The sequence below is a fragment of the Virgibacillus sp. 7505 genome (assembly GCF_002272135.1).
Taxonomy (GTDB): domain Bacteria; phylum Bacillota; class Bacilli; order Bacillales; family Amphibacillaceae; genus Terribacillus.
The window spans coordinates 1-57,671 of sequence record NZ_NPBF01000007.1 but is presented as its reverse complement, the minus strand read 5'-3'; the positions used below and the strand labels follow the sequence as shown (position 1 = coordinate 57,671).

Genomic DNA, 57,671 nt, shown 5'->3' with positions numbered 1-57,671 from the left:
TTTAGAAAGCCTTGTACGCATGTTTCTGCTTCTTAGCTCTGGCATTGTCTTGTGTATAGGTCTATTTATAATGATTATTTCCTTGCTGGCTTCCATGCCATTTCAATCAAAAGCAGAGATGAAGAAGTTTTGGAGAATTCAAAGTTATATTATGATTGGATTCTTTATTGCAGCTGTTTTAATTTATACTGTACCACTTGCCTTCCTGCCTTGAACAAGGAGTGGCATTCTTTTCGAGTCCGTTATATACTCTTTCTTACTTTTTCTGGTATGGTAACTAAAACGGCATTGTAAGGGGGATTGGGATGAAAGCTTTTTCGATTTGGCTGCGCATTGCTACCTTTGCTATCATAACTTTATGGCTAATAGCTCATTATTATCCGGAAATAAGCGCTCTGCGGTTTATGCAAAGCAGTTGGCTAGCTGCTGCTGCCGTTATTTTAGTAATTGGCGGGGCTTTGGCGGGGAGAAATTTGATCTATGATCTTTTCTGTCTGGCAATCTTTCTCTTCTTTTTGACGGTGTTGAATATAGTAAGGCCAGCACAAGATACAGGATTTGGTTTCAATCAATTTTACTATTGGGGATTAACTTTCTTAATGATATGGCAAATGGTACTTATAAGAATTAGAAAAACACGGCACGATGAAACAGCATGAAGAAGCACGGGCAGTCATTCTGTCCGTGCTTTTATTTTTCCAAGAACAATAATAGCGGTAATATACTGCAGGGATGGAAGTACAAATCCAAGGCGTGAATAGTCAAATACAAGGCCTAAGACTAATATCGTCCAAGTCCCGGAAGATTGTATATATAGTTTCACATACACTTTAGCATGACATTCCGAGTTAAATGGAAGCACAAGACATTTAAAGAGTGTATTTATTTACTATTTTTGTCGTCTGAATTTCAAATAGCCCGTTACCTCTTCTCTTTTTTTACAATCGAAATTAAAAGGAACCCCCGATCTCAGGGATTCCTTCTACTAACTATTTTCACTAGAATACAGGTCAGTACGCAACAGTATGGGCATGGCGGTCTCTGATCACTTTATTATTGACATAACGGTGGAAGAACCATTCGGCAATGCCAATTACTACTGTAGAAATCAAAGATGCCATCACAACATTATCATCAGGATTCAATAAAGCTTCCCCTAACGCCCAAAGAACGATGAAAGTCAAAACAGCATCGCTGATCGTAGCGATTGTATTTCGCTTTTTAAAATCGCCATCTGACTTATCACGATCACCTGCTTTTCTTAGAATCAGTAAGTCACCGATTACATACGCAGCGACCGTCAACACAACACTCATCAGCAGTGTATCACTGAATTCTGCGTCGAACATAAGGGTGAATACAATCCATAAAACAGCTAAAATCATGATGAATTTGATCAAAAGTGCTTTCACATGTTTCATTAGTATCACTCCTTCTTTTTCATCTATATACCATTTGGTATGGAGGTTTAAACCATTCGTTTGTATTTTTCCATGATGTCAGACTATAGCATCTTCTGTTTCGGTTTATTGTCAAGTTGGGTTCTTATTCTGAATAAAGCAGATAGTGTCACAGCGGGTGTATTGCATTTCAACCTTCCAATCCTGCAACTCACCCGAAGATTTACGCTTTCCGTAATGTAAACGCTATCAATCGTTGATTTGTCCCGTATAGTGGAGGGGTAGATAACTTCTGCTTTGAGGGGGCGGAACAATATGAATGCGATTACAATGGTAATCGGGTCGATTTGTATTTTGATGATTGTGTACCGCTTATATGGAACATTCATGGCGGTAAAGGTGCTCAAGCTGGATGATTCAAAGAAAACACCAGCGCATGAGCTGGAGGATGGCAAGGATTATGTGCCGACAAACAAATGGGTGTCATTCGGACACCATTTCGCGGCAATTGCTGCGGCAGGTCCGCTTGTTGGACCGATTTTGGCAGCACAGTTCGGCTACTTGCCAGGTTTGTTATGGCTATTGATTGGTGCAGTTATCGGGGGAGCTGTCCATGATATGGTTGTCTTGTTTGCATCCATGCGGCAAAAGGGAGAGTCGGTTGCGGAAATTGCGAAACGGGAGCTTGGACCTGTTGCCGGTTTCTGTACAGGACTTGCCATGCTATTCATTATCACGATTACGATGGCGGGCTTATCCTTGGTTGTATTGCATGCACTGGAAGAGAATCCGTGGGGGACATTCTCGGTTGGTATCACGATTCCGATTGCAATGGCTGTCGGATTGTATCATCGTAAAACTGGTAATCTGAAGCTGGCTACTATCGTCGGTTTCGCGCTGATCATGGCTGGCGTATTTGTGGGACCGCTTATCGTTGATACGCCACTAGGGGACTTTTTAACATTAGATGTAAAGACATTATCCATTCTTTTACCGATTTATGCATTCTTTGCTGCTGCATTGCCGGTGTGGTTATTGCTGGCACCGCGTGATTATTTAAGCAGTTTCTTGAAGATTGGGGTATTCCTGGCATTGATTCTAGGGGTATTCGTTGTAAACCCAGCAATTCAAATGCCGGCATTCACCGAGTTCGTCGGTGGTGGAGGACCAGTAATGAATGGTCCCGTTTGGCCGTTCATCTCGATCACGATTGCCTGCGGGGCAATCTCAGGCTTCCACGCTTTTGTAGGTTCTGGTACGACACCTAAAATGATCAATCGCTGGAGTGACATCAAGCCGGTAGGTTTCGGTGCGATGCTTGTAGAGTGTGTCGTGGGAATCATGGCCTTGATTGCAGCAACAGCTCTTCATCCGGGGGACTATTTTGCGATCAACTCCACGCCAGCTGTTTTCCAGACACTCAATATGAGTACAGTGAACCTGGCGAGTCTGAGTGAATCGATCGGACTTGATCTGGAAGGAAGGACAGGAGGAGCCGTTACGTTGGCGGTCGGGATGACGTTTATATTCACATCCATCTCCTGGTTCGACAATTTGGCATCGTTCTTCTTCCAATTTGTGATCATGTTCGAGGCATTGTTCATTCTGACAGCGATTGATTCCGGTACACGTGTCGCGCGCTACTTGATCCAGGATTTCGGCAGTGTCTTTTACAAGCCGCTTAAACGTGTCGACTGGCTGCCAGGTAATATTTTCGCCAGTGCGCTCGCCTGCTTGCTGTGGGGATACCTGCTGTTCTCCGGAGATATCAGCTCCGTTTGGGCATTATTCGGTGTATCCAACCAGCTGATGGCTTCCATCGGATTGATTATTGGAGCGACCATCATACTGAAGATCGCAGATAAACGCCGCTATATGCTCACCTGCCTAATCCCGCTCGCGTATCTGTACGTGACGGTCAACTACGCAGGGTATTGGATGGTAACGAATGTATACTTAAATGCAGAAGCAGCTGGCTACAACCTGCTTAACGGTATCCTATCGATTATCATGCTCGTCCTCGGACTTGTCATCATGGTGACAGCTATCCGCAATTGGATGCAGAATTGGAATAGACCGGATGTAGCGCTAAGAAGAGAGTCTGTCTAAAAGGGGGAAAGACCGGTACATGGTGCCGGTCTTTTTGCGTTTTAAAAAATAATGGCAATAACCTGTTGACAGGATAAATTAAACTGATATATAATTATCTCGAATTCGAGATAAAAAACCTCTTCTAGAAAGTTAATATCTCGAATTCGAAGTAAATGGATTTATATTTTTTAATCATATATCTCGAATTCGAGGTAAATGAGGGGATGAAGAAGAGATGGCAGATTTTATCGAGTTAGTAAATAAGCGGAGATCGGCAAGCAACTTTCTCCCGGACAAACCGATTACAAAAAAAGAACTTGATGAGATCTTCAATGTGGTGAAGCTAGGTCCATCAGCGTTCAACCTGCAGCACACGAATTACGTGGTTGTTTTAGATCCTGAAAAGAAACAAAAAATGAAAGATGCAGCAAATGGACAGTACAAGGTTGAGAGTTCTTCGGCAGTGATACTTGTACTAGGCGATAAACAAGCCTTCGAGCAAGCAGCCGACATTTATAAAGGCTTGAATTTATTAGGTGTCATCAATAAACAAGAATATGACCTTATGGTGAATGATACTGTTTCTTTCTATGAAGAACGAGGGCAGGCATTTCACCGGGATGAAGCAATCCGTAATGCGTCCCTTTCCGCTATGCTGTTCATGCTGGCGGCTAAGGAAAAAGGCTGGGATACTTGTCCGATGATCGGCTTTGACTCCGACAAAGTTAAAGAGGAACTAAATATATCTGATCAATATGAAGCCGTGCTGATGATTACTATCGGCAAAGAAAAAACAGAAAGCAGAAAACCAAGAGGATATCGCAGACCGACGAGTGAATTTGTTAGTTACCAATAAAAAATAGGGAGTGTATAGACATGACAAAGCAAACACAAGGCATTCACCATATTACCGCAATTGTAGGTCATCCACAGGAAAACACTGATTTTTATGCTGGTGTACTAGGACTGCGTCTCGTGAAAAAGACTGTGAATTTCGATGACCCCGGCACATACCATCTTTATTTTGGAGATGAAAAAGGTAAACCAGGCACAATCATCACCTTCTTCCCTTGGCCGAATGCTTATCAAGGCAGAATCGGTGACGGTCAAGTTGGCGTCACATCCTATGTGGTTCCAAAAGGCGCATTGACTTTCTGGGAGAACAGACTGGAAAAATTCGAAATTGCGTTTACGAAAGCGGAACGTTTCGGGGAGGAATACTTACAATTTGATGATGTACATGGACTGCATTTAGAAATTGTGGAAAGAGAAGCAGGCGAAACAAATACATGGACGTTTGGTGGTGTGACACCTGACGTTGCGATCAAAGGATTCGGAGGTGCGACACTTTTCTCTAAGACTCCTGGTGCAACAGCAGAGCTGCTCGAGCAAATGGGGTTGGCGAAAGTAGGAGAAGAGGGTGATTATGTCCGCTACCAAGCTATAGGCGATATCGGTAATATCATTGATATTAAACTCACAACGAGCGGAAAAAGCCAAATGGGCGTCGGTACTGTTCACCACATTGCATGGCGTGCAAGCGATGATCAGGATCAGCTTGATTGGAGTGAGTATGTGGATGGGCTTGGCTATGGCGTCACACGCGTTCAAGATAGGAACTACTTCAATGCCATCTACTTCCGGGAGCACGGTGAAATTTTATTCGAAATCGCAACAGATCCTCCAGGATTTGCTATTGATGAATCACAGGAAACAATGGGTGAGAATTTGATGCTGCCAGCGCAGTATGAGCAGCACAGAGAGAAAATTGAAAATAATGTCCTTCCTTTTGAAGTAAGAGAAGTGGATTAAGACAATAGAGGAGAAAATCAAATGAGCTTTCTATCTAAATTATTCGGAAAAACAAAGGAGAATGAAACAATGGAAAACGTAAAATTAGCGGTAGTTTATTACAGCATGGGCGGAACAAACTATCAAATGGCAAAATGGGCAGAAGAAGCAGCGAAAGAAGCTGGCGCGGAAGTGAAGGTACTGCAAGTGCAGGAACTTGCACCACAATCTGTCATTGATGCGAACCCAGCTTGGAAAGCACAAGCAGAAGCAACAAAAGACGTACCTGTTGCGTCTTCTGCCGATTTGGAATGGGCTGATGCAATTATATTCAGCGTGCCAACACGTTTCGGTAACATGCCATCCCAAATGAAGCAATTCCTTGATCTTCAAGGCGGTCTATGGGCAACCGGCAAAACAATCAACAAAGTAGTCAGCGCCATGACATCTGCGCAAAACCCGCACGGCGGACAAGAAGCAACATTGCTTTCCCTTTACACATCCATGATGCACTGGGGTGCAATCATTGCAACACCAGGCTACACAGATCCAGTTCTATTCGCAGCTGGAGGCAACCCTTACGGTACGAGTGTAACAGTGGGTCAAGACGGTAAGATGATTGAAGATGTGGAAGCAGCTGTGAAGCACCAAGCGAAACGTACGGTTTCTGTTGCGGAGTGGGTTAAGAAAGGCAATCAATAATAACTGTATTATATAGAAAAATGACACTTCTCGCAGAGAAGTGTCATTTTTAATTAGACCTAATTAAGTTAGTTAATTGGTACGCCCATCTGATTTCTCGCCTGTTCAAGTATTTCCATGGTAATAATTGAATTTTCCCATGTATTGACAGAAGACTGCGGCGTATTCGTTTGGATGAGCTGGATGAACTCGGCTATTTCGTAGTACATCGGGTCATAATCCTGCTGCCTGCTAATGTCTTCACTTGTTCCGTCAGGATAATGTATTTCTGCACCTTTTGGACTGGAGATATGGTGAACTACAATCGTACCTTTTTCACCGATGATTTCCGTAGGAAGATAGGAGTTCGTGATGCAGGAGAACATGACACTCGCTTTGACTTCATCATAGTCAAGCAGCATATGCCCTTGTCCGTCGACGCCTGATTCCAAAAGGGTGCCGGTCGTTTGGATTGATGTTGGTCTGCCAAACAGTGCAACCAATGGTGCGATAGTGTAAACACCAAGATCCATTAAAGCTCCTCCAGACAAGGCTGGATTGAATAGGTTTGGCAGCGACCCGTCTTTTAAATCGTCATAGAATACAGAGTACCGGCAGCTGGAAGAAAAGTAAGATCGTACAGGGCCGATTTTATGCAGATGTTCTTTGACGGAAAGGAAGTTGGGCATGAATGTAGATTTCATAGCTTCCATGAGAACGACGCCTTCTTGTTCTGCTTTTTGGATCATTTGTGATACTTCCGTGCTGTTGGAGGCAAAAGGCTTTTCGCAAAGAACATGCTTGCCATTCTCCATAAACAATAAGGCTTGCTCCGCATGAAGGGCATTGGGACTGGCTATGTAGACGGCGTCTATTCCATCATGTTTAGCCATCTCGCTTATATTTGTAAAGGCGAATTGAAGCTGATGTTTCTTCGTAAATGCTTGTCCTTTTTCTTCCGATCTGGAAAAAACAGCTGTGACTTTAAAATCCCCATGCTGTCTGCCAGCTGCAATGAATCTCTCGGTAATCCAATTTGTTCCGACAACACCGAATCTAATCATCTTGCATCCACATCCTCTCTAGGGCGGTATACTATTTCACTTATAAGACAATATTACTCCATATCAGCGTTAAATAGCAGAGAGATCTTTGACTAGAGTAACGTTCGAACATATTTCTCAGGACCTTATTAAGAAATTAAATGAGAGGTTAGGGTGACATTTGTGAAAATCACAGCTGCAGTTACACATGCGCAAGGAGAAGATTTCAAGATCGAGGAAGTGGATTTGCAGGAACCAAAAGCCAATGAAGTATTAATCAAAGTCGTGGCTTCTGGTGTTTGTCATACAGATGCAGTTGCCAGGGATGCGGGGTTATCACCTTTTCCGGTAGTACTGGGGCATGAAGGGTCCGGTGTTATCGAGAAAACAGGCAGTGGTGTCCGCAATCTTGAAGCTGGTGATCATGTTGTTTTGTCGTTCGCATCCTGTGGAGAATGTGAAAATTGCTTATCTGCACACCCAGCAGCTTGTGTGCGTTTCAACGAATTGAACTTTGACGGCAAAATGGAGGATCATACACATCGACTTCATCAGCATGACCACGAGGTTTCTACATTTTTCGGACAATCCTCCTTTGGTACATATGCCATCGTGAATGAGCGTAATGTCGTGAAAGTGGACAAAGATGTTGATCTAGCATTGCTCGGACCGCTTGGCTGTGGAATTCAAACGGGCAGTGGTACTGTTCTGAATAAATTGAAACCAGAATTCGGTTCAACAATCGCTATTTATGGCTGCGGAGCAGTTGGCTTGAGTGCTATCATGGCTGCCAAAATTGCTGGCTGCGAGCGAATTATCGCTGTTGATGTACATGACAGAAGATTGGAGCTGGCGAAGGAATTAGGCGCTACAGATGTATTCAATGGTTCAAAGGTTGATGTAGTTAAGGAAATCAAGGCTATTACAAATGGCGGTACAAATTACGCAATTGATACAACGGGTGTACCTCCAGTTGTCCGCCAGTCCTTGCATGCACTTCGCCCGCTTGGAGTAAGTGCTATCGTAGGGGTGACGCCGACAATGGAAATCGATGTGCATAATGACATTATGGCCGAAGGCAAAGCCATGATTGGTGTTATTGAAGGAGACGCAGTACCGAAACTGTTCATTACAAAGCTCATTGATTATTACAAGAAGGGATTATTCCCATTCGACAGACTGGTGAAGTTCTATGATTTCGACCAGATTAACGAAGCCTTTGCTGATTCAAAGGCTGGAGTTGCATTGAAGCCAGTTTTGAAGATCAGCTAAGAAATGATAGCCTTGTATCCTCCTGGATAAAGAAGTTCTCAAATGAGAAACGGACATCAGTATCATATGATGTCCGTTCTTTAATTCGTAAAGTGTTTATTTATCCTTAAAGAGAAATACTGTACTGCCAAGATCGGTTGGCTTTTCTGTAATTCTATGATGATTTGCATATCCGACTAAGCTACTTATAACAATAGTACCTATCAGTACCAATGAAAAAATAACCTTCTTCAAACAAATCCTCCTCTTTTTATGTAAGAGTTAACAGATAGTATTTCATTGCAAGATCATGCTGATTGTTATCTGCATAGTATTGCGCTAGTTCTTTCGAAAAAAGCCTGACGTTATATTTATCTTCTACTCTTTGAAAATAATTTATCCCCTCCTGCCAGACAATCTCAAAATTCAGCCTGTCTTCATATTTTTTATGTAGCATTGCGAATTCCCATTTCTTTGTCATATCATTTTCTTCAATGCTTGCTTGAAATCCTTCTTTATAGCATGCTATCGCTTTAGAAGGTTGATTTGATTTCCAATAACAATCAGTTAATAAGTATAAGATTTTTAATTCAATTCGTTTTTGTTTTCCTTGCAATGCTGCATTAAGATAGGAAATTGCCATAGCCGGCAAACCACGCTTCACATAAAGCACGCCTAGATTAAGATTTGTAGAAGAGATAAAATTTAGATTTTCTTTTTCCTTGAAAATTGTTAAAGCTTTGAGAAGAGATTTTTCAGCTGAGTCGTAGTTGAGCTGATCTATGTAATTCAATCCCTGCAGCATGTGTGTCCGTGCAAGCAGGAATTCCAGTCTTTTAGTAGATTTGAATATTTTTGAAGCTCTTGCAGTGTGCAGAACAGACAGGTTGGTAATGTCGAGAAAATAGTAGGTCATGGCTTTTCGAAGGTGGAATTCACCTATACTTATAGGATCATCCAGGTGTTCGATGTAATACTCAGCTTTCTCAAAATAATGAAGTGCATTTTGGTAATCTCCTTCATCATAGAAAAGAATACCTTCTGCTAAGTGCAAGAAATATCGGTGGGTATCATGGAAGTGGTCTTGGTGTGCTTTTGCATTATCAAGTGATGCAACGCTATTTAAAGCGTCTTTTAATATCAAATAATAGCGGCTCTCAAAGAGGTAATATGTGATAAGCGTCTCGACATCAAACTCGTTAATATGTTTCCTAAGCTCTTGATGGATAGTTGCAGCAGTATTTTTTTTATCAAGCTGTATACTGACAGACCAATTATCCATCAGAGCCGCAATATCGAAGTGATTCGGGAGATTGCGTCCCATAGTGAAAGGCTCCTTTTATAAATATTATTATCAGATACAATTCTACCATTTTTTGTTGATTGTTGAATTGGAAAACTAGGGATTGGAAGGAGATATTAGTAAGATTAAAGTATTTCATATCCTGGAACAGAAATAAAGAATAATGAGACAGAGCTGATGATCTAAAATATACAAAGAAAAAAGCTCTCCTTCTTAGGAGGGCTTTTAGTGTAGACGTGATCAGTTTGTTTTTCCATGCAGCAGAAAATGCAGCACAATGAAAAATAAGCCGATTATCCCAGCAATAATGGGATACCATAGGGAACCGGTTTGATAATACCCTTGCATCACATCTTCATCAGATAGCATTACTTCATGCGGAAAAGCCCTAGAAAACAAATCAACGAAAAAGAACATTACAATTGAAATGGCAATAAAAATGATTCCGGAAATAAAGTACATAGATCTCAATTCTCCTTTACGTAATGATATAAATAATGAGCTTTGCAGCAGTATTCCATCAAATAAGCTGGCATCTAAAGCAGGATGCTATTATTTATGAAGGCTGTCACAATTTATAAATAAGATTTAGTAAATCCGGCATTTATTCCTTTAAGAAAATACTATATTTTTTTAATGTAAATATAAATGTCTATAACAGATAAAACTGCTTTTAGACAGGTTCTTATAAGAATCGGCGCCTATCCTATGGAAGGCGCCGTTTTGTGTTAGCCTAATTAATCAAATCTTTACAAGAAACGTGCTGAGAGAAAATCTATGTTTGTTACATTTATATTAGGGTACAAAGAAGTGAAATACTGCGATTGCGCTATTAATTATTTTAGAATATTTCCTTGGAAACTAAAATGACATGAGTTTGTTTAGAGTCATCATGAAAGAAATCAGATGGAAATGGATGAAGAAATAAACTATCAGACTATTATTCTAAGATGCGGGGTGTATTATGGTCAAAGATACGTTGGAGATTTTAAGTCAATTCATTTTCTTCATAGGTTTATTATTTACATTGGTATTTGTTTATAAAGTAGTCTACATAATTGTTGCCTTTAAAGCGAGAAAAACCAAAGAATCAGGTGAGAAAGAAGTTCCTCTTCGTAAATACGCTTTCTTAATTCCGGCTCGAAATGAAGAGCTCGTTATCGGACAGTTGATCGAAAGTATAAAAAACCAGAATTATCCTAAGGAGTTATATGATATCTTCGTCATTGCTGACAACTGTACGGATAATACAGCCCGCATTGCCCGGGAAGCAGGAGCGATTGTCGCGGAACGCTTCAATGATAAGCTGGTTGGGAAGGGATATGCGCTTAAGCATATACTGAATATCATTGAAATGGACTATTCATCTAAAAATTACGATGGATACTTTGTATTTGATGCGGATAATCTTCTTGATGAGAATTACATTCTCGAGATGAACAAAACCTTTAATAAAGGATACAGGGTTATAACGAGCTACCGGAACTCCAAAAACTATGATCAAAATTGGATTACATCTGGATATGCACTTTGGTTTTTGTATGAAGCAGAGTTCCTTAACCGTCCAAGGATGTTTCTTAAAACAAGTTGTGCCGTTTCAGGAACCGGATTCTTAGTGAATGCTGATGTTTTTAAAGAAAATGGCGGCTGGGTCCATCATCTTCTTACAGAAGACATCGAATTCACGGTCGCTCAGATTATTAAAGGTGAAAAGATTGGATATTGCAGCAGCGCAGTATTTTATGACGAACAGCCTTCAACATTCAGTCAATCCTGGAAACAGCGTTTGCGTTGGGCTAAGGGATTTTACCAGGTCTTCATGAAATATGGTAAAGAGCTATCTTATGGTATGTTGCGTGGAAAAGGAAATAGATTTTCATGCTTTGATATGATGATGACGGTGCTGCCTGTAGTGATTGTTTCTATTCTCTGCCTTATCGGTAATGTACTGATACTTTTACTAGTATCAGTAGAAGGAAAAGGACTGTTTGAGACCTATCTTATAGGCGGAGCTTTAGGGGTTCTGTGGATTTATGGATTGCTGTTTGTACTTGGGCTTATTACAACCATAATGGAGTGGAGTAAAATCCGTTGTCCAAACTGGAAGAAAATCTTTTATCTGTTCACTTTCCCGCTCTTTTTGTTTACCTATCTGCCAATCTCCATCGTTGCGTTGTTCAAGAAAATTGAATGGAAGCCGATTCCGCATACAGTTGTGAAATCGCTCGATGACCTGCGCCAACGATCTTGATTTGTTAATGTTCATTTAGCAGTACTGTAGATAAATTACTATCTCAAACTTGAATGCTAACCTTGCTACTCGTCTTATTTTGTTATTGGATTCTAATGGAAGCAAAAATCCCCCTCTATCTTTAAAAGGAGGGGGATTTACGTTCTATAATTTATTTAATCGCTTTACTCACTCTTAACTTTTTCCCTTTGATAGTCGTATTTTCCATGGCTTGTAAGACAATTGAGCCCTTTCCATTCAGAATATCGACGTATGACATTTGATCCTGGATAGTTATAATGCCGATATCTTCTGCTGAGACTCCAGGGATTTTTGCGATCGTTCCAACAAAATCAACAGCACGAATTTTCTTCTTTTTACCGCCATTGAAATGGAGCTTCATAATATCTTGATTAATTCGGGCAGTTTTATTATTTCTAACAATGCGTTTGCTGCTAAGTTTTTCTTCAAAAGCGTCTTTTCCGCCAGCAACCTCTAGACGATCGGGAGCTTCTGTAGTAGGTATGTCAAAGCCGATGTACCTTTCAATCGCTTTTATGAATTTTCCTTCATAAGGAGTCGAGAATGTGATGGCTTTTCCTTTATTTCCGGCACGGCCGGTTCTTCCAGTTCGGTGTACATAAGCCTCTTTTTCCATTGGAACGTCATAGTTGATGACAAGTTTCACATTATCAATGTCAATACCTCGGGCAGCTACATCGGTCGCCACCAGATATCGGAATTTTCCCGTTTTGAAGCCTTCCATAACAGCAAAACGGTCTTCTTGTTCTAGTCCCCCGTGGAGCCTCTCACAAGGATAACCAGCTTCATTCAGCTCATTATATACACTATCTACGTGTTCTTTCGTTCGGCAGAAAATCAGGCAGCTGTCTGGATTTTCTACAACTGTGACGTCTTTGAGAAGTGAAATCTTATCTTCTTCTTTTGCCTCGATTAATAAATGTTCAATGGTATCAGCTGTGACTCCGGTAGATTCAATCTCAATACGCGCAGGGTCTTTCATATATTTAAGGCAAAGATTTTCAATATCTTTAGGGAAGGTAGCAGAAAACACCATGGTTACTCGGTTAGAAGGCAGCTTTTTAATGATCGCTTCCACTTCATCAATGAAACCTCTATTAAGCATCTCATCAGCTTCATCTATGATAAGATACTTTATTTGATCCAAGACTAGGGTCTCGCGTTCAATATGATCCATGACCCTTCCAGGCGTGCCAACGACTACATGTGTTTTTTGTTGTAATTCATCCTTTTGCTTCTTAAAAGGTTCTTTTCCATAAACAGCTACTGCTTTAATACGCTTAAACCTGCCGATATTCGTGATATCTTGACGGACTTGAACCGCAAGCTCCCTAGTCGGGGTAAGGACTAAGGCCTGTGGTTTCTTTTCCTCCCATACCACCATATCGGAGACGGGAATACCAAAGGAGGCAGTCTTACCGCTTCCTGTTTGAGCTTTTACGAGAAGATCTTTATTTTCCAATGCTAATGGTATGACTTCACTTTGAACCTCTGTTGGAGTTTCGTATTTTAACACATCTAGTGCTCTTTTTATTTCTTCACCTACATGGTAATCCGCAAAACTAGTTTTACTCATTTTTTAACCTCGTTCTTTGATTTCGTCATATATATAGTATTATTTCCAACAAATATTATATGCACTATCTGAATAGGCTTTATTATACTTGAAAAGTGAGGGGCATATCGGTTTTTATTTTACATTTTAAAATAATACAAGGCATGTATCCGGTGATGCCGGACAACATGCCCTAATTAAATACATATCTAAACTTTGGTGGAGTTCTAGGATATTCCTTTAATATAATTTAATTGGATTTCTATTTTTCTTCAGGCGCAGTATGCTCGTAGTAGTACGTAAGAGCACGATTGGCAATATTATATGTTATTGGATACTGATTTCCGCCACTGATAATGCCTAGGTTTGGCACTACGATAGCGAATGCGATTTCAGGATTGTCTGCATCTGCATAGCCGATCAATGTCCAGTTTTCCAAGTCCGTACCATTTTTACTTGTTTGTGCAGTTCCTGTCTTACCAGCGATATTATAGCTTTTTGCCTTATCTGTAAGATGACGATAAGCAGTACCGTCCGTTGTTTGGAAGACCCTCTTAAAGCCAGTCTTCACTTGTTCAATTTGTTCATCAGTTGCAGTAATCTTGTTCAGTACTTCGGGAGACACTGTTTCTGTTAGCGGACCTAATTTGTCTTTTTCATTAGAGGGATCATGTATTTCACTAACGAAATGAGGCTTAATACGGTATCCGCCATTTGCGATCGTTGAGATATACTGAGCTAATTGCATGGTGGTATACGTGTCATACTGACCTATCGAAAAGTCCATCAGGTTACCAGCTAAACCTGCGTTCCCTACGTAACCGGTAGATTCAGAAGGCAAGTCTATACCGGTTTCCACACCTAATCCGACTTGATTATAATAGTTGCGCAATACCCGGAAAGAATCAGGATCAAATGACACACTTTGGTTGTATTTGTAATGGTATTCGCCGCCTAGGCGCAGAGCGATATTGAACATATATACGTTGGAAGATTTCTGTAAAGCCTGCAAGTCAGAGGTTGGACCCATATCTTTATAAGATCCTTTGGGTTCAGTACCTGCAATTTTCATTTTTTTATCGATGAATACATCTCCCATATTCACGACGCCCTCTTGATACCCGGCAAGCAAGGTCGCTCCCTTAACAGTTGACCCGACTGCGTTCGCGCTAAAGACAGTGTTCGTATCGGCAGATTCATACTTATTGTTTTCACGGTTATAGTGCTGTCCGCTGGCAGCATAAATTTCGCCGGTGTTTGGGTTGAGCATGACTGCCATCGCATCTTCCACGTAACGGTTTAATCCCGGATGCCTATTGATAGCACCCTTCAGTTCATCCCGTACAATCTTATCCAATTCCTTTTGGAAATCCATATTGATAGATAACTGAAGATCCTGACCGCGCTGTCCTTCAGAAATTACTTCTTGGGAAACAATGTTGTTATTATTATCCGTTACATAACGTACGCGTTTTTTGTCACCTTTCAGGAGGCTTTCATATTCCATCTCCAGACCACTTGTGCCGATCCGGTCGTTCAATTGATAGTTACGTGATTGATAATAATCCTTTTCTCCTTCTGGGATACCAGTCTTGATACTGCCAAGAATACCTTGAAGAGAACCGTCATACGGATAATGACGTATCCAATCGATTGTCACATTGATACCGGACATGTCACCCATATTCTCAGCAATCGTCGCATATTCCCTTTCACTTACGTCCTTGTTCTTGATGACATGTGGAACAAGTTCGGTCGCACTATCCAGCTCACGCTTGATGGCAATGATCTGTTTCGCATTCTCATCATTTTCAAGCTCTTTATAATCTTTCTCTGTAATACGCTCAAGTGTTGTGTCGTACACTTCCGTATCATCTAGTGATGCTTTTTCAGAAGCGGTTATGCGTTTATTCGCTTCTTCTGTATGCAATAAGAACCAATATTCCTTGTATTCACGCTCAGTGATTTTTTCTGTGGATTTATCTTCCATTTTAATGATGCCGGCGAGTTTGGTGGCGATATCGAGCCGCTTGTCAGCAGGGTCTCCGTTCTTTGGCGGGGTGTATGTAATCGAATATACTGGTTCATTCCCTACTATTACATTTCCTCCACTGTCATATATCATACCGCGCGGAACTGAAATCTCAGCGATATCATTCGTTGTCTCTTCCAACACTGCCTGATGTTCTTCGCCATTGATGATTTGTACAACTCCAAGCTGCAGAACTAAGGCAGAGAATAGCAGGAAAACAATTCCGAATAAAATATTAAGACGGAAAGGAAGCAGCGCACGTCTTTTCTTCCTTTTTTTAGTCATATTGTTCCTTGTCTCCTTTTTTTCCATATAGATTCCATTATAGCATTGGCCTTGTATTGCTTCACCATAGTTTGAAGTACTTTTTGCATAAACTAGCATTGCATGTATAATTATCATTAGTAAAAGAATTGGGGGAAATCAAATGGTTCAGTCAATCAATACAAAAGTCGATCTAGTTGTTGATGCAACCTCACATAAAATGTCAGAATATGGGAAGATCATGATCGGAGATAAAGGGTTTGAATTCTTTAATAATCGTGATGCGCGTAAGTTTATTCAGATTCCTTGGGAAGAAGTTGATCTTGTGATAGCTTCTGTTCTGTTGAAAGGGAAATGGATTCCGCGTTATGCCATCAAAACAAAACGTAACGGGACATATACATTTTCTTCTAAAGATCCAAAAAGAGTTTTCCGAGCTATTCGTGAATATGTCGATCCGAATCATATGGTGAAATCATTAGGATTCTTTGATGTCATCAAGCGTGGGATAAAAAGTAAAGTTAAAAAGTAACAATATCTAAAATTGTTATCTGGTAAGAATGAACTAAATTTTTGACTTTATAGTCTTGTAAGGGGAAAAATGGTGTGCTACAATATTTTTGGAAGCTCACTAAAGAACTCAAGTGCTTTATTTTTTTAATGCATAATTAAAGCGCTTGCAAGATAAAATTAAAAAGCTATCGCAATTATTTTTTACGTGTTACTGATTCGATCAGGCATGAGTAAAAAAGCATTGATTAAAACGGAGTAAAGGGTCCTTCTGTACCTATATCTTCCATTAATCTGCTTTTTACTCATGCCTTTTTTATTGTTTTCCATCGAATAAGTGATCGCTTTAGGCGAGCTGACCCATGTGTATTCCAGCTTTAACAATAATGCTAATAGGAGGTAAAAAGATGGTAGGGATTATCATTGCCACGCATGGTGAATTTGCTACTGGTATCTTGCAATCCGGGACGATGATCTTCGGAGAACAGAAAAATGTAGAAGCTGTTACATTGATGCCAAGCGAAGGACCCGCGGATGTAAAGTTAAAAATGGAAAAAGCAATCGCCTCTTTCGACAACAAGGATCAAGTATTATTTTTAGTCGATCTTTGGGGTGGAACTCCTTTCAACCAAGCCAACAGCTTGATTGAGGGGAACGAGGATAAATGGGCGATTGTAGCTGGCTTAAACCTGGCAATGCTGATTGAAGCTTTTGCATCGCGCTTCTCCATGGAGACGGCGCATGAGATTGCTTCGAAAATTCTTAGCACTGCGAAAGAAGCGGTTCAAGTAAAACCGGAAGCTTTAGAGCCAGCAGCTCCAGCAGCAGCTGCTGCGGCAGGGCCATCCAATGCGGGTGCTCCTGGTACATTCGATTACGTATTGGCACGGATCGATACGCGTTTGCTTCACGGTCAGGTTGCGACTGCTTGGACGAAGAATACAAATCCTACACGCATCATCGTCGTATCTGATGAGGTAGCAAAGGATGATCTTCGTAAGAAGTTGATTCAGCAGGCCGCTCCATCAGGTGTAAAAGCACACGTTGTGCCAATCAATAAAATGATCGAACTTGCAAAGGATGATCAGCACTTTGGCGGTCAGCGCGCACTGCTTCTTTTCGAGAACCCGCAGGATGCGCTCAGAGCAGTAGAAGGCGGCGTACCACTCGAAACAATCAATGTTGGTTCGATGGCCCACTCACCTGGTAAAGTGCAGCCGAATAAGGTACTTGCCTTCAGCCAGGACGATATCGATACGTTCGCGAAGCTGAAAGAAAAGGGTCTCAAATTCGATGTACGTAAGGTGCCTGGCGATTCCAAAGGCAATATGGACGAGATTTTGAGAAGGGCTCAAGCAGAGTTAAACAAACAAAGGTAATCCTGACAATCAGATAAAAAGGAGGATGAATGATCATGGATTTGACGATGATTCAAATCATATTAGTTGTTATCGTGGCATTTTTAGCCGGTGTCGAAGGAATCTTAGATGAATTCCACTTCCACCAGCCAATCATTGCCTGTACGTTAATCGGCTTAGTTACAGGAGAAGTAGTTCCATGTCTTATACTGGGCGGAACCCTTCAGCTGATCGCTTTAGGCTGGGCAAACATTGGGGCAGCTGTAGCACCGGATGCTGCATTGGCCTCAGTTGCATCTGCAATTATTTTAGTTTTGGGTGGTCAAGGTGAAGAAGGTGTTACTTCTGCAATCGCGATTGCAGTTCCACTTGCAGTTGCAGGTTTGCTTTTGACAATCATCGTTCGTACGCTGGCGACAGGTATTGTGCATCTGATGGATGCAGCAGCGAAGGAAGGGAACTTCCGAAAGATTGATATGTGGCATATCATCGCAATCATCATGCAGGGTCTGCGTATTGCGATCCCGGCTGCATTGATTGTAGCGATTGGCGCAGCGCCGGTTAGAGACTTGCTTACAGCGATGCCAGCATGGCTGACAGACGGTTTGGCAGTCGGCGGAGGAATGGTAGTAGCGGTTGGTTATGCAATGGTTATCAACATGATGGCAACAAGAGAAGTATGGCCATTCTTCGCGATTGGTTTTGTATTAGCTACAATCCCGTCCATCACACTTTTGGGTCTTGGCGGTATCGGTGTAGCACTTGCACTTATTTATCTAGCACTTACGAAACAAGGCGGTTCAGGTGGTGGCGGAAACGGAAACACTGGAGATCCGTTAGGCAAGATCATCGATGACTATTAAAAAGGAGGAGGAGAAAAAATGGCTGAACAATTGAAGTTATCCAAAAAAGATCGCGTTGCTATTTGGTGGCGTTCCACTTTCATTCAAGGCTCCTGGAACTACGAGCGTATGCAAAACGGCGGCTGGGCATTTTCCATGATTCCCGCAATCAAAAGATTATATAAAACGAAAGAAGACCGTGCTGCAGCATTGCAGCGTCACTTGGAATTTTTCAATACGCATCCATACGTTGCTTCACCGATCATCGGAGTAACGTTAGCGCTTGAAGAAGAACGTGCTAATGGTGCCCCAGTTGACGATAAGGCTATCCAAGGTGTTAAAGTCGGAATGATGGGACCATTGGCAGGTATCGGGGATCCAACCTTCTGGTTCACGGTGAAACCGATTCTTGGTGCATTGGCTGCTTCTCTTGCTTTGACTGGTAACATTCTCGGCCCAATTCTTTACTTTGTTTTATGGAACCTCATTCGTATGGGATTCACTTGGTATACACAGGAACTTGGCTACAAAGCTGGTTCCAAAATCACCGAAGACTTATCTGGCGGCTTGCTGCAGGATATAACCAAGGGCGCCTCGATACTCGGGATGTTCATATTAGGGTCACTTGTAAACAGGTGGGTATCCGTTGCATTCGCGCCAACTGTATCTGAAGTTCAGCTCGACGAAGGTGCTTATATCGATTGGGATGAATTACCGGAAGGCTCGGAAGGCATCAGGACGGCTCTGGAACAGCAGGCTGCCGGCCGATCGTTAAGTGAGACCAGTGTAACGACCTTACAAGATAACTTGGACAGCTTGATCCCAGGTTTGGCAGGTCTATTGATCACACTGCTTTGCATGTGGCTGCTTAGAAAGAAAGTTTCTCCGATTGTCATGATCCTTGGATTGTTCGCAATCGGTATTGGCTTCCATGCTATCGGCTTGATGTAAGAAGTAATTCTATATGAAATAGAGAAGTACCTCCTGGTATGATGAACTTATCCATCCCAGGGGGTGCTTTTTCATACGACAACGTGGAAGTAGCTGAAGAAAGTCCGTCGCTTAGAATTGATCACGTACATAACATTACATTTTAGGAGGCTGCTAATGCTTACTATCGGTTATATCGGAAACGGAAAAAGCACAAACAGATATCATCTGCCATTCGTACAGCAAAGAGAGAACATCAAGGTCAAAACAATATATAGAAGAAATCCAGATCATGATAATTGGGATAAGATTGCAGGAGTAACCTACACTTCTGATTTGGATGAGCTATTGCATGACAAGGACATCCAGCTTATTGTTATTTGTACAAAACATGACAGCCACTTTGAGTACGCCAAGCAAGTACTGGAACATAATAAACACTGCTTGGTCGAAAAGCCATTTATGGAAACCTCCGAACAGGCGAAAGAAATATTTGCACTGGCAAAACAAAAAGGATTACTTGTACAGGCATATCAAAACAGACGTTTTGACAGTGACTTCTTAACCGTTCAAAAGGTAATTGAGGAAGGGAAATTGGGGGACTTGCTGGAAGTGGAAATGCATTATGACTACTATCGTCCCGAAGTACCCCAGTCTGCTCATTCCTTTGATCCAGCTGAATCCTATTTATATGGACATGGCTGCCACACATTAGATCAGGTTATCAGCTATTTCGGCAAGCCAGATCATGTCCATTATGACGTAAGACAATTATTGGGACAGGGCAGAATGAACGATTACTTTGATTTGGATTTATATTACGGCACACTAAAGGTATCGGTAAAATCCAGTTACTTCAGACTGAAAGAAAGACCAAGCTTTGTTGTTTATGGCAAAAAGGGAAGCTTTGTAAAAAAAACAAAAGACCGTCAGGAAGAACATTTGAAGCAATTTTATATGCCTGAAAACAAGGACTTTGGAGTCGATACATTAGACCATTATGGTGTACTGACTTACATTGATGAAGACGGTACAATCCATGAAGAAAAAGTGAAATCTGTAGATGGGGATTATGGCAGGGTCTATGACGACTTATATGAAGCTGTCATAAATGGTAAAGATAAGACCATTACGGATGAACAGACTGTGCTGCAGATGGAAATGCTGGAGACTGGGGTTAAGAACTTAAAGTAAAATATACGCTTCGAATTCAAAAGTGCCCGATACCCACGTAAATGAGTGGGTATCGGGCACTTTGATTTTAAAAATTCTTTTTTTGTTTCAGCGATTTACGATTGATTTAGTATCCAAAGAAAGGAATCATTTTACTTGCCGCTTTTTCCTTTGGCTTTATCTACTACATATCCGTCCATCAATTCTGCCTTAAGCTTTCCTTTATTCACACTGAACTTATATCCGCCAGCTTGCAGTTCGAATACTGCTACCTTAATGCCGGAGCGTTCCTCATTTCCTTTGTACGTAACACCCGGAATATTCTTCGCAACTGAGACATCGTCAACTGGCAAATAAAGTGTCGCGGAAGTATTTGCTGGAACAACCGCTTCATATGACTTCAATTTTCCATCGTCAGATTTCCAATTGGAAACTACTTTTCCATAATAGGAGTCGAAATCTGATTTTACGCTATCAATACGTTTTTGGTCATTATACTTTTCACCTGTATCCATGGTCGGCTGCAAGATAATGTGTTTGAAGCCTGGATTTTGCTCATCCTTTTGTATACCTGCCATATATTCCACCATCCACTCGACTACGGAGCCATAGGCGTAATGGTTGAAGGAGTTCATACCAGCATCATCAAAGCCGTACTCGCTTGTATATGCATTCCAACGTTCCCAAGTGGTAGTTCCACCAAGCTTGACATGATTCAGCCAGGAAGGCATATTATCTTGCAGTAAAATATCGTAGGCTTTAGGAGAAAGTTGATTTTCTGTAAGCACCGGTAATAACTCATTTACACCCAGGAACCCTGTAGAGAGTGTGTTTTCACCGGCATTGTATCTTTCAGAGCGGTTTTCATTAGCGATATTTTTCAAGAGATTTTCGATGAACTTCTGTTTTTGCTCTTCGGAGTCATACATTCCCATTTTAAGTGCCCAAATGATACTTGTCTGGGAATTGTCTTTGAATAGTTCAATCAAGAAACCACGGTTGAAGTTGTCAGCACTGACAGAAAGGAGATTATCGTTTTCATCCACGTATTTCTCCGTTGCCAAATCAATGACGCGCTGTGATTCTTCCGTGTACATTTCAGCATCATTGGTTTTACCAAGCAGTGTAGCAATCTCCGCCATTCTCTGAGCATCCAGTGCTTGGTACATGGCACTCATGAACTGTGGAGCAGTCCCTTCCATGGCTACCCAATCCCCATAAGTAGCTTTCATGCCGTCAGTCATGACATTTCCCATGTACTTCTGCATTATCTCGTAGGTTTCTTCTAAAACAGTAATGTCGCCAGTGTGCATATAAATGTCCCATGGCAGCGTAATGATAACATCCGACCAGCCAGCGTTTGTAGCGGTAGCTTTGTTAATGGTCGGCAGATAATCTGCAATATAACCATCATTGTTCTTAGCATAATCCTTGAGTATATCCAAGTAATTGTTCAAGAAAGCAACGGAGTCAAAATTGTAAAGAGCAGTATCACCAAATACTTGTATGTCACCTGTCCAGCCTAAACGCTCTGACCGTCCAGGCGTATCGGTAGGTATCGATAAGAAGTTGCTTTTTTGTCCCCAAAGAGCATTCTGGAACAATTTATTAACATTTTCATTATTCGTTTTAATCGATAAAGTATGATTGGTCGATGACGTGATTGGCTGTCCATACACATCTTGTATAACGATGTCATCAGTTGCTGTGATTTCGAGATACTGGAAGCCGTGGAACGTGAAACTTGGAAGGTAATTCTGTACTCGCTTGTCATTCAAGGTATAGTGGTCTGTATACCAGTTTTGATCTTTTTCCCTGCCGCGAGTAAGACCTGCCCAATAAAGTGTTCCTTTTGGCCCGTCACTCCCAAAACTGCTCTTTTCGTGATCTCTTCCATCATTAAGCATCTCAGCTCCGCGCATACTGACCGTCGTGCCTTCAGCCCCGGAGACGGAGATACCTGGAACACCAGCTATATTTTGACCGAGATTCACTATGAGCGTTTTTCCTTTCGCGAGTTTGATATCTTTTGTCGGATCAACTGTTTTGCGTTTTACTTCACCTAGTTTCAATTCTTCGTTGGAATAATCAATATCATTCGGATCAAAAATAAATGTGTCTTTATTTGGTGCAGGTTGTATCTTGTTTTCTTTCAGCATATAAGCAGCACCTTCACTGCTAGCCACAAGATCTCCATCGTAATCAAACTCGCTTACTTTACTCCAGTCAGAATCATCAAATCCAGTATTATCCCAACCAGCTACATTTTCCTCCATACGGGCATCATAGTTTTCTCCGATAAAGAAATCATTAAGCTTAATCGGGCCTTCTGTGGATACTTTCCATTCATCTGGATTGGAAGTGATGACTTCTTGCTTCCCGTTCTTATAGGTAATAACAAGTTTTGAGAGAAGTGCTAATTCTTTCTCTAAATCGTCACCAATTTCATTGTAAATATTACCGCCGCCATTACTGCCCGCCTGCCCGCCATACCAGCCAGTACCAACCTTAACCCCTAAAGCCACGCTGTTTCCTTTCATATAGTCGGTAACATCATAAGACTGATAATTAACGTAACTGTGATAGTCAGTCCAACCCGGGTTAAATGTATCGTTCAGTTTTGTACCATCTTCGTTCGTAACCATTACTTCTTTCCCGTTAATATAAGCTTCATAAGCACCTAATGAAGTGATATATAAACGGGCCGAATCAATCTTTCCTTTTCCTTTTAAATCCTTCTCTGTTCGGAACATAGGCATGGAGGTTAATTCATCCTCGTACTGTACAGGTTTGCCTTGGTAATTCTTTTGGTAAGCCGTTGCACCGCTCAGTACTAGGGCGCCTTTATCATCTGGTGCACCTCCATTGAACTCTGTTATCGGCTCTTCCTTCTTATCCAAAGTCACAGCTACATCCTTAAAGCTCGCCTTTTGTGCTGGAGTATTTCTGGATGCAGGGCTCGCTGTCAGGGCAATATATGGTCCTTCGATAGCGTAGGTTTTAGGAATTGTATTTACCAAATCTCCATTGATGTAGGTTTTGATGGCTTTTGAGTTTGCTGAGACCTCCAAATCAAAGGACTCTTTTAATGAAATCCTGTCCTTCAGATCTACAGTCCCAATCTGTTTGGTTACCCCGTCTTTAGTTACGCTCTGTATAAGATTGGTACCATTAAAGCTCCATACAAGTCCGTTTGTCTTATTTTTCATGCCCCAATTCAGCGTGAAGCCACCTTCTTCTATGGTTGCATTAAGAGAAGCGCCTACATTTTCATTGAAGTAGTCCTCAGCCTCCTGCTTATGATAAATCCAGTCTGCATTTCCAAAATCAGTCCCTGTCTCAAAATAGGCAGAATCCGATTTTACTTCTTTTCCATTTGATAGCGTTACTTCAACAGACCAGGTATAGCGCGATTCCAAATCAAGCTCCCGACCGTTATAGGAAATACCAACCGATTTCGAATCTTTCACAACACCGCTATCCCAAACTCTTTCACCTTTTTCGTCCTTGACGGTTATCTGGTAAGCTTTCTGATTCAGTCCTATAACATTAGAAGAGAGCAACCAGCTGAACCGTATGCCATCTGATTCCACTCCTATAGGATTGTCTTGGTAATTAACCTTTAAATTATTAATTTCAGTTTCTTTCTTAATTTTTTTGGCACTAGTAATATTAGCAGGAGTGACAGATATTAATAAGAAAGTAAAAATGATCAAAAGATATATGGCAATGTGTGGTGATCTTTTAGCTTTCACTATAAAACCTCCTCTTTTTTAGAAATGCTAATTCATAAAAGGGTGTAACTGTCCTGCATGTTTGCACCAAAATCATTGTTTCCTATAGGTTATGAATCGCTTCCCCTCCTATCTATGAATGCGCTTTCATTTAGGGTAGCAAGATTACCGAGTTATTTGAAGGTGATGATTTTCATCTTAGGGAGATGATTTTCGGATATTCATGCAGGACGTTATTTTCCTACACCAATTCTTCAAGAATTATTTCCTCATAACAGCAGATAATAATTACACATATCACGACTTTGAGGAGAAAATCATGGAGAAAAAAGGTAAAGGTTTGTCTGCTACACAGTTAACGATGATGGCGTTGGGGAGCGTAATAGGGGGTTCCTTTTTCCTTGGTTCGTCGGTAGCCATCCGAGCAGCGGGACCTTCCATTATAATTGCTTATATTTTGGCGGGTGTGCTGGTTTACTTTATCTTGTATGCTCTGTCTGAGATGACGGTGGCCAATCCTTCTATGGGGTCATTCAGCACCTTTGCGGCCCAGAACCTGGGGCAAGGGGCAGGGTTTGTAGTTGGCTGGCTTTATTGGACGGGCACCATATTGTCTATGTCCAGTGAAGCTACTGCCATTAGTATTTTGTTCCGGCAGTGGTTCCCGAATATCTCGATTGCGTTGCTCGGGGGATCCGTTATTATTGGCGTGACGCTTATTAATTTATTGGGTGCTGATAAGCTTGGAAAACTGGAGAGTGCGCTTTCTGGTGTGAAAATATTTGCCATCATCTTCTTTATCGTTACAGCTGTCGTGTTGATCTTTGGATGGCTTCCGGGATCAGGACCAGTTGGGGCGGGGGCGCTGGCGGATGAACCACTGATGGCAGGCGGACTTCGAGGACTTGCCGGAAGTATGCTGCTGATCGTTTTTGCTTATGCAGGTTTTGAAATTATCGGGCTTGCTGCCTCAGAAGCAGAGAATCCACGTGAAACAATTCCCAAAGCGATCCGTTATACAGTTTTTTCGCTGGTTGGTCTTTATGTCCTCTATGCTGCTGTATTGCTGCCGCTTATTCCAACTGCATCACTGAATGAAAACACCAGTCCAATGGTCGCTTCCCTTAATCGCTGGGGCATAGGCTGGGCAGGGACTGCAATAAACATTGTTCTTATTTCAGCCATTTTATCAGCGATGCTGGCTGCCATCTTTGGTCTAGGCAGAATGATTCGATCCCTGACCGATGAGAGACATGCGCCGAGCTGGCTGAGAGACAAGGGAGATGTTCCTTATCGCGGGATTCTGTTTTCCGGACTCGCCATGCTGCTGGGACTGGGATTCGGCCTTCTATTTCCAAGGGCATATTTGGTGTTGATCAGCACCGGGGGATTTGCATTGATCTTCACTTACGCCGTCATTATGGCGAGCCATATCCGCCACCGCAAAAAGCATGGCTGTCCGCCTAATGGCATTTGCCAAATGCCGGGATTTCCCTATAATTCCTGGATTGCTTTAATAAGTATGATTATCGTTTTACTTTGCATGCCTTTTGTTCCAGGGCAGGAAACCGGCTTGATTTCAGGAATTGTCATGGTTGTATTCTATACACTCATCTACTTGGCTGTAAAATCCCGCAATCGAAGGAAAGCAGCATTTGGTCCGCCTCTTCAAAACCTGGTAACGGAATTTTCCGAAGAACTTACAGAGGATGGAGAAGGAAAAGAGAAGCGTTGAAATAAACGATAAGAAGAAGCCGCATCCTCAATAGATGCGGCTTTTTGAATACAGAACCTTGAAATTACCGATACAAAAATACATTAAGTTTCTCTTTATCGATTGTAGCAAGCAGTACATGTTTAACTTCTGTCTGATACGTAGTGCTTAAGTGGGACACGACCCAGTTCTCATCCTTAGAGGTTTCTTTCAGCTCTTCATAAATGATTCTTCCATCCTTTATGATTGTTCTAGGCATGTTAAAAGACTGCATGTTAATCTGCATCGTTTCCGGAGTAAGAGGTTCATATTTAGGGTCCAGAAAGAACGATATTTTCCCTTCGGCTTCCCAAAGCGCTAAAGCCACTTTCTTTACGTCCACTACTTTTCCTTTTCGTAATTCTTCCAGCAGAACGTCAATCGATATTCTGGCATGGCGTAAGCCTTTGTAGAGAATTTCTCCATCCCGGACAATTGGAATAGGCTTGTGATTGATCAATTTCCGAAACCAAGGCCATCTTAAAATAAGAAAAATCCCTGCCAGGTATAAGAGCACCAATACGATAGTAGTAACGATGGATCCTTTGAGACCAAGTTCTTCATCGGATAAAGGGTGGGCAATAATATTTCCAACAACTAATGCAATTACAAAATCAAGGAGCCTCAGCTGCGATATGGAACGCTGACCAAGCACTTTAGCCACAATTAATAAAAAGATAAACGAAACGACTGCTCGAAGCACCCATTCAAAAGTTGTAAGTGTTTGCTGGCTTTGAAAAAAATCCAAATAAGGCACATCCTTTTTCAAAATGGATTATCTTGATAATGAGTCTATTATTTCCCGCTCCATCGTTAGGTATCCTTGTAGTTGAATAAAAAGCGTTGGAACTGCACTGCTGTATTTATTAATCTGAACCAGGTGTTGTGCATGTGTTATTTGTTCAGATGCTCTGGATTTTTAATTATCATCACCGAAATGTTGACGCTTACATTTTGGTGATGTATACTGAAGTCAGTTAAATAAAACCATTAGACATGTGACTGGTAATGCAGGCAGGATCTAATTCGGCAAGATTTCTTCATTTGCCGTATTAGGTCCTTTTTTGTTTTCTTTCTACCCGTCGCATCGAGAAAGAGAGGGTTAGGGATGGATTACAAACAAGTCGCAACAGACGTTTTGCAGCATATTGGGGGCAAGGGGAATATCGCGCATCTTGGGCATTGCTCGACGCGTCTGCGTTTCTCGCTCGTCGATAACAAAAAAGTAGACATCAAGGCGCTGGAAAGTACGCCAGGTGTCATCGCTGTTCGCATGACAGCGCAATGCCAGGTTGTTATCGGGAATGATGTGGTTGAAGTATACAATGAGCTCCAGAAGCTTGTTGGGGATGTTGGCGGGGAGGAAGCTGCTGATCAGCCAAAAGAGAAGAAAAAGATCGGCGCAACCATTCTTGATTTTATTGTCGGTGTGTTCCAGCCGTTAGTACCAGCTATCGCAGGCGGCGGTATCCTGAAGTCACTTTTACTCTTGCTTGCTTTGATGGGAGTCCTAGAAACCGAAAGCCAGACGTATCAGATATTGAACATGGTCGGGGATGCACCCTTGTACTTCCTGCCATTGCTAGTAGCAGTAACAACGGCAAATAAACTGAAGGTTAATCCGTTAGTTGCGTTATCAGCAGTCGGCGCCCTGATTTTGCCGAACATGACAACGATGCTCACAGAAGGTGCACAGCTGTTTTCATTCAATCTGCAAAATATCGCTTATGCATATCAAGTATTCCCGGCAATTCTTACTGTCCTGTTCTATGCACAGATGGAGAAGCTGTTCACACGCTTCTCACCAAAACCGATTCGGATTTTCTTCGTACCGATGATGTCACTAGTAATTACAGTGCCGATTGCGCTGCTCTTGCTCGGACCTGCTGGTTACACATTTGGTCAAGGCTTCGCTGCCGTCATCCTTTGGGTGTATGAATATGTTGGCTGGCTTGCAGTTGCATTGCTAGCCTGTGTGCTTCCATTCATGGTTGCAATGGGAATGCACAAAGCGTTGCTGCCTTACGCCCTGACTACATTGAGTGGCACTGGCCGTGAAGCACTTTACATGCCAGCTTCTCTTGCGCATAACATCGCGGAAAGCGGTGCCTGCTTTGCCATCGCATTGCGTACCAAAGATAAACGGCTTCGTACAACGGCTGTATCTGCTGGTATCTCGGCATTCTTCGGAATAACAGAGCCTGCACTATACGGTGTTACATTGCAAAACAAAAAGGTACTCGCGAGTGTTATGATAGGAGCATTCGTAGGCGGTACATTTGTCGGTATCGTTGGATTGCAGGCATTCGTTATCGTTGGTCCAGGACTTGCCAGCATGAGTATGTTCCTATCTGAAGATCTGCCGCGTAACATCCTGTATGCTGCAATCGGATTCGTATTATCTTTCGCGGTTGCGTTCATCGCTGCCTTCATCCTCGGCAAAGACAAAGAACAAGTCCAGCCAGAAGAAGAGAAATTTGCTGAGAAAATCGGTCGAGGGGAAACTTTCACCAGCCCAGTAGCCGGCAAAATGATACCGCTGTCACAAGTGCAGGATGAAGTATTTTCTTCCAAAGCAATGGGTGATGGAATCGCAGTTGTCCCTTCTAAAGGTGAACTATATGCTCCGGTGGACGGCGAGATTTCAATGATATTCGAAACAAGTCATGCTCTTGGCATGAAAACAGAGACTGGTGCAGAAATATTGTTCCACGTGGGACTGAACACGGTACAGCTTGGCGGCGAGCACTTCACACCGCAGGTCAAGGTGGGAGATCAGGTAAAAGCAGGCGATGTGCTGCTCACGTTTGATCTCGAGAAAATCAAAGCTGCCGGCTTTGATCCAGTCACACTCGCAATCATCACCAATACCGACAAATATGATGTTCAAATAACCAAACAAGAAAACGTTACCCGTCAGGATAAGCTGATGGTCATTACCCAACTAGGAGGCTGAAACAGATGACATTTTCTAAAGATTTCTTATGGGGCGGCGCTATTGCCGCCAATCAGGCAGAGGGTGCTTGGAATGTAGACGGCAGAGGCATGAGCGTAGCGGACGTAGCGAGCTACCGTTCCGACCTGAGTCTTGATGATTACGAGGGCCACGTAGCGATCAGCTCAGATGTTGTTCAAAAAGCAATGGATGATCCTACTGATAAATATTATCCGAAGCGCCGCGGTATCGATTTCTATCATCACTACAAAGAAGATTTGGCACTATTCGCTGAAATGGGCTTTAAAGCATTGCGTGTCTCCATTGCCTGGAGCCGTATCTTCCCAACAGGAGAAGAGCAGGAGCCAAACGAAAAAGGTCTGGAATTCTATGACAACCTGTTTAAAGAAATGAAAAAGTACAATATCGAGCCGATAGTAACACTATCCCACTATGAAATGCCGTTGGCACTCAGTGTGAAGTATAACGGCTGGGTCGAGCGCAAAGTGATTGATGACTTTGTCCGCTTCTCCAATGTGTGCTTCAACCGTTATAAAGATTACGTGAAGTACTGGCTTACTTTCAACGAAATCGACAGTATCAACCGCCATCCGTTCACAACTGCAGGTATTATTCCAGACCGCTGCCCGGAGGGTAAGGAAGAAGAACAGGTATATCAGGCGCTGCATCACCAGTTCGTCGCATCTGCTCTAGTGACAAAAGACTGCCACGAGATCATCCCTGGCAGTCAGGTCGGCTGTATGCTGACAAAGCTTACGACATATCCCAACACTTGTAAGCCAGAAGATGTGGAAATCACGCTTAAGAAGAACCTGCAGAACTACTTCTATGCTGATGTACAGGTATTCGGAGAGTATCCGCGCCTGACATTGAAGAAGCTGGAGCGTAAAGGTATCCACATTCAAATGGAAGAAGGCGACTTGGAGATTTTGAAAGAAAACACAGTCGACTATTTATCCTTCAGCTACTATATGTCCTTAACAGAATCGGTAGAAGATGGTCTGGAGAAGACAGCTGGCAACACTGTAAGAGGAGTGAAGAACCCATATCTTCCGGCTACTGACTGGGGCTGGCAAATTGATCCGATCGGGTTGAAAATCAGCTTGCTGGAACTTTATGATCGTTATAGATTACCACTGATAATCGTTGAAAACGGCATGGGTGCCAAGGATGAAGTCGAAAGCGATGGCAGTATCCATGATGATTACCGTGTCAACTACTTCCGTGAGCATTTCCGCCAAATGAAGGAAGCAGTCGAAGAAGGTGTTGAGCTGTTTGGCTATACGAGCTGGGGGCCGATTGATATCATCAGTGCCGGCACATCCCAAATGTCGAAGCGCTATGGCTTCATCTACGTAGATCAAGATGACGAAGGCAACGGTACACTAGCACGTAAGCGCAAAGACTCCTTCTATTGGTACAAAAAAGTGATTGAAAGCAATGGGGAAGACCTCGACTGATAGATACACCGCAGAGGATAGGTGAGGCCGATGATTAAGATCAAAAAAGTGCTCAATTCCAGCGTCGTGCTGGTGGAGGGCGAAGAAAGACAAGAATATATCCTATTCGGCAAAGGAATCGGCTATGGGCAAAAAGCCGGCAGCATCATCAAAGAGGATCAAGCTGACCAGACTTTTATGCCGATAGAAAACGTCAAAGCCAAAGAGTTCCTGCGCCTGCTGGACTCCATCCCGCAAGCATTTATCGACCTGACACAGCAAATTGTTCAGCATGCCGAGCAGCAGCTCGGCACAAAGCTGAACACAGGTATCTATTTCACGCTAATGGACCATTTGCATTTCGCGGTCGAACGCTATAAAAAGAATATCAATATCACAAATAGGGTGTTCTGGGAAATCAAGAATTTCTACCAGGAAGAATTTGAGGTTGGCACGTATGCCTTGAAGCTGATTAACAAGCAGTTTCAGATCGAGCTGCCGAAAGAGGAAGCAGCCAATATCGCCTTCCACTTGATCAATGCCCAAGGCGAAAAGCAGGAATCGAACGACGGGATGAAATATGCAAAAATGATCGGCGGCATCGTCAACCTTGTCCGCTACGCCCTGCAAATCAAAATGGACACCGACAACATCCATTACGGCCGCTTCATCACGCACGTGAAATTCTTCGTCGAGCGCTTCTACGCTGACAGCATGCTCGACGACCCAGAAAATCTATTGTTCGAACAAATCGCCAACCTGTACCCGCAAGCCATGGACATCGCCTTCAAGATCGAGAACTACATCTCACAAGTCCACGGTACAATGCTGCCGAAGGAAGAGCTTGCCTATCTGGCAGTGCATATTCATCGGTTGGCGTCTTATCAGCAGTTGAAATGAAGAGAGCCCCTTCTGTGATAGCAGAGGGGGCAGTTTTAGATTGGAGTTCCCCAAACAGCTTTATTATTCAGTGTGTGCGATAGCAGAAATTTCGATCAACTGCTCTGGAAATGCCAGATAGGTGACGCCGATGAGGCTGCCTGCTGGACGATGAGTATCTAGATATTCCTTGAAAAGCTTGATAACGGATTCGCTATGCTCTTTGGGATTTGTCAAATAGACTTCCACATAAGCAAGGTTGGACTTTGTGACATCAATTTCCTTCAGTACACGATCCAGGTTTTCGAGCGTTTGTCGTGTCTGTGCTTCGATATTATCCTCGCAAATGAATATGCCTTCCTCGTTATGTGAAAATTGGCCTGAGATGTAAATCGTACCGTTCACGCTGTATCCTTGACTGATACCGTGATCCCAAAGGTCATGGTTATACGTTTTGATATCCTTCATGTTTTTCTCTCCTTTTATTTGAATTAAGGTAAGTATAAAATGAATATATAAAGGGAAATAGTACGCACTTTTTTGATAGATACTACCGGAGAGGATAGTGTTCATATGGGGATGGCTGATTATAAAGAGAAGGGGAATGTCCGGGAGACGCCATTTGGTTATACGCTTTCCGTTGTTGGAGGTAAGTGGAAAATGCTAATCCTTTACCTATTGGCAGAAAATCAACCAGTTCGTTTTAATGAAATGAAAAGAAAGCTAGAGCCAATCACTTATAAGATGTTAAGTTCCCAGCTTAAAGAATTGGAAGCAGATGGGATGGTCAGACGTAAAGAATATCCTCAAATCCCACCTAAAGTGGAATACAGTCTCACCCCTAAAGCAGAAACGCTATTACCTGTTTTGGAGCAATTATGTGAATGGGGAGAAAAAAACCGTCATAATTAACTCCTTTCTGCAAAGTTGTACGAATGACATAGGTGGTTTTTCAAAAGATTGAGTGGATATGATATTCAAATTTAAACAAAAAGTAGCAGCTAATCACTTAGTATTTAAATTGAATACTGAAGAGAGCCCCCTTCTGTTAGAGCAGAGGGGCTGTTTACTGTTGGTAGGCTGCAATTTACGTAGAGTCTTACTCTCTATATAGACCAAAGATTGATAGCTTGGTGGCGAAGTGGAGGTTTATCTATATTTTCTAAGTGGTAAGTTTAATAGGCAGCTTTTAATATATGTTAGATTTATATTATTCATTTGTTTGGTGCAGGACCACTCTCAACTTATGAAATACTCTTAAACTACAGGTGGGATAAAGTGAAAAAACTAATTATGGCAGGCGCTAGCCTTGCAGTCATTCCGGCTTTATTGTTGGCGGGCTGTTCGCAGGATGTAACTTCACAAGACCAAGAGCTGAAGTCAAAAGAAAGATCAGAGATGAGCTCGGATGAGCAGGCAGCAACTTCTTCAGAACCTGCGTCTCAGCCAAGCTATCAAGCTATGGAACCTTCTGAGGAAGCCCAACCGCTGCAAAGTCATTACACGGAAACGCAGCTGGCGGAAATGCCAAAAACAGAAGCGCATGGAGATGACACGGAGAGAAGTGTTCCTTTAGGTCAGACCTTGGAAAAGGGAACGGAAGATGAAACAGAAGGACCGCTCCAGAAAAATAGAATCGTTTCCTATTATGGTCATCCTAGTTCTACTAGCATGGGGATTCTGGGGGAGTATAGCCCTGAAGAATTAATGGATAAATTGAAAGAACAAACCAAGGCTTATTCCGAACTGGACCCGGAGAGACCGGCTATCCCAGCTATTGAATTGATCGCAACAGTTGCCCAGCGAAATCCTGGGGAGGATGGGCTTTATATGCACCCGACATCTGACGAGGATATCGAAACATATGCGAAGTTAGCCGAAGAGAATAATGCGCTGCTGATCCTCGATGTTCAATTGGGTCAAGACAATATCATGAATCAAGTAAAATCATTGGAGAAATATTTGAAATTGCCTTATGTGCATTTAGCCATTGATACGGAATTTCATGTGAAAGAAGGACAAATTCCCGGTGAAGATTTGGGACATGTCGATGGCGGGAATGTACAGGAAGCGATTGATTATGTATCAAATCTAGCATCTGAGAATGGTCTTCCAGACAAGGTAGTCGTCGTCCACCAATTTGCAGACATTATCATCAACAATAAGGAAGCCATCCATCCAAAAGAAAACGTGGAAGTAGTCCTGAATAACGACGGCCACGGTATTGCAGCTCTCAAACGATCAGGTTATCATCAGCTTGTACATAATCAGCCTATCCAATATGGAGGATTCAAGGTATTTTACCAGAAAGACGAACCTGTCATGACACCGGAAGAGGTTCTGGAACTGGATCCTGCACCAGCGTTTGTTAATTACCAATAGGAATGAAAGCAAGCCATATTATAAGTAAGGTGGATATACATATGCTTAAAGAAGTCTGTGTAGAGAATTTTACGAATGTCCCCGAAGTTATCGCTAAAGGTGCTGACAGGATTGAACTTTGCGACAATCTTGCAGTTGGGGGGACAACTGTAAGTCACGGTGTAGCGGCAGTAACTATCAATTATTGCCATGGTAAAGACATGAAGGTTATGAGCATGATTAGACCAAGAGGCGGAAATTTTGTTTTTAGTAAAGAGGAAGTGGACATGATGAAGCGAGATCTTGTCCATTTAATGGAATTAGGAACAGATGGCGTGGTACTGGGTTGCTTAACTGATACTGGCTGGATTGATGAAGACGCTATGATTCCTTTATTGGATGTAGCAAAAGGACTGGAGATAACCTTTCACATGGCGTTTGACCATATAAGCCCTGAAAATCAGCTTAAAGCGATTGATTGGCTGGTGGAACACGGGGTGCATCGAATCCTAACCCATGGAGGCCCGTTAGATACGAGAGTCGAAGATAATTTAGTCAGATTAAAAGAATATATAGACTATGCAAATGGCAGAATCATTATCCTTCCTGGTGGAGGCATTTCTACTGAAAATCTTGATTTGATCACATCCGCTTTACATATTAGAGAGGTTCATGGGACAAAGATAGTTGGTTGAAATGGTAATGCTTCATATACCTATTAATCAAACTATGTTTATCTAAGTTGCTTGCAAAATGAGGCTTGCCTTTAGCTAAAAGGAAAAGCCTCATTTTTTAGTAAAATATAAAAAACTTGCTTCTGCTTGTACAAAAAAAAGCCCCATAAGAGAGGCTATACTGCTCATTTATCTAGTATGTTGAAAGAAAATACTGCGCTGCCAAAATCACCTTTTTTATCTGCGAAGCCATCTTGATTAGAATAACCGATCAAACCACTGATAATGATAGTTCCAATTAGTACTGCGGAAAACACTACTTTTTTCATGGGATCGCCTCCTTAGATTAAAGCCAAGAGATAATATTTGGTCGCAAGTTCGTATTGCTTATTATCAGTATAATACTGTGCAAGTTCCTTTGAAAAGAGCCTAACATTGAATTTATCGTTAACTTTACGAAAGTACTCTATACCCTCCTGCCAAACACTTTCAAAGTTGTGCCGGTCCTCATACTTTTTATGAAGCATGGCAAATTCCCATTTCATCTTCGTATCGTCCCTGTCGAGGCTCTTTTGAAAGCCTTCTGTGTAAGCTTTCAGGGCCTTCGTAGTTTGATTAGTCTTCCAATAGGAGTCTGCCAGCAGATACAAAATGTTTAATTCAATACGCTCTTGTTTTCCCGCTAAAGCATCCTCCAGGTAGCGAATAGCTGTGGCCGGCAATTCACGTGTGACGTACAAGAGTCCTAGATTCAAGTTAGTAGAAGCTAATAAACTTTGATTTTCAATTCTTTTACATGTGGATAATGCTCTGTGAAGGTGCTCTTCTGCCATCTCATAATCTGACATATCCAGATAGTTCATGCCTTGGACTAACTCCGTTCGAGCAAGCAGGAAATTGAGTGGTTCAAGTGATTTGAACCTTTCCGCAGCTCTTGCCGCATGTACAGCAGATAAGGTTGTGATATCGAGGTAATAATAGACCATTGCCTTAATAAGGTGAAATTCGCCTATCTCCGCAGGATCCATTAAGAGGCTAATATACTTTTCAGCTTTTTCCAAACTTGCAAGTGCATCCTGATACTGCTTTTCAAAATAGTAGATATTACTTTCAGTAAGGAAGTGTTGGTATTTGTGTAACTCTGTGAAATTCTCCTCATATTCTCGGGCTTTGGCCAACGAATGCTTACTTTCCTGTAAATTTCCAAGAATAGTGTGGTAACGGCTTTCAATCAACAAATAAGTGACAAGTGTTTCTGTATCATATTCGACAGTGTGTTTACTCAACGATTCATAGATGCTGCGTGCAGCTTCTTTTTTGTCGAGTCTGATACTCAATGACCAATTATCCAGATGACCTGCGATATCAAGGCTTTCCATAACAAAGCTCCCTTGTAATTGAGTATATACATATATTCTACCATTATTTGTCGATTTTTATATTGGGAATGATTTCCTTTGCAAATATGCTATATTGTAAGTTTTCATCATGAGATTTCTCTTCCTAGGAAAGTAATACAAATACTTGTGCCGTCGTACCCAAGGCTGAAGTAAGAGCTAGGCTGGAAACATAGTGTTACATCGTTTCATGGTATTAATACAGCATAAAAGGGGAAAGTCCAACTATGGACTTTCCCCTCTTAAGTAGATTCTAGATTTCCCCGGCAATGACCCGGACAGCCTCTTCCAAATCCTTTACTGACCAGGAAGGAAGCTTAGGATTATTTAATGCCAATTCATGGTGTGCTGGTATGTGCACGAATCCTGAAATCATATCCAGCTTATTTGTTTCGATATGATGTCTGACTGTGTACATCGTTTGGTTGCATAAATAAGTACCGGCGCTGTTCGAAATCTTTGCTGGCAGATTATGTTCCTGCAGTTTCGCCACCATATCTTTAATAGGCAAGGTCGAGAAGTAGGCATCAGGTGCATCCTCAAATATCTTTTGCCCGTCATACTGATTTCCAGCATTGTCTGCTTCTCCATCCATGCAGTTTATCGCGATTCTTTCCGGGGTGATTCTATTTCTGCCAGCCGCCAGTCCTAAAGAAATGACAGCAGAAGGCTGGTATTCGTCGATATGTTCTATGATAACGCTGGACGTTTTCTTGAAATCCACAGGGAGTACCTTGCCGATTATTTTGTTCCCATTTATTGTTTCTCCGTCCAAGCTGCGGACAATCACTTCTGTAGGATTGGATGTCATTCCTAAAAAAGCTTCAAATCCTGTGAGTAAGATGTTCAAATATAATTCTCCTTTTTATTTCAAATACTGATCGAACCAGTTCGTTATTTCAGTAAGACGAATAATACGCAAACCAGGGTCTCCGCTTCGGGACAGCTCATGATTTGATTCTGGGAAACGTACAAAACGTGTAGGTTTCTTTTGCTGTTTCAATGCGATATACAATTGTTCGGCTTGTTCAATCGGGCAGCGATAATCGTTTTCGCTATGCAAAATAAGCAGTGGTGTTTCCACATCTTTTACATAACGGAGCGGAGAAATTCTCCACAGCTCTTCGGGATCTTCCATAACTGTCGTTTTGTGCTCCCATTCGGTAAAGAAGTAGCCGATATCACTCACACCATAGAAGCTGAGCCAATTACTGATCGAGCGCTGTGTAACTGCCGCTTTGAACTTGTTCGTATGGCCGACGATCCAATTCGTCATGAAGCCGCCATAGCTTCCGCCAGTAACACCTAAGCGGGAAGAATCAATCCAGCCATAATTCTCCAAAGCATAATCTACAGCGACCATCACGTCATCATAGTCAATACCGCCATAGTCACCGCGCACTGCATCGACAAACTGCTGCCCATAGCCATGACTTCCTCTGGGATTCATGAACAGGACACCATAGCCTTTACCAGCAAGCACCTGAAACTCGTGCATGAAAGCATGACTGTACATCGCATGCGGACCGCCATGAATTTCTAGGACAAGTGGATACGTTTCGCCATCCTTGAAGCCTGTTGGTTTCATAATCCAGCCTTGCAGCTCGGTTCCATCAGTCGCTTTGAAGCGGAAGTCCTCAGGAATTGATATTTCTTTCGTTTCAAGAAACTGCTCATTGATTGCTGTTAAACGCTGCTCTTCACTTCCAGAAAAGGTTGATTCAAAAAGATCGCCAGGAATACCAGTATGACTTACCGCATATACAAGCCGGTCTTGTTCCATATCTGTACTAAATGCATAAACCTGACGTTTCCCGCCAACAACGGTGGTGATTTGTTTATCTAATGTTACTTTGTATAGGTTAGTTGAGCCTAGTTCACTTGCTAAGAAGTATAGGGCATCGTTTGTCTTGCTCCAGATGGCGCCAGCACTTGCAGCTCCTGTGCCCATATCATTGATGGCGACATCATTGCACTCTACATCCCATTCACTCGTTAAACAGGAGAGTTCCTTTGTTGCAAGATCCAGGGTCCAGACTCTAGTGAGCGTTGCTCCTGTGTATTCCATATCATCACCTAATAAAGAGAGCTTTGTTCCATCAGGTGAGTAGTTTGGCGTGTAGAATCGTTTGTCGCTGTGCGTAAGTTTCTCTGTATCATTTGTAGTTAAATCCAACTGATAGATATCTGAGTAAAATGTCTGCTCAGGATCCTCTGAACGGTTGGCGATATAAACAAGGCGCATTCCATCAGGTGAGAATGCAGGTGAATGATGATCATATTGCCCGTCTGTTAATAAGGATTTTGTACCAGTTTCCAAGTTTACTAATACGAGATGCTCGAAGGTTTCGTCTGAAAAACCCTTCGCATCGGATTTGTACTGCAAGTTCGTTGTGATATATGGCTTTAGTTTTTCCTCTTTCTTTTCCTGTGCTGTTTCCTTTTCCTTCAGACTGTCTGATGCGGACAGCGATACGGAAACGATAAGCTTCTTCCCGTCTGGTGACAAAACGGGCTGAGATGCACCTCGTTTAAAAGTGGTAACCTGACTTGCTTCACCACCGTTAAAAGCAATGTTCCATATTTGCTGCTTCTTGGAGCGATTAGACACAAAGAATATGTATCGTCCATCAGGTGACCATCTCGGCTGCACATCTGAGAAATCACCTTGGGTAAATTGTGTGATTTCCTTTGAGTCCACGTGCATCAGGAATAGATTTGATTGGTATTTTTCTTTCTCATTGATTACTCGCTTCACGAAAACAACCCAATTGCCATCTGGTGATAGCTGAGGATCCGATAAGAATGAGAATTCGAATAAATCTTGTGCTGAAAGACCGTTTGCTGTCATAGTTTGCTGCCTCCTGTCATGGGACATCTATTTATTTGTCATGATATGGGACAAGTTTCTCCATATAAGCCTGGTCTATTAAGAAACCTGCCGTGCATTCTTATACTAATTCGCCGTTTATATAGGTTTGTACTGCTTTATTTCTCAAATCAAATGGGTTGCCGGTCCAGAGGACAAAGTCAGCATCCTTGCCAGCTTCAACAGAACCGACTCTATCATCTACGCCTAGATGCTTCGCCGCATTTAGTGTAATGGCTTTAAGAGCCTCTTCTTCCGACAAGCCATATTTAACAGCTAAAATCGCACTTGTCATTAAATGCTCAATCGCAATGACAGGATGATCGGTAGTGATAGAGAATGGGACAGACTCTTCTGCCAGGGCCAGCAGTGTGTTCCAGCCTTTATCGGCAAGCTCTATTTTGGAGCGTGGTGTCATTGTCGGCCCTACGGATACACGAATATCATGTTTAGCGATGAACGGTGCTATTTGATGTCCTTCGGTACAATGCTCAATCGTCAAATCAATATCAAATTCTTTTTTCAAGCGTAAAACAGTGACGATATCATCCGCACGGTGGGCATGAACGCGGAGGGGTATTTCTTTATTTAATACTTTGACGATATGCTCTAATCCTAAGTTTCTGGATGCCTTGCCAGCTTTGCGGTCTTCCAGATAGGTTTGCGCCTCAATAAATTTCTCACGAAGTATGGCAGCGATACCCATTCTAGTCGTCGGCATTCTTCCTTTATCACCGTGGAATCGTTTCGGGTTTTCTCCTGTGGCAGCCTTCAGACCGGAAGGATTGCGGATGACCATGTCATCCACGATCGTCCCTGTTGTTTTTAACACACACATTTCCCCGCCAATGACATTGGCACTTCCAGGCATAACCTGGACAGTCGTAACACCAGAACGTCTGGCATCCTCAAATCCTCGATCTTGCGGGTTTATCCCATCGATTGCGCGCACCTGTGGCGTGGCTGCTGCGCTTGTTTCATTAAAATCGTGACCTTCTTTTCCTATGCCTTCTTCATGCACACCCAAATGGGTGTGTACATCAATTAATCCAGGGGTGAAGTATGTGCCGCTAGCATCAATGATTTCATAGCCATCAGGAATACTGGATGCGTCGATAGAAGTGAACTTTCCGTCCTTGATTAAAATAGTTGTATCACTAAATGTGTTTCCTGTTCCGTCTACGCCAGATACATTTGTTATGGCCTTCATACAATAACCTCCATAAATATCTAAATTATCATTGATTTCTGAAAATTTATCCAATATAATACCCTCTATACCTAATTCCTAATTACGATAGTAAATCAATATTTGAATATTGTAAATGTTCTTCAATGTAAGGTTATGTATCAAAAAGGGGAGTATAATAGTAGAAAAGTCCGAAAGTAGGAAGATTAGTGGAGTATCAAATCGATGAGCTGGACCGCGGTATTATCCGAATGTTATCCAAGGATGGCCGCTTGGCATTTTCAGAAATAGCAAGTGAATTGAAAGTGACGGAGAAAACAATCAGACTTCGCTATAAAAACTTAGTACAGCACAACATCATTGAAGTAGTAGGCGTAGTGAATCCAATCGCCCTTGGTTTGAAGGCTGGAGCGATTATTCAAATAAAAACAAAGCAAGGAACGATTACGAAGGTAAGGGAAGCACTCAGCAGGATAAAAGAAGTTCGCTATATCACGATGACTAGCGGAAACTATCAGCTGCTGATTCAAATCAATGTCCGGAGCCAGGAGGATATAAAGGACTGTATGCTCAAGCTCGACGGCATCGACGGCATCACAGAGATCAATACGATCATTCAATTAGAAAACTACAAGAATACATTCGAATATCTCTAGGAAGGAGCTGCTCTCTTGATTGAATTAGTAAAGAAGCTGACGAGCCTGCAGGGCCCAAGCGGCTACGAGCAGGAGGTTAGTTATTTTCTAAAAGATTATCTAACCAGTAAGACAGATGAAGTGATAATAGATCCTATTGGCAATGTCATCGCCAAGAAAAAAGGGGCGAAGCCAGGACCAGCCATTCTGTTAACAGCTCATATGGATGAAGTCGGCTTTATTGTGAAGAAGATAGAAGCTAATGGATTACTTCGCTTTGAAAAGCTGGGCGGCAACGATGACCGCAATCTTATTGCCCAGCCGGTAAAGGTGCTAGGCGAGGAAGGTCATATCAATGGCGTAGTCGGAACGCTTTCAGCACACTTTGCTAAATTTGATGATGCGCAAAAGGTGAGAAAGCATAGTCAGCTGTACATAGATGTTGGAGCAAGCTCTTATCAAGAGGCAGTGGAAATAGGCATAGAGGTTGGAACTCCTGTCACTTGGGGGTCTGAACTGCAGATTCTCGGGACTTCTGAAAAACCTAAAATCCGCGCCAAGTCGCTGGATGATCGGGCAGGGTGTGCTGTGATCCTGCAGGTCTTAGAAGAAATAGAGCAGGATTTCGCAGGCGAGCTCATTTGCTTGTTCACTGTCCAGGAAGAAGTCGGATTACGAGGGGCAAAAACAGCCTCCGAACATATTGATGCCGACGTCGCTATCGCAATCGATACAACTGCAGTAAGCGATACGTTTGAGCAAACAATGGATCAGACCCTCAGCTTAGGAAATGGGACAGGTATTAAAGTGATGGATGCTAGCTTAATTGTTCCAAACACGATGAAAAAGCTGCTCGTTCAGCTAGCAAAGGAAAATCACATCCCGTATCAACTAGAAGTATTCACTGGGATTGGGACAGACGGCGGTGCAGTCACGTACGCCAACAAAGGCATTCCGACAGGCGTATTATCAATTCCTTCCCGTTACACACATTCCAGCATCGAACTTGTAGACGTGGGCGACTTGATCGCAACAAAGGATCTAGTAAAAGCCTTTGTGAATAGTGTCGATGAACAATCAACGTTTCCTTTTTGAGCAGTACGCTTTTTTTTAAGCTGATTAGTTAGAAAATTTATAATTATCATTCAAAGGTGGGTCATGATGAAAATATTTATTTCGGCAGATATGGAAGGTATCTCAGGTGTTGCAACCAATCAGCAGTTAAAAACAAATTCCGAATACCAGCGTTTCAGAAAGCTGATGACAGCAGATGTGAATGCAGCTATTGAAGGAGCCTATAATGGCGGAGCAAAAGAGGTTGTCGTCGCCGATGGGCATGGCAATATGTCCAACATACTGGTAGAAGAGCTGGATCCGCGTGCAAGACTGGTATCTGGCAACAACCGCGTCATGTGCCAGCTGGAAGGCTTGGATGACACCTTCGATGGCATTATGTTCGTGGGACATCACGGACGTGAAGCTGGATCAGAACGTACAGTCATTAGCCATACACTGGCAGGCATCTGTGTGAATGAAATGAAGATCAATGACCGAGTTGTCGGCGAGACGGAAATGAACACGCTAGTTGCAGGCGGCTTTAATGTTCCGGCGATTTTCATCAGCGGTGATGATGCGTATGTAAAAGAGGTGCAAGAAACATTGCCCGATGTAAAAGGTGCTGTGACAAAACGAGCTGTTGACCGGTTTGCAGCCGAGCTGCTTCACCCAGAGGTTGCCCGCAAAGAGATCCGCGAAAAAGCAGAACTGGCGGTGAAAGACATCAAGAGCTTTAAGCCGCAAACAATTGAAGGGCCTGTCACCTTTAACATCGTGTTCAAAGGACCGCAGCAGGCCATGATGACGACAACACTTCCTACGGTGGAACTGACTGGTCCGCGAAGCATCCGCTTTACGTGTGATGATATTGTCACAGCGTACAAGCATATGTGGGGCTGTGTGATTATCGCAATGACAGCGACAAATGGCGTGCTTGGCAGTGTGAATGCATAAGCGTATCAGCTAGAAAAATAGTGGAGGTGAACCCGTGTATATTGTAAAACGATTGCTTATCATGCTGCTGACAATCTGGGTCATTGCGAGTTTGACATTTTTGATCATGAAGTTCATTCCAGGTGATCCATTTGCTTCAGACGCTGACGTGCTTCCGGAAGAAGTATTGCAAAATATCAGGGCGAAATACAACTTGGATGAGCCAATAGCCGTGCAGTATGTGCTGTATATGAGGGATTTGGTGACATTCGATTTAGGATTCTCCATTCAATCCGAAACAAGATCAGTGAATTCCATCATCGCTGATGGTGCACCAGCATCCGCCTTACTAGGCTTACAGGCTTTGGTCATCGCCTTGGCTCTAGGATTGCTGTTAGGGATCGTCGCAGCTTTGAATCATAACAAAGTGCTCGATTACGCATCGATGTTCATCGCGATAATCGGTATATCTGTTCCGAGCTTTATCCTGGCTCCGCTGCTAATCAAGTATTTTGCCGTAGAGTGGGGCATGCTGCCTGTTGCATCATGGGGAACATGGCAGCATTCCATCTTGCCAACGTTAGCATTAGCTGCTACGCCGCTTGCTGTTATCGCGCGCTTTATGCGTTCCAGTATGCTCGAAGTAACAAACCAGAACTATATCAAGACAGCAGACGCAAAAGGATTATCAAAAACACAGCTAGTCATCAGGCATGGCATTCGAAATGCTATCCTGCCGGTTATTTCTTTCATAGGACCTTTATTTGTATCCCTAATTACCGGAACATTCGTTATTGAGAAAATATTCGCAATTCCGGGCATCGGCCGATACTTCGTTGATAGTATTTTCAACCGGGACTATCCAGTCATCATGGGAACAACGATCTTCTTCAGTGTATTGCTGGTCGTGACATTATTCATCATCGATTTATCTTACCGCTATATTGACCCAAGAATAAAACTAACGAGTGGAGGGGAGTAAGATGGAAGCTAAACGCGTGGATGATTCCCTTTTTCGCCCCTTATCACCAGAAAAAAGAGGACATGACCCTATCCAGCGCCCGAGCATGAGCGTGTGGAAGGAAACAATCCTTTCGGTACTAAAAAACAAGATGGCAGTGCTTGGGTTCACCCTGCTGCTCGTGATTGGATTTCTGGCAATAGCCGGTCCGCATATGGTTCCATTCGATCCGGCCAAACAGGATCTGGTAAACACCAATGTTGCACCAAACAGTGAGCATTGGTTCGGAACCGATGACTTAGGACGAGATGTCTGGTCGAGAACCTGGTATGGCGCCAGGGTTTCCCTTACCATCGGGCTCATTGCCGCAGCCATCGATATCATCCTTGGGGTAACAATCGGAGGTATCTCTGGTTACATGGCCGGCCGAAGCAAGTTCGGTGACCGGATTGATAGTATTTTAATGCGAATCGTTGAAATTTTGTACGGTATTCCTTACCTGCTTATTGTCATCCTGCTGATGGTGATTATGGAGCCAGGTATTACATCGATCATCATTGCGCTGTCGGTTACCGGCTGGGTAGGGATGGCCAGGATTATACGCGGTCAGATACTCCAGCTGAAGTCACGGGAATATGTATTGGCTGCCCAAAAGATGGGGACCTCCCACCCCAAAATCATTTGGCGGCATTTGATTCCAAATACAGCAGGTATCATCATCGTGAACCTAACCTTTACGATACCATCCGCCATTTTCGCGGAGTCATTCTTAAGCTTTCTCGGATTAGGAGTTCAGGCTCCTTTTGCCAGCTGGGGAACGATGGCGAACGATTCCTTAGGCGTTATTCTCAGCGGGCAGTGGTGGCGACTCTTCTTCCCAGGTTTCATGATTGCCCTCACCATGTTTGCGTTTAACGCATTCGGCGACGGCCTGCAAGACGCACTTGATCCGAAAGCAACTAAATAGGAGGTGGGATGTTGGAACGCTTACTGGAAGTGAATAATTTGGAAGTGAGTTTTAAGACATATGGAGGAGAAGTACAAGCTGTCCGGGATGTTTCCTTTCATGTCGATAAGGGAGAAATCCTAGCCATAGTCGGCGAAAGCGGCAGCGGGAAAAGTGTGACCGTGCAATCCATCATGGGCCTGATCCCAACTCCGCCAGGCAAAATAAAAAACGGAGAAGTGCTTTTAGAAGGGCAGGATCTCTTAAAGCTATCCAAGCGGGATATGCAAAAGGTGAAAGGCTCACAGATCAGTATGGTCTTCCAGGATCCGATGACTTCCTTGAACCCTACAATGAAGGTCGGTAAACAAATCGCAGAAAGTATTACGGCGCATCAAAACATCAAGGGACAGGAAGCGAAGGAACGCGCGATTGACATGATCCGGCGTGTCGGCATTTCAAACCCTGCCGAACGTTATGAGCAGTATCCGCATGAATTCAGCGGCGGGATGCGCCAGCGGATCATGATTGCCATCGCGCTGGCTTGTCATCCGAAGGTACTTCTTGCGGATGAACCGACGACAGCATTGGATGTAACCATTCAAGCACAGGTACTGGATTTAATGAAAAATCTAAAAGACGAAATGGATACTTCTATTATATTGATTACCCATGATCTTGGAGTTGTTGCAGAGACAGCGGAACGGGTTGCTGTCATGTACGGCGGCATGATTGTTGAAACAGCTCCGGTTAATGAATTATTCCATAATCCAAAGCACCCTTACACATGGGGACTGCTGGAGTCGATTCCGGATATAGATGCTGGGGATAAAAAGCGCTTAGTACCAATCGAAGGTGCACCGCCGGATTTATTTTCCCCTCCGAAGGGCTGTCCGTTTGCACCACGGTGTAAATATGCGATGGACGTGTGTGTAGCAGAAATGCCTCCTGCTTTTTCGATTGATAGCGGACATGAAGCGAAATGCTGGCTGAACGATTCCAGATCACCAGCCCTCAAAGAATTGGTTGCAGCAGGGAGGCAGTTGTCATGACAGAAACGATCATCCAGATCGAGCAAATGAAGAAATACTTTCCGATTGGCAAAGAGAAGACCGTTAAATCTGTCGATGATATCTCCATTGAAATAAAACGAGGCGAAACATTCGGCCTGGTAGGAGAAAGCGGCAGCGGTAAATCAACGCTCGGCAAAACGATAGTCGGCTTGGAAGACCCAACCTCAGGCAAGATCGTCTACAATGACCTGGATTTGAGTCAGTTAAATAAGAAGCAAAAGCGACAGATAAACCGGGAAATTCAAGTCATCTTCCAGGATCCGCACGCCTCATTGAATCCAAGGATGCGTGTTGGCGACATTATTGCTGAAGGGATTGATGCGCATAAATTAGCGACAGGCAAAAACCGGCAGGATCGTGTGTATGAGCTATTAGAAAGAGTTGGGCTGCAGCCAGAGCATGCCAAACGCTACCCGCATGAATTCAGCGGCGGGCAGCGGCAGCGGATTGGGATTGCCCGGGCGCTGGCGGTTGAACCGAAATTTATCGTTGCCGATGAACCAATATCAGCACTTGATGTATCAATTCAGGCACAGGTTATCAACCTGCTGGAGGATTTAAAAGAACAAGAGGATCTGACATACTTATTCATTGCCCATGATTTAGGCATGGTCAAGCACATCAGTGACAGAATTGGTGTCATGTACTTAGGGAAAATGATGGAGCTCTCAGACAGTGATGAGCTGTTTCACGATCCGCTTCATCCGTATACAAAAGCGCTATTATCTGCTATTCCTATCGCAAATCCCGAAGCTGAAAGACGTGAACGAATCGTGTTGGACGGCGATCCGCCAAGTCCAGTCGACCCGCCGAGCGGCTGTCGTTTCCGGACACGATGTCCATTTGCGATGGATGTATGTGCCAAGAAAGTGCCAGAGTGGCGCGAAGTGAAAGAGAAGCACTGGACTGCGTGTCATCTTTACAATAATCAAATTTGAAGGGGGAAGATGTTATGAAAAAATGGCTAGTAGGTATGCTGATACTTGTAATCGTTGCTGCAGGCTGCAGTAATGGCAGCTCAGGAGGAAGCGCAGCAGACATTCCGCAGGAAATCACAGTGAATGCAATGAGTGAGCCGCCGGATCTGGATCCGGCACTTGCAACAGATACGACATCCGGCTGGGTATTGGATCACGTATTTGAAGGTCTTTATACAAAGGATGAAAACGGAAATCCAGTTCTTGGAGCCGCTGAAAATGTAGATGTCTCCGAAGATGGCAAAACGTACACATTCACCCTTCGTGACGATGCAAAATGGTCCGATGGCAGCAACGTAACAGCACAAGACTTTGAGTACGGCTGGAAACGTGTTTTGAATCCGGACACAGGCAGCTCCTTCGCATTCTACATGTACTATATCAAAGGTGCAGAAGCTTATAACAAAGGTGATGGCGCGGTAGAAGACGTTGGTATTACTGCACAAGACGATAAAACACTTGTAGTAGAACTAGGAGCACCGCTTGGCTACTTCGACGAACTATTGACCATGTGGACATTCTATCCGGTAAAACAGGAGCTTGTGGAAGAAAATAGCGCTTGGTCTGCAGAAGCAGATACGTATGTAAGTAACGGACCATTCAAGCTGACGAAATGGGCGCATGACAGTGAAGTAGTCATCGAAAAGAATGAAAACTATTGGAATAACAGTGTTGTAAAACTCGACAAAGTAACCTACAAGATCGTCAACGATGCAACAACTTACTATCAAATGTTCAAGACAGGTGAGCTGGATCTGATTCAAACATTGCCATCTGATGTGATTGAGCAAGAGAAGGAATCAGAAGAATATAGCGAAGTACCATACTTCGGTACGTACATGTACATGTTCAATGTAGAAAAAGAACCATTCACAAATGAAAAAATCAGAAGAGCATTCACGCTTGCAGTGGATCGCGAAACCCTGACACAGAACGTGACCAAATCAGGTGAAACACCAGCATATGCATTTGTACCACCAGGTGTGGAAACACCAGAAGGCGATTTCCGTGAAGCTGGCGGCGAATACTTCGAAGAAGACGCAGCAGAAGCGAAAAAGCTTCTGGAAGAAGGAATGGAAGAAGAAGGCTGGACAGAGCTGCCGGAAGTATCCATCGCTTATAACACAGCAGAAAACAACAAGAAAATTGCGGAAGCAGTACAAGCAATGTACAAAGACAATCTTGGCGTTGATGTGAAGCTTGAAAACCAAGAGTGGAAAACATACCTGGATACAACACAGCAAGGAAACTTCCAAATGGCTCGCATGGGCTGGATTGGCGTCCTTGTAGATCCAGTTGTCATCCTGGATTACTACCTAGGTGACAGCCCGAACAACCGCACAAACTGGGTGAATGAAGAATACGACCAGCTTATGGCCGATGCCAAAGTAGAACAAGACCCAGAAAAACGTTATGACTTATTGCACCAAGCAGAAGCAGTATTAATGGAAGATCTGCCATTCAACCCAATCTACCATTATACAAACAACTACCTGACTTCACAGAACTTCGAAAACATTGTCTATCCGGTAAACCGTTACCCTTACCTGAAATGGGCAGAAAAAGTATCTGAGTAACATATTGAAATGATGGAAAGCGGGATCTCTGACAGATCTCGCTTTCCGTTACATATGAAAGGAGCACGTAAAATGAAGTGGAAAGTCTCTCTATTCTTCTTAACCCTCCTCGGTTGGTACATCGCAACAGTTACTGCTCCATTTTCTTTAGCAGATGTATCTAATATCGCATTCTTAATCGGCCTCATCCTAATCATAATCGCAGCAATAGCACTCATCCTGCATACAGGATTCCTAACTCCATTGATCCAAGGCTTCCAAATAATCGGTGAACGCATGGTTCGTAAATCGCGCTCTGCAGAACAGGCAGACAGCCAAATGAGAAATGATCCTAACATGAGGACTTTCAAAGCTAATTTAGCTGCTCGTATTACGCAAAGCACTTTTATAGTAGGGACTAGCTCTATACTTACCTCTGTGATTATTATTATATTTATGCTTTAAGAAGAGGAGGGGTATAGAAAAGAAAACAAAGCATATAAGAGTAGCTTCTTCTGTGCGAGCAGGAGGGGCTGTTTTTGATGGAACTTAAGTGTAGGGTATACGTAATTAAAAGAGACTCTATTTTAAAGATGAAAACTATCACTGACTTGAAGTGTGATATTTAGGAGGTTTACCATATGAGAACACTCACGACTCTGATTATTATCATAGCCGTTATGCACATTAGTAATCTTATCAATGTAACGCTCTTGGATGGAGAATGGAGCGGCATTGTGACTTGGCTTTCCACTATCTTATTTGTAATAAGCATGGTCGTATATGGCAGAGAAGTGAATAAATATCGTAGGAAATAATTCTGAAATGGAAGACCATCCCTCAAAGTACACGAAATCTACTCCATCATTCTTCATAAAACACTGTGTAAACTCCGCCAATCAGCTATATAATGACAGATAGAGACAAATTGGACGGAAAGAAGGCAAACATATGAAGATTACCATTATCAGCGTCGGTAAACTAAAGGAGAAATACCTCAAGCAAGGCATCGAGGAATACACTAAACGCCTCGGCGCCTACGCCAAAGTAGACCTAGTCGAAGTACCCGACGAAAAAGCCCCGGAGAACCTGAGCGAAGCAGACATGCAAATCGTCAAACAAAAAGAAGGCGACCGCATCCTGTCGAAAATCGGCCCCGACGACTACGTCATTTCCCTGGAAATAAAAGGCCAAATGATCACATCCGAACAACTCGCGTCGAAAATTGACAGTTTAGCAACGTATGGAAAGAGTAAGATTGTTTTTGTGATTGGAGGATCATTGGGATTGAGTGAGGAAGTTATGCAGCGGAGTGATTATCCGCTATCGTTTTCGAAAATGACATTTCCGCATCAGTTGATGAAGCTGGTGTTGGTGGAGCAGGTTTATCGGGCGTTTCGGATTATTAAGGGGGAACCGTATCATAAGTAACTGTATAACTAATTCCGTGGGGAGATTAAATGGTGATATGAATATCTTCATATCTATTGTATTACTGCTAGGCTAAACCTAAAATAGATTAATAATAAATTTTATAAACTATTTGTGTTAGATTGTTAGTAGTTATCGCTCTGAAACTTAATTTCACAATTGAATGAAATCGAATTATATGGTAGGAGGAATGACAATGAAGACAAAATTAACAGCACAGGAGACTCCTTTACATAAGGTTTTTTCAGATGACTATTTATTTACTATACCTTCTGTTCAAAGGCCTTATTCATGGTCAACAGATGAAGCTGGGGAACTTTTGGATGATATATTAGAATTTATTAGACATTATGATATTGCAGAAAATAATATTAATAATGTAGATGAACCTTATTTTCTAGGCAGCGTGGTTTTAGTAAAGAATGATGGTCCAAAATCAGAAGTGTTAGATGGCCAACAACGCTTAACAACACTTACTATCTTATTTTCTGTTCTAAGGGATATTCTTAGTGATGACTATGCTGATGATATTGAACAGATGGTGGTTCAAAAAGGAAGTAAGATTTTAGGCACAAAGGATACGTATAGGCTACATTTACGGAATAGAGATGATGAATTCCTAAAAAAATACATCCAAAAAAAAGGTATGACACATAAGATAGCAAAAAATACACCATTCAAAACGGACAGTCAAAAAGCGATTCGAGACAATGCGATATATTATATGGAACGCCTAAATGACTTAGATGAATCTACTGTGAAAATACTACCTTTAGTTTTAGCTACCCTCTGTTTTATTGTTGTGGTCTCTACTCCAAATTTTGATTCTGCTTTTCGAATTTTTACTGTATTGAATGATCGTGGATTAGATTTACTCCCTAGTGATATCTTTAAAGCACGTGTAATTGGCACAATACCTGAAGATGAACATGATTTATATACAAACAAATGGGAGGAAGTCGAAGTAACTTTAGGACGGGATAGGTTCAATAAGTTATTTGATCACATACGAATGATTATTCAGAAAAGAAAAGGAAGTGCAAATTATAAGGATGAGTACGAGGAGATCTTCTCTAATGTAAATGGTAAACACTTCATAGATGATTTATTAATTCCATATAGTGAGATTTATCTAAAACTTGTTGATTATCGATCATTTTACAGCCGACAACCAAAGATTATAAAAGTATTAAGCCTGCTAAATAGAATTGATAATAATGATTGGATTCCTGTAGCAATGTACTACATGCGAGAATTTAACGAAAAATTAGAAGAGTTCTTAGACCTATTAGAACAGTTTGCAGGAGTTAGTATGGTATTGCGAAAAAATTTCAATTGGCGAATGTCCAAGTATTCCCAGATTTTGAGACAAATGGAAAAGGGGATTGAAGTGTTTTCGAAAGAATCTTTGTTAAAAGTGTCAGAAGACGATAAAAAGGCGGTCTTGGAAAAGCTTAATGGAGATGTCTATATAGATTTAAAAGATACAGTAAGAAGGTATGTATTGCTCCGATTAGATTCCTTACTAACCAATGGACAACCGTTTTATGATCACTCAGTTATTACAGTTGAACATGTGCTTCCGCAAACGCCAAAAGAAGATAGTGATTGGTTAGTTAATTTTAAGAAACCATCGGAATATGTGCATAAACTAGGAAATTTAGTCCTGTTAACTCGAGCTAAAAATTCTCAAGCAAGAAACTATGATTTTAGTAAAAAGAAAAAATCTTATTTCCAATCAAAAAATGGAATAACAACTTTTGCGTTAACAACTCAAGTCTTACAGGAAGATGAATGGACTCCTAAAGTCCTGGAAGATAGACAGAAAAAGTTGATTGACTTATTAAAGAGTAAATGGAGTCTTAAGTAATAAAATACTAAGTATCAGTGGTTTGGTTTTAAATATATTTTCTATTTACAACTATGGAGTCTTAAGAAAGCGTCGTGTTTTCTGAGTATAATTATCAGTTGATACGATACTTTACTTTAGGCTTCTTTTTTGTATTGTATTTCCACCCTATTAATTTAATTGTATATTATTTAAAGTGAGTGATGTTAGATCAATTTGTTAATTAAAAATTGATAATACCAATAGGTTAGGGTAGTAAATTAGGTTAGAAAGAGTCTTTGCTTTTTCTTCTTAGTTAAGAATCACTGCTGATTTGCTTTTTTGAGATTTTCAGCACAAGTTTAATCTTAAATTATAATTTTAATTGCTTTGCTTCATTTATAAAAGAGACAATCTTAGTTATGGTCTCCTCGAAATTATATTTTAATTCATGTTCCCATATTCTCAATATATTCCATCCTTCTGATATATAATGATTAGTAACTTCTATGTCACGTTCTTTATTTCTGGATAATTTCTTTGACCAATATTCTTTATTGCTTTTCGGCATATTTCCGTGATATTCGCAACCATGCCAAAAACACCCATCTATAAAAAGAACTACCTTATACTTTTTAATTGCAAAGTCGGGCTTCCCATAAAGAGAAGATACATTTCTTCTGAAGCGAATTCCTCTATTCCACAAAGCTTTTCCAGTCTTTATCTCTATAGATGTATTTTTTGAATGTATGGCTTGCATGTTTTTTCTTCGTTGTTCATTAGCCGAGTTGTCTTTCAATTATATTCCTCCTTTAATATTATTGCTTACCCTATATTTGTAACCTTATGCAATTGTTTCGCTACTAAAAGTTCTAGAATTTATTCTAAGATTACTATAAAAACCGCGTAATAAGCTTAAATTGATGTTTTTATCTACTTGAAATTTATTTTCATATAAGGTATGCTGCTAATAATATTATGAGAATATACGTTCTGAGATGAAGGCATAGAAAGGGATTTAATATAATGACTAAACAGTATCAAATAATCGATTTATTTTCGGGGGCAGGTGGTTTAAGCAATGGATTTGAGCAAACAGGGTATTTCTCTACAGTAGGTGCAGTAGAGCTAAATATAGCAGCTCAAAAAACCTTTATCAGAAACCATGGGGGTAGAAAAGAACTTATATTAAAAGATAAAGCCTCTGATACAAGTGATATCTCAAAGATCAATTTTAAGGATCTTCAATTAAATCCAAGAAAAACTGTAATAATAGGAGGTCCACCTTGCCAAGGATTCTCTAATGCAAATCGTCAAAAAAATTACTTGATATCAGGGAATAATCAGCTTGTAAAGGAATATGCAAGAGCAATTAGAGATATTAGACCAATTGCATTTCTTATGGAAAATGTAAAATCTATAGATTCACCAGTTCATAAGTTTTTTGTTACAAACTTTATAGAAAACGATGAAAATGATTTTAGTTCAAAGAGACATTTAGATTCGATTTCTTCAGAAGAGCATGACCCGCTTTACAAAAGAGATTATATAGAACTTCTAAATTTTGATAGCGATAGTTTAAGAAGGATTATTAGTAATTACATAGAGTTATCTGATGTTCCGGAACCTTTAATAAATGAACCTTTTCTAATTTCCCGTATTCGTACGATTGAACGTAGAATTAAAAGCAGTGATCAAATTCGTTTAAAAGGTAGTAAAGAACAAAATGAAATAAAACAAATTCTCTCTATTCTTAGTAAATCTAAAAAAGATTTAGACATGGATTTGGTGATCACTAATGCCATAGAAGCTTTGGGTATCATATTAGAAAGATCAACATCATCAGGTTTGATAAAAGATAAGATCCAAGATTTTATTGATCTAAATCGGTTTTTAACTCGTTGCAAGGAACTTAAAGATGAAAATATAGACTGTGATAAATTCAGTCTAGTAAAGGATAAGCTGTTTAAAGTTCATATTGGTGTCTATTCTTATAATGTAGTTGAATATTTAAAGAGGCTATTTCCTTATTACGGATATTCACTAGATAGTGGTGTACTAGATGCTTCTCAATTTGGTGTGCCGCAACGGAGAAAAAGATTTATGATGTTGGGTATTTATCAGACAAAAGAAAAAGTTACATTACCTAAGCCGTATTCAAAACAGGTTTATACAGTAAGAGATGCAATTTATGACTTAGAAGATATTGAGCCTCAACAGGATATTGAATCCTATGAGGAGAGCATTTATGTTAATAAAAATAGTAATGAACTTATAAGATATTACCGTGAGGGGATAGAGAACAAATTATTATTCGATCACATTAATACTAAAAGTTCAGATTTAATTCAGCAACGATATAAACAAATACTAGAAAGTGGAGGAAAGAATTTTCATAGCCTACCGGATAATATGAAAGAATCCTATAAGGATGCATCTAGGACTCAAAACACAGTTTACTTACGTTTAAATTATGATGAACCATCTCCCACAGTCATTAATGTTCGTAAATCAATGTGGCAACATCCTACTAAAGCAAGAGCTTTAAGTATTAGGGAAGCAGCTAGATTACAGTCTTTTAAAGATAGTTTTGCCTTTGAAGGCAGAAAAGATGAGCGTTACCAGCAAATTGGTAACGCAGTTCCTCCAAAGTTGGCTAATGCTGTTGCAAGAAAGATGTTGGAGTATTTAGAATAAAAGTAATTTAAATTATGGTTCGATCACAATGAATGAAGGTCAGATTAAATTTTATGCTTTAAATACAAACCTCTTTTTAATAGAAAAAGAAAAAAGTCTATTTAATTAATATAGTGTCAAATAGACAGCTAGTGTCTAGGCTCTTTAGTTTGTGTATGTAACTGTATCTGCAATACAAGTATGTAGTTAAATCATATAAACATCAATGGTCGCGTAAATTAGAGGACATACTTCTAGTTGGTCTCTTTTAGCCATTGATTCACATTTATTGGGAAGAAGAAAATAATATATGGTATTATAAGACTAGTACAATTCAACAATAAAAGATCTATGGAGGCAAGATATGTTGGAATACCAATGGTATTTTCCTATAAATGCTGAAGGTGGGCAACCAGAAGGATTAAATGATTCAGGTGTAGAAAGCTTTCGTGGTAACCAAATTGAATCACTAGCTAGAGAAATTATACAAAATTCTACTGATGCTATTCTGGATAGAAACAATCCAGTAAAAGTATCTTTTAGTAAGTTTACTGTTAAAAGAGAAGAATTTCCTGATAGAGAAGGACTCAGTAATGCTTTTGAATCTTCTTTAAAGTATAAAAGAACTCCTGAGCAAGCGAAAGTTTTTTTTGCACAGGGACTAGATATGCTCGAGAAAAATGATGAATTCACTTTTTTAAGAGTTAGTGATTATAACACTAAAGGATTACAGGGAGTAAATGTCGAAGGAAGCGATTGGGAAAATCTTGTAAAGTCGGTAGGTATTAGTAATAAAGGCGGGAGTGCGGGAGGTTCATTTGGTATTGGAAAAAGTGCTCCTTTTGCGTGTTCAATTTTGAGAACGGTATTCTATAGTACATTAAACATTAATGGAGAAGAGGGGTTTCAAGGAGTCTCGAGACTTGCTTCTCATAAATATAATAACGAAGAAACAAGAGGAACTGGTTTTTACGGAATTAAGAGTCAAACAAAGCCCATCACTAACCCTAGTAGTATAAAAACTCAGTTTAAGCGCACAGAAGTAGGTACCGACGTGTATATTGCTGCTTTTCTAAAAGATGAGGACTGGAAAAAAAAGATCATAAAGGCTGTTATCGAAAACTTTTTTATTTCTATTCATGAAAGAAAGCTAGTTGTAACTGTTGGAGAGATTACAATAGATCATTCTTCGTTAAAGAGCTTAATAGATAAGTATATTCAAATAGATAAAGGTTTATATGCTGATCAATATTTATCTGCAATTAAGTTTGGAAGAAAATATACTAAAGATATTGCTGGCTTAGGAGAAGTTGATCTTTACATAAAGAAAGACGAAGAATATGCCAAAAGGGTTGCTTTAGTTAGAAATACAGGGATGAAAATCACACATATGGACCGATTTAGAGTGGGATTTAGATTCTCGGGGGTATCAATTATTAGAGGAGAGAAGTTAAATCAACTTCTTAGAAAAACTGAGCCTCCCACTCATGATAAATGGGAGTCTTCTAGGCATGAAAATGAAGATTATGCAAAGAAAGTTATAAATGAATTACGTGATTTTATAAGAGAGACAATAAAAGAAATGAGTATTACTGAAGAGACAAATAAAATAGATTTTAAAGGGTTTAATCAATTCTTACCGGATCACCTAAATGAAGAAGATCCTTTAGATGATAGCAACAAATTAGTAGAAAATCACAATAAATTTGTACCTAAAGCAATGAAAATATCGGCTAGAAGAAATAAGAAAAGGACTACTGCAAAACTAGCTGGCAGAAAGAAAGGCCGACAAAGTAAACATAATAAAAATGATATAGAACGGAAGAAAACAGCCAGTAATACCAAATCTAATAGTCCTAGTATTAGCATTGCTAGTGTTCGTTCAATAGAAGTAGGAAACAGTGAAGGGATTTATGACCTTAAGATCTCAACTAACACAGGCGGTAAAGGAAATGTGACAGTTAATTTTGTGGGAGAAGATTCAAGAGCTTATAAGGCTGATATTAAGAAAGCAGTTGATTTGGAAACAGGTAAGTCTCTTGTTATAAACCAAAGTCAAATCGGACCAATTTCTTTTAATGATTCGGATAAAAAGACAATAAGAATTGAATTAAATGAAAGAATTAGAGCTTCTTTGGAGGTGCTAATAAATGAAAGTTAAAGAAAGGCACTTTCCATATCCGGTATTAGCTGATTTTTCCGGAGATTATCAAGGGAGCTCATATGAAACTGATATTACTTACGATGTGAATAGAGAAGAATTTGTTCTAACAGTTAAACATGACTTAAATAATAAAGAGTTAACAAATTTGATAGCAAATAATAACGCCAAATACTGTGTTCATATTGAATGTGCTAAAACACAAAATAGAATTTTGGAGACTTCCGTTACCAGTGTCCAACAAGTGAATTTAAAAGCATCTGTAATTGAAAAAAGCATAGAGGTTTGTACTTTTATTGTAGCTAATACTGAAATTGAGAATTATACTAATTCTCAATTTGATGATGATTATAAAGGCTATACTTTTAATGTAAGTAAGGGTGATATTTTAGCTATTGGTTATGATTTCAATATTAATATTGAAAAAGATCAAATAAGTGACTCGGAATCAATTATACAAATTGAAAAGAATGTAAGTGATAGCAGTGAGCCTATATCCATTACTCTAAATACTGAACGCATTGTAGTAAGTCTAAATTCAGAAATATATGCGCTTTATACTAATTTGGCAGGTCAAGATGAGCTACAACCAATTCTTCATTCACTTATTGGTATACCTGTAGTTTCCGCTGCACTACAAGCTATGAGTGAAGAGATTTCAGATGACAATGATTTTTATAATGAAACTTCTGATTTGCGATGGTTTAAGATACTATTTGAAAAAATAAATGCACTTGGACTAGATCCGGAAGCTGAGAATACTTACGAGGAACCAATTAATTTGGCTCAAAGGATACTAAATGATCCGTTCTCAAAATCATTAAAAGCATTATATTCAATTATGGAGGATGACTCTGAAGATGGTGAGGAACTATGAATCGTTTTAACTCCAATTATCTAAATAAACTTAAAAGTAATGTGGAAGTAAATGTCCCAAATTATCTATCAAGTAAGCCTTTTATAGAAAATTACCAAGATATGATTGATGAAGAAACAAAAGCACTATGTGCAACTATTAATTTGGAAACAGAGACTTCCAATAATGAAAAATTAGATTTTGTAAACTCAAAAATAATTTATAGAAGTTTTTCGGACTTGACTCTTTCGGAAGTAGCGGATGAGAGAATGTGGGCCTTTATGACACATGTTACTCACTGGGAGTATATGAGAGAAAGATGGCCTATAGAACATACCTCTGGAGATAAGAAGAATTTTATTTTGAATCGATATTTTTTTAGAGAGAGACCCTTTTCGAGAAGCGGATTAGCACGTCTTTGGTGGTTTGGATATATTACTTATAATGAAAAATATGAAGATCCTTTCTACTTAACAAGTATAATGTTGGAGAATGAAGATCAAGATATAGCCAGAATTATTTTGGAAACCCCTACTATCTCAAGAAATAAAAAAATGGTAGAAGCTACATTAATTTCATTAAATGAGTTAAAAGAAAATTATAAAATAAAAAGCCGTGACTATATCAGATATGCAGCGCGGCATATTAACCTAACAGGTAGTGTGAAATTATGGGATTATTTAGATGACAATGAATTGAGATATATTATTGATGAAATGAAGTTAAGATGGGAACAACAATTAACAATAACTGAAAAAGTTTAATTAATTAACTTTATTTTATTAATAATAAGTTCATAAGATAATTGCATGTTAAATAATACAGGAGATTGGGG

The 57,671-nt window shown here is 41.2% G+C and carries 52 protein-coding genes (1 of these 52 running past the window's edge); 36 read left to right on the top strand and 16 right to left on the bottom strand.

What is annotated here, in order from left to right; genetic code table 11:
* Positions 1-214: the 3' portion of a hypothetical protein gene (locus CHH91_RS02700; RefSeq protein ID WP_095221729.1), read on the top strand. Its footprint begins 113 nt before the window's first position; only the last 214 of its 327 coding nucleotides appear in the window; its start codon lies beyond the left edge, outside the window; the stop codon is at positions 212-214.
* 91 nt (positions 215-305) lie between these two features.
* The gene (locus CHH91_RS02695; protein WP_095221727.1) at positions 306-659 is read left to right on the top strand and encodes a hypothetical protein; all 354 of its coding nucleotides are present in this window, start codon (positions 306-308) and stop codon (positions 657-659) included.
* Positions 660-1,010: 351 nt separating this feature from the next.
* Here CHH91_RS02695 and CHH91_RS02690 read toward each other — a convergent pair whose 3' ends face one another.
* Positions 1,011-1,421, bottom strand: a complete 411-nt coding sequence (locus CHH91_RS02690; protein ID WP_095221725.1) for a YndM family protein — start codon at positions 1,419-1,421, stop codon at positions 1,011-1,013.
* A gap of 294 nt (positions 1,422-1,715) precedes the next feature.
* Here CHH91_RS02690 and cstA point away from each other — a divergent pair, with 294 nt between their 5' ends.
* From cstA to wrbA, 4 genes are all read left to right on the top strand, one after another.
* Positions 1,716-3,509, top strand: coding sequence for a carbon starvation protein CstA (gene cstA, locus CHH91_RS02685; RefSeq protein WP_095221724.1), 1,794 nt, complete (start codon positions 1,716-1,718; stop codon positions 3,507-3,509).
* Between the two features lie 217 nt (positions 3,510-3,726).
* Positions 3,727-4,347, top strand: coding sequence for a nitroreductase family protein (locus tag CHH91_RS02680; RefSeq protein WP_095221722.1), 621 nt, complete (start codon positions 3,727-3,729; stop codon positions 4,345-4,347).
* A 20-nt stretch (positions 4,348-4,367) separates the two neighbouring features.
* Complete coding sequence (locus CHH91_RS02675) at positions 4,368-5,303, top strand: ring-cleaving dioxygenase (RefSeq protein WP_095221721.1); 936 nt, start codon at positions 4,368-4,370, stop codon at positions 5,301-5,303.
* 69 nt (positions 5,304-5,372) lie between these two features.
* Positions 5,373-5,984, top strand: coding sequence for an NAD(P)H:quinone oxidoreductase (gene wrbA, locus CHH91_RS02670; protein ID WP_095221769.1), 612 nt, complete (start codon positions 5,373-5,375; stop codon positions 5,982-5,984).
* Between the two features lie 68 nt (positions 5,985-6,052).
* Here the strand turns inward: wrbA and CHH91_RS02665 are convergent, their stop codons facing one another.
* Positions 6,053-7,027: a Gfo/Idh/MocA family protein gene (locus CHH91_RS02665; RefSeq protein WP_095221719.1), complete on the bottom strand. Its 975-nt coding sequence runs from the start codon at positions 7,025-7,027 to the stop codon at positions 6,053-6,055.
* A gap of 162 nt (positions 7,028-7,189) precedes the next feature.
* Here CHH91_RS02665 and CHH91_RS02660 point away from each other — a divergent pair, with 162 nt between their 5' ends.
* A complete protein-coding gene (locus CHH91_RS02660) occupies positions 7,190-8,278 on the top strand; it encodes an NAD(P)-dependent alcohol dehydrogenase (protein WP_095221768.1) in 1,089 nt (362 codons plus the stop codon).
* A 96-nt stretch (positions 8,279-8,374) separates the two neighbouring features.
* Here CHH91_RS02660 and CHH91_RS20435 read toward each other — a convergent pair whose 3' ends face one another.
* The 3 genes from CHH91_RS20435 to CHH91_RS02650 form a co-directional block, all read right to left on the bottom strand.
* Entirely contained in the window at positions 8,375-8,512 is a 138-nt protein-coding gene (locus CHH91_RS20435) for a hypothetical protein (protein WP_176465643.1), read from the bottom strand.
* A 16-nt stretch (positions 8,513-8,528) separates the two neighbouring features.
* On the bottom strand, positions 8,529-9,581 hold the full coding sequence (locus CHH91_RS02655; protein WP_095221717.1) for a tetratricopeptide repeat protein: 1,053 nt from the start codon (positions 9,579-9,581) through the stop codon (positions 8,529-8,531).
* Positions 9,582-9,800: 219 nt separating this feature from the next.
* Positions 9,801-10,022: a hypothetical protein gene (locus CHH91_RS02650; protein ID WP_095221716.1), complete on the bottom strand. Its 222-nt coding sequence runs from the start codon at positions 10,020-10,022 to the stop codon at positions 9,801-9,803.
* A 502-nt stretch (positions 10,023-10,524) separates the two neighbouring features.
* On the opposite strand from CHH91_RS02650, the gene CHH91_RS02645 reads away from it, so the two are divergent.
* Positions 10,525-11,811 carry a glycosyltransferase family 2 protein gene (locus tag CHH91_RS02645; protein ID WP_286160674.1) on the top strand — a complete coding sequence of 429 codons (1,287 nt, stop codon included), beginning with the start codon at positions 10,525-10,527 and terminating at the stop codon, positions 11,809-11,811.
* A 151-nt stretch (positions 11,812-11,962) separates the two neighbouring features.
* On the opposite strand, the gene CHH91_RS02640 is transcribed toward CHH91_RS02645, so the two are convergent.
* Entirely contained in the window at positions 11,963-13,408 is a 1,446-nt protein-coding gene (locus CHH91_RS02640) for a DEAD/DEAH box helicase (protein ID WP_095221714.1), read from the bottom strand.
* A 241-nt stretch (positions 13,409-13,649) separates the two neighbouring features.
* Positions 13,650-15,704 (bottom strand): peptidoglycan D,D-transpeptidase FtsI family protein, encoded by a 2,055-nt coding sequence (locus tag CHH91_RS02635; protein ID WP_095221712.1) that lies wholly within the window; start codon positions 15,702-15,704, stop codon positions 13,650-13,652.
* 142 nt (positions 15,705-15,846) lie between these two features.
* On the opposite strand from CHH91_RS02635, the gene CHH91_RS02630 reads away from it, so the two are divergent.
* The 5 genes from CHH91_RS02630 to CHH91_RS02610 all read left to right on the top strand — a co-directional run bounded on the left by CHH91_RS02630 (position 15,847) and on the right by CHH91_RS02610 (position 20,517).
* The gene (locus tag CHH91_RS02630) at positions 15,847-16,215 is read left to right on the top strand and encodes a DUF956 family protein (RefSeq protein WP_095221710.1); all 369 of its coding nucleotides are present in this window, start codon (positions 15,847-15,849) and stop codon (positions 16,213-16,215) included.
* A gap of 385 nt (positions 16,216-16,600) precedes the next feature.
* Positions 16,601-17,572: a mannose/fructose/sorbose PTS transporter subunit IIA gene (locus CHH91_RS02625; protein WP_095221708.1), complete on the top strand. Its 972-nt coding sequence runs from the start codon at positions 16,601-16,603 to the stop codon at positions 17,570-17,572.
* 41 nt (positions 17,573-17,613) lie between these two features.
* Complete coding sequence (locus tag CHH91_RS02620; RefSeq protein ID WP_245840394.1) at positions 17,614-18,414, top strand: PTS mannose/fructose/sorbose transporter subunit IIC; 801 nt, start codon at positions 17,614-17,616, stop codon at positions 18,412-18,414.
* Positions 18,415-18,432: 18 nt separating this feature from the next.
* Positions 18,433-19,344, top strand: a complete 912-nt coding sequence (locus CHH91_RS02615; RefSeq protein WP_095221706.1) for a PTS system mannose/fructose/sorbose family transporter subunit IID — start codon at positions 18,433-18,435, stop codon at positions 19,342-19,344.
* A 156-nt stretch (positions 19,345-19,500) separates the two neighbouring features.
* Positions 19,501-20,517: an oxidoreductase gene (locus CHH91_RS02610; protein ID WP_095221702.1), complete on the top strand. Its 1,017-nt coding sequence runs from the start codon at positions 19,501-19,503 to the stop codon at positions 20,515-20,517.
* A 131-nt stretch (positions 20,518-20,648) separates the two neighbouring features.
* On the opposite strand, the gene CHH91_RS02605 is transcribed toward CHH91_RS02610, so the two are convergent.
* Positions 20,649-24,251 carry an alpha-L-rhamnosidase gene (locus CHH91_RS02605; protein WP_095221700.1) on the bottom strand — a complete coding sequence of 1,201 codons (3,603 nt, stop codon included), beginning with the start codon at positions 24,249-24,251 and terminating at the stop codon, positions 20,649-20,651.
* Between the two features lie 298 nt (positions 24,252-24,549).
* Between CHH91_RS02605 and CHH91_RS02600 the strand changes: the two genes are divergently transcribed.
* A complete protein-coding gene (locus tag CHH91_RS02600; protein WP_095221698.1) occupies positions 24,550-25,965 on the top strand; it encodes an amino acid permease in 1,416 nt (471 codons plus the stop codon).
* A gap of 64 nt (positions 25,966-26,029) precedes the next feature.
* On the opposite strand, the gene CHH91_RS02595 is transcribed toward CHH91_RS02600, so the two are convergent.
* A complete protein-coding gene (locus tag CHH91_RS02595) occupies positions 26,030-26,731 on the bottom strand; it encodes a DUF421 domain-containing protein (RefSeq protein ID WP_095221696.1) in 702 nt (233 codons plus the stop codon).
* Between the two features lie 360 nt (positions 26,732-27,091).
* On the opposite strand from CHH91_RS02595, the gene CHH91_RS02590 reads away from it, so the two are divergent.
* The 3 genes from CHH91_RS02590 to CHH91_RS02580 are packed head-to-tail and all read left to right on the top strand — an operon-like array spanning position 27,092 to position 31,278.
* Positions 27,092-28,939 (top strand): beta-glucoside-specific PTS transporter subunit IIABC, encoded by a 1,848-nt coding sequence (locus CHH91_RS02590; RefSeq protein WP_095221694.1) that lies wholly within the window; start codon positions 27,092-27,094, stop codon positions 28,937-28,939.
* Between the two features lie 5 nt (positions 28,940-28,944).
* Positions 28,945-30,399, top strand: coding sequence for a glycoside hydrolase family 1 protein (locus CHH91_RS02585; protein WP_095221692.1), 1,455 nt, complete (start codon positions 28,945-28,947; stop codon positions 30,397-30,399).
* A gap of 30 nt (positions 30,400-30,429) precedes the next feature.
* Positions 30,430-31,278 (top strand): BglG family transcription antiterminator, encoded by an 849-nt coding sequence (locus CHH91_RS02580; RefSeq protein WP_095221690.1) that lies wholly within the window; start codon positions 30,430-30,432, stop codon positions 31,276-31,278.
* Positions 31,279-31,341: 63 nt separating this feature from the next.
* Here the strand turns inward: CHH91_RS02580 and CHH91_RS02575 are convergent, their stop codons facing one another.
* Complete coding sequence (locus tag CHH91_RS02575; protein WP_095221688.1) at positions 31,342-31,725, bottom strand: RidA family protein; 384 nt, start codon at positions 31,723-31,725, stop codon at positions 31,342-31,344.
* Between the two features lie 105 nt (positions 31,726-31,830).
* On the opposite strand from CHH91_RS02575, the gene CHH91_RS02570 reads away from it, so the two are divergent.
* From CHH91_RS02570 to CHH91_RS02560, 3 genes are all read left to right on the top strand, one after another.
* On the top strand, positions 31,831-32,169 hold the full coding sequence (locus CHH91_RS02570) for a winged helix-turn-helix transcriptional regulator (protein WP_095221686.1): 339 nt from the start codon (positions 31,831-31,833) through the stop codon (positions 32,167-32,169).
* A 366-nt stretch (positions 32,170-32,535) separates the two neighbouring features.
* Positions 32,536-33,639, top strand: coding sequence for a hypothetical protein (locus CHH91_RS02565; RefSeq protein WP_353615307.1), 1,104 nt, complete (start codon positions 32,536-32,538; stop codon positions 33,637-33,639).
* A 41-nt stretch (positions 33,640-33,680) separates the two neighbouring features.
* Positions 33,681-34,313, top strand: coding sequence for a copper homeostasis protein CutC (locus tag CHH91_RS02560; protein WP_095221683.1), 633 nt, complete (start codon positions 33,681-33,683; stop codon positions 34,311-34,313).
* A 164-nt stretch (positions 34,314-34,477) separates the two neighbouring features.
* Here the strand turns inward: CHH91_RS02560 and CHH91_RS20430 are convergent, their stop codons facing one another.
* The 5 genes from CHH91_RS20430 to CHH91_RS02540 form a co-directional block, all read right to left on the bottom strand.
* Positions 34,478-34,621, bottom strand: coding sequence for a hypothetical protein (locus CHH91_RS20430; RefSeq protein ID WP_176465642.1), 144 nt, complete (start codon positions 34,619-34,621; stop codon positions 34,478-34,480).
* A gap of 12 nt (positions 34,622-34,633) precedes the next feature.
* Positions 34,634-35,671: a tetratricopeptide repeat protein gene (locus CHH91_RS02555; RefSeq protein WP_095221681.1), complete on the bottom strand. Its 1,038-nt coding sequence runs from the start codon at positions 35,669-35,671 to the stop codon at positions 34,634-34,636.
* A 271-nt stretch (positions 35,672-35,942) separates the two neighbouring features.
* Entirely contained in the window at positions 35,943-36,539 is a 597-nt protein-coding gene (locus tag CHH91_RS02550; protein WP_286160673.1) for a pyroglutamyl-peptidase I, read from the bottom strand.
* 15 nt (positions 36,540-36,554) lie between these two features.
* A complete protein-coding gene (locus CHH91_RS02545; RefSeq protein WP_095221679.1) occupies positions 36,555-38,540 on the bottom strand; it encodes a S9 family peptidase in 1,986 nt (661 codons plus the stop codon).
* 100 nt (positions 38,541-38,640) lie between these two features.
* The gene (locus CHH91_RS02540) at positions 38,641-39,768 is read right to left on the bottom strand and encodes an amidohydrolase (RefSeq protein WP_095221677.1); all 1,128 of its coding nucleotides are present in this window, start codon (positions 39,766-39,768) and stop codon (positions 38,641-38,643) included.
* A gap of 188 nt (positions 39,769-39,956) precedes the next feature.
* Here CHH91_RS02540 and CHH91_RS02535 point away from each other — a divergent pair, with 188 nt between their 5' ends.
* From CHH91_RS02535 to CHH91_RS02485, 12 genes are all read left to right on the top strand, one after another.
* Entirely contained in the window at positions 39,957-40,403 is a 447-nt protein-coding gene (locus CHH91_RS02535; RefSeq protein ID WP_095221675.1) for an Lrp/AsnC family transcriptional regulator, read from the top strand.
* Between the two features lie 15 nt (positions 40,404-40,418).
* Positions 40,419-41,477 carry a M42 family metallopeptidase gene (locus CHH91_RS02530; protein WP_095221674.1) on the top strand — a complete coding sequence of 353 codons (1,059 nt, stop codon included), beginning with the start codon at positions 40,419-40,421 and terminating at the stop codon, positions 41,475-41,477.
* A 66-nt stretch (positions 41,478-41,543) separates the two neighbouring features.
* Entirely contained in the window at positions 41,544-42,392 is an 849-nt protein-coding gene (locus tag CHH91_RS02525; protein ID WP_095221673.1) for a M55 family metallopeptidase, read from the top strand.
* A 34-nt stretch (positions 42,393-42,426) separates the two neighbouring features.
* Positions 42,427-43,353, top strand: coding sequence for an ABC transporter permease (locus CHH91_RS02520; RefSeq protein WP_093726102.1), 927 nt, complete (start codon positions 42,427-42,429; stop codon positions 43,351-43,353).
* Position 43,354: 1 nt separating this feature from the next.
* The gene (locus CHH91_RS02515) at positions 43,355-44,299 is read left to right on the top strand and encodes an ABC transporter permease (RefSeq protein ID WP_095221672.1); all 945 of its coding nucleotides are present in this window, start codon (positions 43,355-43,357) and stop codon (positions 44,297-44,299) included.
* Between the two features lie 8 nt (positions 44,300-44,307).
* Positions 44,308-45,330 (top strand): ABC transporter ATP-binding protein, encoded by a 1,023-nt coding sequence (locus tag CHH91_RS02510; protein WP_176465641.1) that lies wholly within the window; start codon positions 44,308-44,310, stop codon positions 45,328-45,330.
* Positions 45,327-46,289, top strand: coding sequence for an ABC transporter ATP-binding protein (locus CHH91_RS02505; protein WP_095221668.1), 963 nt, complete (start codon positions 45,327-45,329; stop codon positions 46,287-46,289). The genes CHH91_RS02510 and CHH91_RS02505 overlap by 4 nt, the downstream gene beginning before the upstream one ends.
* Before the next feature lie 14 nt (positions 46,290-46,303).
* Entirely contained in the window at positions 46,304-47,905 is a 1,602-nt protein-coding gene (locus tag CHH91_RS02500) for a peptide ABC transporter substrate-binding protein (protein WP_095221666.1), read from the top strand.
* Positions 47,906-47,977: 72 nt separating this feature from the next.
* Entirely contained in the window at positions 47,978-48,349 is a 372-nt protein-coding gene (locus CHH91_RS02495; protein ID WP_176465640.1) for a DUF3899 domain-containing protein, read from the top strand.
* 176 nt (positions 48,350-48,525) lie between these two features.
* Positions 48,526-48,702, top strand: coding sequence for a hypothetical protein (locus tag CHH91_RS20425; RefSeq protein ID WP_176465639.1), 177 nt, complete (start codon positions 48,526-48,528; stop codon positions 48,700-48,702).
* 133 nt (positions 48,703-48,835) lie between these two features.
* Positions 48,836-49,315 carry a 23S rRNA (pseudouridine(1915)-N(3))-methyltransferase RlmH gene (rlmH, locus tag CHH91_RS02490; RefSeq protein ID WP_095221662.1) on the top strand — a complete coding sequence of 160 codons (480 nt, stop codon included), beginning with the start codon at positions 48,836-48,838 and terminating at the stop codon, positions 49,313-49,315.
* 196 nt (positions 49,316-49,511) lie between these two features.
* Positions 49,512-51,185: a DUF262 domain-containing protein gene (locus tag CHH91_RS02485; RefSeq protein ID WP_095221660.1), complete on the top strand. Its 1,674-nt coding sequence runs from the start codon at positions 49,512-49,514 to the stop codon at positions 51,183-51,185.
* Positions 51,186-51,516: 331 nt separating this feature from the next.
* Here the strand turns inward: CHH91_RS02485 and CHH91_RS02480 are convergent, their stop codons facing one another.
* Entirely contained in the window at positions 51,517-51,942 is a 426-nt protein-coding gene (locus CHH91_RS02480; protein WP_095221658.1) for a very short patch repair endonuclease, read from the bottom strand.
* Positions 51,943-52,169: 227 nt separating this feature from the next.
* Between CHH91_RS02480 and CHH91_RS02475 the strand changes: the two genes are divergently transcribed.
* From CHH91_RS02475 to CHH91_RS02460, 4 genes are all read left to right on the top strand, one after another.
* Entirely contained in the window at positions 52,170-53,840 is a 1,671-nt protein-coding gene (locus tag CHH91_RS02475; protein WP_095221656.1) for a DNA cytosine methyltransferase, read from the top strand.
* A gap of 343 nt (positions 53,841-54,183) precedes the next feature.
* Positions 54,184-55,980, top strand: a complete 1,797-nt coding sequence (locus tag CHH91_RS02470) for a hypothetical protein (RefSeq protein WP_095221654.1) — start codon at positions 54,184-54,186, stop codon at positions 55,978-55,980.
* Positions 55,970-56,857, top strand: a complete 888-nt coding sequence (locus CHH91_RS02465; RefSeq protein ID WP_095221652.1) for a hypothetical protein — start codon at positions 55,970-55,972, stop codon at positions 56,855-56,857. The genes CHH91_RS02470 and CHH91_RS02465 overlap by 11 nt, the downstream gene beginning before the upstream one ends.
* Positions 56,854-57,600 (top strand): DUF6339 family protein, encoded by a 747-nt coding sequence (locus tag CHH91_RS02460; protein ID WP_095221650.1) that lies wholly within the window; start codon positions 56,854-56,856, stop codon positions 57,598-57,600. The genes CHH91_RS02465 and CHH91_RS02460 overlap by 4 nt, the downstream gene beginning before the upstream one ends.
* Positions 57,601-57,671 lie beyond the last annotated feature (71 nt).

Excerpts from the sequence above, each read along its gene's own strand:
- CHH91_RS02555 (WP_095221681.1), bottom strand. The coding sequence starts at position 35,671 with ATGGAAAGCCTTGATATCGCAGGTCATCTGGATAATTGGTCATTGAGT.
- CHH91_RS02695 (WP_095221727.1), top strand. The coding sequence starts at position 306 with ATGAAAGCTTTTTCGATTTGGCTGCGCATTGCTACCTTTGCTATCATA.
- CHH91_RS02640 (WP_095221714.1), bottom strand. The coding sequence starts at position 13,408 with ATGAGTAAAACTAGTTTTGCGGATTACCATGTAGGTGAAGAAATAAAA.
- CHH91_RS02665 (WP_095221719.1), bottom strand. The coding sequence starts at position 7,027 with ATGATTAGATTCGGTGTTGTCGGAACAAATTGGATTACCGAGAGATTC.
- CHH91_RS02540 (WP_095221677.1), bottom strand. The coding sequence starts at position 39,768 with ATGAAGGCCATAACAAATGTATCTGGCGTAGACGGAACAGGAAACACA.
- CHH91_RS02560 (WP_095221683.1), top strand. The coding sequence starts at position 33,681 with ATGCTTAAAGAAGTCTGTGTAGAGAATTTTACGAATGTCCCCGAAGTT.
- CHH91_RS02465 (WP_095221652.1), top strand. The coding sequence starts at position 55,970 with ATGAAAGTTAAAGAAAGGCACTTTCCATATCCGGTATTAGCTGATTTT.
- CHH91_RS20425 (WP_176465639.1), top strand. The coding sequence starts at position 48,526 with ATGAGAACACTCACGACTCTGATTATTATCATAGCCGTTATGCACATT.
- CHH91_RS02460 (WP_095221650.1), top strand. The coding sequence starts at position 56,854 with ATGAATCGTTTTAACTCCAATTATCTAAATAAACTTAAAAGTAATGTG.
- CHH91_RS02690 (WP_095221725.1), bottom strand. The coding sequence starts at position 1,421 with ATGAAACATGTGAAAGCACTTTTGATCAAATTCATCATGATTTTAGCT.
- CHH91_RS02545 (WP_095221679.1), bottom strand. The coding sequence starts at position 38,540 with ATGACAGCAAACGGTCTTTCAGCACAAGATTTATTCGAATTCTCATTC.
- CHH91_RS02600 (WP_095221698.1), top strand. The coding sequence starts at position 24,550 with ATGGAGAAAAAAGGTAAAGGTTTGTCTGCTACACAGTTAACGATGATG.
- CHH91_RS02505 (WP_095221668.1), top strand. The coding sequence starts at position 45,327 with ATGACAGAAACGATCATCCAGATCGAGCAAATGAAGAAATACTTTCCG.
- CHH91_RS02515 (WP_095221672.1), top strand. The coding sequence starts at position 43,355 with ATGGAAGCTAAACGCGTGGATGATTCCCTTTTTCGCCCCTTATCACCA.
- CHH91_RS02470 (WP_095221654.1), top strand. The coding sequence starts at position 54,184 with ATGTTGGAATACCAATGGTATTTTCCTATAAATGCTGAAGGTGGGCAA.
- CHH91_RS02510 (WP_176465641.1), top strand. The coding sequence starts at position 44,308 with ATGTTGGAACGCTTACTGGAAGTGAATAATTTGGAAGTGAGTTTTAAG.
- CHH91_RS02585 (WP_095221692.1), top strand. The coding sequence starts at position 28,945 with ATGACATTTTCTAAAGATTTCTTATGGGGCGGCGCTATTGCCGCCAAT.
- CHH91_RS02615 (WP_095221706.1), top strand. The coding sequence starts at position 18,433 with ATGGCTGAACAATTGAAGTTATCCAAAAAAGATCGCGTTGCTATTTGG.
- CHH91_RS02635 (WP_095221712.1), bottom strand. The coding sequence starts at position 15,704 with ATGACTAAAAAAAGGAAGAAAAGACGTGCGCTGCTTCCTTTCCGTCTT.
- CHH91_RS02610 (WP_095221702.1), top strand. The coding sequence starts at position 19,501 with ATGCTTACTATCGGTTATATCGGAAACGGAAAAAGCACAAACAGATAT.
- wrbA (WP_095221769.1), top strand. The coding sequence starts at position 5,373 with ATGGAAAACGTAAAATTAGCGGTAGTTTATTACAGCATGGGCGGAACA.
- cstA (WP_095221724.1), top strand. The coding sequence starts at position 1,716 with ATGAATGCGATTACAATGGTAATCGGGTCGATTTGTATTTTGATGATT.
- CHH91_RS20430 (WP_176465642.1), bottom strand. The coding sequence starts at position 34,621 with ATGAAAAAAGTAGTGTTTTCCGCAGTACTAATTGGAACTATCATTATC.
- CHH91_RS02575 (WP_095221688.1), bottom strand. The coding sequence starts at position 31,725 with ATGAAGGATATCAAAACGTATAACCATGACCTTTGGGATCACGGTATC.
- CHH91_RS02570 (WP_095221686.1), top strand. The coding sequence starts at position 31,831 with ATGGGGATGGCTGATTATAAAGAGAAGGGGAATGTCCGGGAGACGCCA.
- CHH91_RS02495 (WP_176465640.1), top strand. The coding sequence starts at position 47,978 with ATGAAGTGGAAAGTCTCTCTATTCTTCTTAACCCTCCTCGGTTGGTAC.
- CHH91_RS02645 (WP_286160674.1), top strand. The coding sequence starts at position 10,525 with ATGGTCAAAGATACGTTGGAGATTTTAAGTCAATTCATTTTCTTCATA.
- CHH91_RS02630 (WP_095221710.1), top strand. The coding sequence starts at position 15,847 with ATGGTTCAGTCAATCAATACAAAAGTCGATCTAGTTGTTGATGCAACC.
- CHH91_RS02525 (WP_095221673.1), top strand. The coding sequence starts at position 41,544 with ATGAAAATATTTATTTCGGCAGATATGGAAGGTATCTCAGGTGTTGCA.
- CHH91_RS02655 (WP_095221717.1), bottom strand. The coding sequence starts at position 9,581 with ATGGGACGCAATCTCCCGAATCACTTCGATATTGCGGCTCTGATGGAT.
- CHH91_RS02680 (WP_095221722.1), top strand. The coding sequence starts at position 3,727 with ATGGCAGATTTTATCGAGTTAGTAAATAAGCGGAGATCGGCAAGCAAC.
- CHH91_RS02500 (WP_095221666.1), top strand. The coding sequence starts at position 46,304 with ATGAAAAAATGGCTAGTAGGTATGCTGATACTTGTAATCGTTGCTGCA.
- CHH91_RS02580 (WP_095221690.1), top strand. The coding sequence starts at position 30,430 with ATGATTAAGATCAAAAAAGTGCTCAATTCCAGCGTCGTGCTGGTGGAG.
- CHH91_RS02650 (WP_095221716.1), bottom strand. The coding sequence starts at position 10,022 with ATGTACTTTATTTCCGGAATCATTTTTATTGCCATTTCAATTGTAATG.
- rlmH (WP_095221662.1), top strand. The coding sequence starts at position 48,836 with ATGAAGATTACCATTATCAGCGTCGGTAAACTAAAGGAGAAATACCTC.
- CHH91_RS02625 (WP_095221708.1), top strand. The coding sequence starts at position 16,601 with ATGGTAGGGATTATCATTGCCACGCATGGTGAATTTGCTACTGGTATC.
- CHH91_RS02675 (WP_095221721.1), top strand. The coding sequence starts at position 4,368 with ATGACAAAGCAAACACAAGGCATTCACCATATTACCGCAATTGTAGGT.
- CHH91_RS02475 (WP_095221656.1), top strand. The coding sequence starts at position 52,170 with ATGACTAAACAGTATCAAATAATCGATTTATTTTCGGGGGCAGGTGGT.
- CHH91_RS02590 (WP_095221694.1), top strand. The coding sequence starts at position 27,092 with ATGGATTACAAACAAGTCGCAACAGACGTTTTGCAGCATATTGGGGGC.
- CHH91_RS02485 (WP_095221660.1), top strand. The coding sequence starts at position 49,512 with ATGAAGACAAAATTAACAGCACAGGAGACTCCTTTACATAAGGTTTTT.